The organism is Streptomyces lacrimifluminis (genome assembly GCF_014646095.1).
Classification (GTDB): domain Bacteria; phylum Actinomycetota; class Actinomycetes; order Streptomycetales; family Streptomycetaceae; genus Streptomyces; species Streptomyces lacrimifluminis.
This window is the reverse complement of sequence record NZ_BMMU01000033.1, coordinates 1-56,862: the sequence shown is the minus strand read 5'-3', so window position 1 is coordinate 56,862 and position 56,862 is coordinate 1. Positions and strand designations below refer to the sequence as shown.

50 protein-coding genes and 2 pseudogenes (1 of these 52 only partly in view) are annotated in these 56,862 nt (G+C 70.8%); 28 read left to right on the top strand and 24 right to left on the bottom strand.

What is annotated here, in order from left to right; genetic code table 11:
* The 3 genes from IEY89_RS33790 to IEY89_RS33780 form a co-directional block, all read right to left on the bottom strand.
* Positions 1–745: the 5' portion of a class I SAM-dependent methyltransferase gene (locus IEY89_RS33790; protein WP_189151370.1), read on the bottom strand. Its footprint begins 479 nt before the window's first position; 745 of the gene's 1,224 nt are visible here — the first part of the coding sequence; it begins with the start codon at positions 743–745; its stop codon lies off the left edge, out of view.
* Between the two features lie 476 nt (positions 746–1,221).
* Positions 1,222–1,959 carry a DUF1365 domain-containing protein gene (locus IEY89_RS33785; RefSeq protein WP_229695562.1) on the bottom strand — a complete coding sequence of 246 codons (738 nt, stop codon included), beginning with the start codon at positions 1,957–1,959 and terminating at the stop codon, positions 1,222–1,224.
* Positions 1,956–3,269, bottom strand: a complete 1,314-nt coding sequence (locus IEY89_RS33780) for an NAD(P)/FAD-dependent oxidoreductase (RefSeq protein ID WP_189151345.1) — start codon at positions 3,267–3,269, stop codon at positions 1,956–1,958. The genes IEY89_RS33785 and IEY89_RS33780 overlap by 4 nt, the downstream gene beginning before the upstream one ends.
* Positions 3,270–3,781: 512 nt before the next feature.
* Between IEY89_RS33780 and IEY89_RS33775 the strand changes: the two genes are divergently transcribed.
* From IEY89_RS33775 to IEY89_RS33765, 3 genes are all read left to right on the top strand, one after another.
* Entirely contained in the window at positions 3,782–4,138 is a 357-nt protein-coding gene (locus IEY89_RS33775) for a PRC-barrel domain-containing protein (protein WP_189151344.1), read from the top strand.
* A gap of 75 nt (positions 4,139–4,213) precedes the next feature.
* A complete protein-coding gene (locus tag IEY89_RS33770) occupies positions 4,214–4,387 on the top strand; it encodes a hypothetical protein (protein ID WP_189151380.1) in 174 nt (57 codons plus the stop codon).
* 216 nt (positions 4,388–4,603) lie between these two features.
* Positions 4,604–6,295, top strand: coding sequence for a SpoIIE family protein phosphatase (locus IEY89_RS33765; protein WP_229695561.1), 1,692 nt, complete (start codon positions 4,604–4,606; stop codon positions 6,293–6,295).
* Positions 6,296–6,583: 288 nt separating this feature from the next.
* On the opposite strand, the gene IEY89_RS33760 is transcribed toward IEY89_RS33765, so the two are convergent.
* From IEY89_RS33760 to IEY89_RS33745, 4 genes are all read right to left on the bottom strand, one after another.
* A complete protein-coding gene (locus tag IEY89_RS33760) occupies positions 6,584–6,985 on the bottom strand; it encodes a GNAT family N-acetyltransferase (protein WP_229695560.1) in 402 nt (133 codons plus the stop codon).
* A complete protein-coding gene (locus IEY89_RS33755) occupies positions 6,982–7,443 on the bottom strand; it encodes an NsdA family TPR-like regulatory protein (protein WP_229695559.1) in 462 nt (153 codons plus the stop codon). Before IEY89_RS33755 ends, IEY89_RS33760 begins: the two co-directional genes overlap by 4 nt.
* A 110-nt stretch (positions 7,444–7,553) precedes the next feature.
* Positions 7,554–8,873: a phosphatase PAP2 family protein gene (locus tag IEY89_RS33750; RefSeq protein ID WP_229695558.1), complete on the bottom strand. Its 1,320-nt coding sequence runs from the start codon at positions 8,871–8,873 to the stop codon at positions 7,554–7,556.
* Positions 8,874–9,073: 200 nt separating this feature from the next.
* On the bottom strand, positions 9,074–9,865 hold the full coding sequence (locus IEY89_RS33745; protein WP_189151342.1) for a hypothetical protein: 792 nt from the start codon (positions 9,863–9,865) through the stop codon (positions 9,074–9,076).
* A gap of 391 nt (positions 9,866–10,256) precedes the next feature.
* On the opposite strand from IEY89_RS33745, the gene IEY89_RS33740 reads away from it, so the two are divergent.
* Genes IEY89_RS33740 through IEY89_RS33730 form a run of 3 tightly spaced genes read left to right on the top strand, consistent with a single transcriptional unit; the run spans position 10,257 to position 12,266 of the window.
* Entirely contained in the window at positions 10,257–10,940 is a 684-nt protein-coding gene (locus IEY89_RS33740) for a HemK2/MTQ2 family protein methyltransferase (RefSeq protein WP_189151341.1), read from the top strand.
* Positions 10,924–11,154, top strand: a complete 231-nt coding sequence (locus IEY89_RS33735) for a CDGSH iron-sulfur domain-containing protein (protein ID WP_189151340.1) — start codon at positions 10,924–10,926, stop codon at positions 11,152–11,154. Before IEY89_RS33740 ends, IEY89_RS33735 begins: the two co-directional genes overlap by 17 nt.
* Positions 11,151–12,266 (top strand): iron-containing redox enzyme family protein, encoded by a 1,116-nt coding sequence (locus IEY89_RS33730; RefSeq protein ID WP_189151339.1) that lies wholly within the window; start codon positions 11,151–11,153, stop codon positions 12,264–12,266. The genes IEY89_RS33735 and IEY89_RS33730 overlap by 4 nt, the downstream gene beginning before the upstream one ends.
* Positions 12,267–12,563: 297 nt before the next feature.
* On the opposite strand, the pseudogene IEY89_RS33725 reads toward IEY89_RS33730, so the two are convergent.
* Positions 12,564–13,022: pseudogene (locus tag IEY89_RS33725) on the bottom strand (SRPBCC family protein); the annotation flags it as partial.
* A gap of 127 nt (positions 13,023–13,149) precedes the next feature.
* Here IEY89_RS33725 and IEY89_RS33720 point away from each other — a divergent pair.
* Positions 13,150–14,688, top strand: a complete 1,539-nt coding sequence (locus IEY89_RS33720; RefSeq protein WP_189151367.1) for an FAD-dependent oxidoreductase — start codon at positions 13,150–13,152, stop codon at positions 14,686–14,688.
* 173 nt (positions 14,689–14,861) lie between these two features.
* On the top strand, positions 14,862–16,352 hold the full coding sequence (locus IEY89_RS33715; RefSeq protein WP_189151337.1) for an MFS transporter: 1,491 nt from the start codon (positions 14,862–14,864) through the stop codon (positions 16,350–16,352).
* Positions 16,353–16,451: 99 nt separating this feature from the next.
* Here IEY89_RS33715 and IEY89_RS33710 read toward each other — a convergent pair whose 3' ends face one another.
* Both IEY89_RS33710 and IEY89_RS33705 read right to left on the bottom strand, forming a co-directional pair.
* Positions 16,452–16,718, bottom strand: coding sequence for a hypothetical protein (locus IEY89_RS33710; protein ID WP_189151336.1), 267 nt, complete (start codon positions 16,716–16,718; stop codon positions 16,452–16,454).
* A gap of 36 nt (positions 16,719–16,754) precedes the next feature.
* Entirely contained in the window at positions 16,755–18,032 is a 1,278-nt protein-coding gene (locus IEY89_RS33705; protein WP_229695557.1) for a PucR family transcriptional regulator, read from the bottom strand.
* Positions 18,033–18,320: 288 nt separating this feature from the next.
* On the opposite strand from IEY89_RS33705, the gene IEY89_RS33700 reads away from it, so the two are divergent.
* Positions 18,321–19,211: a DUF4394 domain-containing protein gene (locus tag IEY89_RS33700; protein WP_373287327.1), complete on the top strand. Its 891-nt coding sequence runs from the start codon at positions 18,321–18,323 to the stop codon at positions 19,209–19,211.
* Positions 19,212–19,362: 151 nt separating this feature from the next.
* On the opposite strand, the gene IEY89_RS33695 is transcribed toward IEY89_RS33700, so the two are convergent.
* The 5 genes from IEY89_RS33695 to IEY89_RS41080 form a co-directional block, all read right to left on the bottom strand.
* Positions 19,363–19,770, bottom strand: coding sequence for a DUF5955 family protein (locus tag IEY89_RS33695; protein ID WP_189151335.1), 408 nt, complete (start codon positions 19,768–19,770; stop codon positions 19,363–19,365).
* Positions 19,771–19,793: 23 nt separating this feature from the next.
* A complete protein-coding gene (locus IEY89_RS33690) occupies positions 19,794–22,067 on the bottom strand; it encodes an AbeC-like domain-containing protein (protein ID WP_308437472.1) in 2,274 nt (757 codons plus the stop codon).
* A 212-nt stretch (positions 22,068–22,279) separates the two neighbouring features.
* Entirely contained in the window at positions 22,280–25,717 is a 3,438-nt protein-coding gene (locus tag IEY89_RS33685) for a S8 family peptidase (RefSeq protein ID WP_229695556.1), read from the bottom strand.
* A gap of 376 nt (positions 25,718–26,093) precedes the next feature.
* The gene (locus IEY89_RS33680; protein ID WP_189151364.1) at positions 26,094–26,456 is read right to left on the bottom strand and encodes an LD-carboxypeptidase; all 363 of its coding nucleotides are present in this window, start codon (positions 26,454–26,456) and stop codon (positions 26,094–26,096) included.
* Positions 26,457–26,815: 359 nt separating this feature from the next.
* Positions 26,816–27,064: a hypothetical protein gene (locus IEY89_RS41080; RefSeq protein ID WP_229695554.1), complete on the bottom strand. Its 249-nt coding sequence runs from the start codon at positions 27,062–27,064 to the stop codon at positions 26,816–26,818.
* 552 nt (positions 27,065–27,616) lie between these two features.
* On the opposite strand from IEY89_RS41080, the gene IEY89_RS33670 reads away from it, so the two are divergent.
* The 14 genes from IEY89_RS33670 (at position 27,617) to IEY89_RS33605 (ending at position 42,962) form a co-directional block, all read left to right on the top strand.
* On the top strand, positions 27,617–28,447 hold the full coding sequence (locus IEY89_RS33670; RefSeq protein WP_189151332.1) for a 2-amino-3,7-dideoxy-D-threo-hept-6-ulosonate synthase: 831 nt from the start codon (positions 27,617–27,619) through the stop codon (positions 28,445–28,447).
* On the top strand, positions 28,444–29,661 hold the full coding sequence (locus IEY89_RS33665) for a 3-dehydroquinate synthase II family protein (RefSeq protein WP_189151331.1): 1,218 nt from the start codon (positions 28,444–28,446) through the stop codon (positions 29,659–29,661). Before IEY89_RS33670 ends, IEY89_RS33665 begins: the two co-directional genes overlap by 4 nt.
* A gap of 6 nt (positions 29,662–29,667) precedes the next feature.
* Entirely contained in the window at positions 29,668–31,065 is a 1,398-nt protein-coding gene (locus IEY89_RS33660) for a class I adenylate-forming enzyme family protein (RefSeq protein WP_189151330.1), read from the top strand.
* Between the two features lie 133 nt (positions 31,066–31,198).
* The gene (locus IEY89_RS33655; RefSeq protein WP_189151329.1) at positions 31,199–31,474 is read left to right on the top strand and encodes an acyl carrier protein; all 276 of its coding nucleotides are present in this window, start codon (positions 31,199–31,201) and stop codon (positions 31,472–31,474) included.
* Positions 31,471–31,755 carry an acyl carrier protein gene (locus tag IEY89_RS33650; RefSeq protein WP_189151328.1) on the top strand — a complete coding sequence of 95 codons (285 nt, stop codon included), beginning with the start codon at positions 31,471–31,473 and terminating at the stop codon, positions 31,753–31,755. Before IEY89_RS33655 ends, IEY89_RS33650 begins: the two co-directional genes overlap by 4 nt.
* On the top strand, positions 31,745–33,034 hold the full coding sequence (locus tag IEY89_RS33645) for a beta-ketoacyl-[acyl-carrier-protein] synthase family protein (RefSeq protein ID WP_189151327.1): 1,290 nt from the start codon (positions 31,745–31,747) through the stop codon (positions 33,032–33,034). The genes IEY89_RS33650 and IEY89_RS33645 overlap by 11 nt, the downstream gene beginning before the upstream one ends.
* Positions 33,031–33,795, top strand: a complete 765-nt coding sequence (locus IEY89_RS33640; RefSeq protein ID WP_189151326.1) for a hypothetical protein — start codon at positions 33,031–33,033, stop codon at positions 33,793–33,795. Before IEY89_RS33645 ends, IEY89_RS33640 begins: the two co-directional genes overlap by 4 nt.
* Positions 33,782–35,464 carry a 3-aminoavenalumate diazotase gene (gene avaA6, locus IEY89_RS33635; RefSeq protein ID WP_189151325.1) on the top strand — a complete coding sequence of 561 codons (1,683 nt, stop codon included), beginning with the start codon at positions 33,782–33,784 and terminating at the stop codon, positions 35,462–35,464. The genes IEY89_RS33640 and avaA6 overlap by 14 nt, the downstream gene beginning before the upstream one ends.
* Complete coding sequence (locus IEY89_RS33630; RefSeq protein WP_189151324.1) at positions 35,461–36,039, top strand: hypothetical protein; 579 nt, start codon at positions 35,461–35,463, stop codon at positions 36,037–36,039. The genes avaA6 and IEY89_RS33630 overlap by 4 nt, the downstream gene beginning before the upstream one ends.
* Positions 36,040–36,044: 5 nt before the next feature.
* On the top strand, positions 36,045–36,974 hold the full coding sequence (gene avaA7 / locus IEY89_RS33625; RefSeq protein ID WP_189151323.1) for a 3-diazoavenalumate denitrifying reductase: 930 nt from the start codon (positions 36,045–36,047) through the stop codon (positions 36,972–36,974).
* A complete protein-coding gene (locus IEY89_RS33620; RefSeq protein WP_189151322.1) occupies positions 36,971–39,037 on the top strand; it encodes an FAD/NAD(P)-binding protein in 2,067 nt (688 codons plus the stop codon). Before avaA7 ends, IEY89_RS33620 begins: the two co-directional genes overlap by 4 nt.
* Complete coding sequence (locus tag IEY89_RS33615; protein ID WP_229695553.1) at positions 39,034–40,641, top strand: nitrosuccinate lyase; 1,608 nt, start codon at positions 39,034–39,036, stop codon at positions 40,639–40,641. The genes IEY89_RS33620 and IEY89_RS33615 overlap by 4 nt, the downstream gene beginning before the upstream one ends.
* A complete protein-coding gene (gene fabG, locus IEY89_RS33610) occupies positions 40,523–41,239 on the top strand; it encodes a 3-oxoacyl-ACP reductase FabG (protein WP_189151321.1) in 717 nt (238 codons plus the stop codon). The genes IEY89_RS33615 and fabG overlap by 119 nt, the downstream gene beginning before the upstream one ends.
* Before the next feature lie 70 nt (positions 41,240–41,309).
* Positions 41,310–42,962 (top strand): AMP-binding protein, encoded by a 1,653-nt coding sequence (locus IEY89_RS33605; RefSeq protein WP_189151320.1) that lies wholly within the window; start codon positions 41,310–41,312, stop codon positions 42,960–42,962.
* Between the two features lie 87 nt (positions 42,963–43,049).
* Here the strand turns inward: IEY89_RS33605 and IEY89_RS33600 are convergent, their stop codons facing one another.
* Entirely contained in the window at positions 43,050–43,862 is an 813-nt protein-coding gene (locus tag IEY89_RS33600) for a methyltransferase domain-containing protein (RefSeq protein ID WP_189151319.1), read from the bottom strand.
* Positions 43,863–44,267: 405 nt separating this feature from the next.
* Here IEY89_RS33600 and IEY89_RS33595 point away from each other — a divergent pair, with 405 nt between their 5' ends.
* Both IEY89_RS33595 and IEY89_RS33590 read left to right on the top strand, forming a co-directional pair.
* A complete protein-coding gene (locus IEY89_RS33595; protein WP_229695552.1) occupies positions 44,268–45,323 on the top strand; it encodes a Rieske 2Fe-2S domain-containing protein in 1,056 nt (351 codons plus the stop codon).
* A gap of 32 nt (positions 45,324–45,355) precedes the next feature.
* Positions 45,356–45,817, top strand: coding sequence for a prevent-host-death family protein (locus tag IEY89_RS33590; RefSeq protein ID WP_189151318.1), 462 nt, complete (start codon positions 45,356–45,358; stop codon positions 45,815–45,817).
* Between the two features lie 487 nt (positions 45,818–46,304).
* Here the strand turns inward: IEY89_RS33590 and IEY89_RS33585 are convergent, their stop codons facing one another.
* The 3 genes and pseudogenes from IEY89_RS33585 to IEY89_RS41075 form a co-directional block, all read right to left on the bottom strand.
* Positions 46,305–46,472 carry a DUF397 domain-containing protein gene (locus IEY89_RS33585; protein ID WP_229695551.1) on the bottom strand — a complete coding sequence of 56 codons (168 nt, stop codon included), beginning with the start codon at positions 46,470–46,472 and terminating at the stop codon, positions 46,305–46,307.
* Positions 46,473–46,489: 17 nt separating this feature from the next.
* On the bottom strand, positions 46,490–46,903 hold the full coding sequence (locus IEY89_RS33580) for a DUF6879 family protein (protein WP_189151317.1): 414 nt from the start codon (positions 46,901–46,903) through the stop codon (positions 46,490–46,492).
* Positions 46,887–47,086, bottom strand: a pseudogene (locus IEY89_RS41075) (hypothetical protein). The gene IEY89_RS33580 and the pseudogene IEY89_RS41075 overlap by 17 nt, the downstream one beginning before the upstream one ends.
* A 432-nt stretch (positions 47,087–47,518) precedes the next feature.
* On the opposite strand from IEY89_RS41075, the gene IEY89_RS33575 reads away from it, so the two are divergent.
* Positions 47,519–47,722 (top strand): hypothetical protein, encoded by a 204-nt coding sequence (locus tag IEY89_RS33575; protein WP_189151316.1) that lies wholly within the window; start codon positions 47,519–47,521, stop codon positions 47,720–47,722.
* An 80-nt stretch (positions 47,723–47,802) separates the two neighbouring features.
* On the opposite strand, the gene IEY89_RS33570 is transcribed toward IEY89_RS33575, so the two are convergent.
* From IEY89_RS33570 to IEY89_RS33550, 5 genes are all read right to left on the bottom strand, one after another.
* Positions 47,803–48,186 carry a hypothetical protein gene (locus tag IEY89_RS33570; protein ID WP_189151315.1) on the bottom strand — a complete coding sequence of 128 codons (384 nt, stop codon included), beginning with the start codon at positions 48,184–48,186 and terminating at the stop codon, positions 47,803–47,805.
* Positions 48,187–48,313: 127 nt separating this feature from the next.
* A complete protein-coding gene (locus IEY89_RS33565; RefSeq protein ID WP_189151314.1) occupies positions 48,314–51,676 on the bottom strand; it encodes a S8 family peptidase in 3,363 nt (1,120 codons plus the stop codon).
* A gap of 154 nt (positions 51,677–51,830) precedes the next feature.
* Entirely contained in the window at positions 51,831–52,892 is a 1,062-nt protein-coding gene (locus tag IEY89_RS33560; protein ID WP_189151313.1) for an ABC-2 membrane transporter-related protein, read from the bottom strand.
* Positions 52,889–53,827, bottom strand: a complete 939-nt coding sequence (locus tag IEY89_RS33555; RefSeq protein WP_189151361.1) for an ABC transporter ATP-binding protein — start codon at positions 53,825–53,827, stop codon at positions 52,889–52,891. Before IEY89_RS33555 ends, IEY89_RS33560 begins: the two co-directional genes overlap by 4 nt.
* Positions 53,828–53,831: 4 nt before the next feature.
* Positions 53,832–54,275 carry a GntR family transcriptional regulator gene (locus IEY89_RS33550; protein ID WP_189151312.1) on the bottom strand — a complete coding sequence of 148 codons (444 nt, stop codon included), beginning with the start codon at positions 54,273–54,275 and terminating at the stop codon, positions 53,832–53,834.
* 376 nt (positions 54,276–54,651) lie between these two features.
* On the opposite strand from IEY89_RS33550, the gene IEY89_RS33545 reads away from it, so the two are divergent.
* A complete protein-coding gene (locus IEY89_RS33545; protein WP_229695550.1) occupies positions 54,652–55,170 on the top strand; it encodes a hypothetical protein in 519 nt (172 codons plus the stop codon).
* Between the two features lie 184 nt (positions 55,171–55,354).
* The gene (locus IEY89_RS33540) at positions 55,355–56,695 is read left to right on the top strand and encodes an alpha/beta fold hydrolase (RefSeq protein WP_189151311.1); all 1,341 of its coding nucleotides are present in this window, start codon (positions 55,355–55,357) and stop codon (positions 56,693–56,695) included.
* The last annotated feature ends 167 nt before the right edge of the window (positions 56,696–56,862 follow it).

The following is a 56,862-nucleotide window of genomic DNA, read 5'->3' as shown; positions in this document are numbered from 1 at the left end:
GCGCCTCGCGGTAGTCGCACAGCTCGATGGAGACCCGCTCGTCGAGATCGGCCGCGCTCACCCGCTGCCGGGCCAGGGCGCGCTGTTCCCGGGAGAGGGTGAGCGAGGTGACACGGGCGCCGCGGGCGGCGGCACGCAAGGCCAGTTCGCCCCAGCCGGTGCCGATCTCCAGCAGCCGGGTGCCCTCGCCCACGTCGGCCAGGTCGAGCAGCCGGTCGATCTTGCGGTGCTGGGCCGCGGCGAGCCGGTCCCGGCTCGCGGGGAAGCCCCGGAACACGGCGGAGGAGTAGGTGAGGGTGTCGTCGAGGAAGAGGGCGAACAGGTCGTTGGACAGGTCGTAGTGGCGGCTGATGTTGGCGCGGGAGCCGTCGGGCGTGTTGCGCTCGTCGTGCGGGTGGCGCGGCGCCCACAGGCCGCGCAGCCGTTGCAGCGGGGCCGGAATCAGTTCGGCGGCGTGCCCGGCGAGCACGGTGAGGACGGCCACCGGGTCGGGGGCGTCCCACTCGCCGGCCATGTAGGACTCCCCGAACCCGACCAGTCCGTTGGTCCCGACCCGGGCGTGGAAGGCGGCCGGGTCACGCACCTCGATCAGCGGCCCGCCCAGCCCCACCTCCGCGCTCCCGGCGAACCGCGCCCGCAGGGGCAGCCGGCCGAGGGCCCGCCGGACGAGGCCCGCGGTCACGACCGTACGGGCCCGGGACGCGGCCGGCAGGACGACGATGTCGGGCCAGCGGGCGGGCTCCACGGGGGTGGCGGGGCCGGGGACGGGATCCGCCGGAACGGCACGCCCCTGGGCGGGAGCGACCGGGGCGCCGTACCCCTGGGCGGCAGCCTGTTCGGCGGGGACGGGGTGGCCACACGTGGGATCCGCCGGAACGGCACGCCCCTGGGCGGGAGCGGCGGTGCCGCGCACGCGGGAGGTGGCGGATTCGCCGGGGTCGGTGTGCCCACGGGCGGGAGCGGCCGGGGCACCGTGGCCACGGGAGGGATCGGCCGGAACAGCGCGCCCACGAGCCGGATCCACGACAGCGCCATGCACAGGGGAGGGCTCGGCCGGGGTGGTGTGGCCACGAGCGGGAGCAGTGGCGGAGTCGTGCACGTGAGCGGGATCCGCGGCGGCGCCGTGTACGCGGGTGGGCTCGGCCGGGGTGGTGTGCTCTCGGGGTGGGGTCTGTTCGGCGGGGGCGGTGTGGCCGTCGAGGGGGTTGGGGTCTGCTGTCCTCATGTCGCTTTCTCCGGGGTGCGGTGTCCGGGGCGGGGCTGGACGGGCAGTCCCCGCAGGTAGAGGCGGATGCCGTGGACACGGATGGCGGCCGACACGGCGAGGGTGGACCAGGGGTGCCGCAGCGCCAGCCGCAGCAGGGACGCGGTGCTCAGCGCGCGCCGGGTGCCGCGCACGGTCGCGGTGAAGGCCCGGCCGCTCTCGCGGTCCAGGTGCACGGCGAGGTCGAGGCGCGGTCCGGGCTGCGGCACCCGCATGCGGTATCCGCCGTCGACGGGGAAGAACGGCGAGACGTAGAACTTCTTGTCGGCGCGCGCGGTCCCGGACGCGTCCGGGCGCAGCAGGTAGCAGTGGCGCCCGCCGTAGGTGTTGTGCACCTCCGCGACCACGCAGCGCGGCTCCCCGTCGGGGCCGTGACACCAGTACAGGGTGAGCGGGTTGAACACGTACCCGAGCACCCGCGCGTGGGTGAGCATCACCACCCGGCCGCCGTCGAGGTGCACGCCGTGACCGGCGAGGAAGTCGTCCAGACCGGTTCGGATCGACGGCCGGTCGCCGGTGAAGTGGTCGCGCGGGTCGAACCGGGCCAACAGCCTCAGCGGGAGCGGCAGTCGGGGCGGGTGGTCGGGGTCGACGAGCCACATGTACGTGCGGTGGCGCAGCGCGTAGCGGCGGGGAGCGGTCCGTACGTGGCTGATCGTGCAGGCGTACAGGGCCGGTTCGGTGTTCGCCGTCACCAGCGCACCCCCAGTGCCGCCGCGGCCTCGACGCCGGAGCGGCAGCCGTCCTCGTGGAACCCCCAGCCGTGGTAGGCGCCCGCGAACACGCAGACGTCACTGGCCAGTTCGGGCAGGCGCTGCTGTGCGGCCACCGACTCGGGGGTGTAGACGGGGTGTTCGTAGACCATGCGGGCCAGCACCCGGTCGGGGTCGACGCGGTCCTCGCCGCCGAGGGTGACCACGAACGTCTCGGTGGCGTCGAGGCGTTGGAGCCGGTTCATGTCGTAGCTGACGCGCACCAGGCCTTCGTCGGCCGCGCACGACGGCATCAGGTAGTTCCAGGAGGCGCGGGCGCCGCGAGCGCGCGGCAGCAGCCGGGTGTCGGTGTGCAGGAGGGTGGTGTTGCGGGAGTAGCGGAACGCGCCCAGCACCTCCCGCTCCCGCTCGCTCGCGTCGGCCAGCAGCCGCAGCGCCTGGTCCGGATGGACCGCGATCACGACGGCGTCGTACGACTCGGTGGTGCCGTCCCCGGCCGTCACGTCGACGCCGTCCCCGTGGCGTCGTACGGCCCGTACGGGCGTGCCGGTGCGGACGTCGCCGATCCGCTTGGCGATCAGTTCGACGTACGTGCCCGAGCCGCCGCTGACCGTGCGCCACACCGGTGAGCCGCTCACCGACAGCAGCCCGTGGTGTTCCAGGAAGCGGAACAGGTAGGCGGCCGGGTAGCGCTGGGCGGTGACGGCGTCGCAGGACCACACGGCCGACACCACCGGTGTCATGAAGTGGCTGCGGAAGTAGGAGGAGTAGCCCTCGCGGTCGAGGAACTCCCCCAGCGTCAGCGCCTGTTCACCCCCTCGGGCCAGCAGTCGCCGAGCCGCGCGGTGGAAGGCGGGCACCTCGGCCAGCAGCCGCAGATACGGGCCGCGCAGCAGGTTGCGGGGCTGTGCGAACACTCCGGCCGGGCCGCGGGCACCCGCGTACTCCAGACCGCACCCCTCGCACCGCACCGACATGCTCATCTCCGACTCCTGCGTGGGCACGCCGAGTTCGTCGAACAGCCGGAGGAGATGCGGGTAGGTGCGCCTGTTGTGCACGATGAACCCGGAGTCGACGCGGTGCACCCGCCCGTCGTACGGCGACGTCAGCTCGTGGGTGTGCGCGTGTCCACCGAGCCGGTCGTCCGCCTCGTACAGGGTGACGTGACCGGCCCCGCCCAGGACGTACGCGGCGGTCAGTCCCGTCACCCCGGCACCCACCACGGCCGCGCGGCGCCCCTGCCGTACCGTCCGCTCCGGGCCGTACGGCCCGTCCGTCAGCGTCCGTTCCATCGTGTCTCCTCCCGCCCTGCCATCAGGGATCTCCGCGTAATCCGGATCAGGTCGGGCGGCGGATTGGCCGAGCGGCGAATCAGTCGGTGGAGTCGTCCGCGGGGCGTGCCCAGCGGGCCGGCCCGTGGTGCCGTGCGGGCGAACTGCTGCTGCCCGGCCCGGCCGTCCCCGCCGCGGACCCGGTTCGGGGACCTGGAGGCAATCGCACGGTGGCACAGGGCGCGGGTGCTCCACGCGCTCAACGGCCCGCACGGCAGGCGCCGACATCGACAGGGCCACCGGAGCCACGTACACCAGCGACGGCTGCCGCCGGTCGTCTCCGGTCGGCACTGGACTCCGGCCCGGTGAGTTCCGTCCCGGGCCATATTCGCCCGCCGAAAGCTGCATGAAGTACTCGATGCCGGGGACTTGTTTCGGTCATACGATGACAAGTGGATCGGCGAGGTCATGTGCTCAGGCCCAGGCCAGGGCCGTCGCACCAGACGCCGGAGCGCGCAGACAGGGAGCAGGGCATGATCCGTTCAGCCGACATCCGCGAATGGCGCAATCACGAGGTGATCGACGAGAAACAGCGCAGGATCGGCATGCTCGAAGCGGTCTACGTGGACACGACCACCGACGAACCGGCCATGGCCACCGTCCGGACCGGGCTGCCCACCCGCCACCGGCTGGTCTTCGTCCCCCTCGACGACGCGGTCCTCGGGCCTGGCTACGTCAAGGTCGCCTACGCCAAGACGGTGGTGCGCAATGCCCCGTCGATCGGGACCGACGACGTGCTCCCCGCCGAGCAGGAGGCGGAGATCTTCAAGCACTACGGCCTGGCGTACCAGCCGGGAGCCGGGGGCGAACGTCAGCTCGCACGCCGCTGAACACACGTCCGCTTCACCGGCTTCGCAAGAAACTTCGCAACAGACTTCACACTCGGCACAGAGGAGATGGTCCGGATGATGGCGCTCTTCCTTCTGCTGGTTCTGGTGGCCGTCATCCTGGGAATCATCGGTGTGGCAGTGCATGGCCTGGGATATCTGCTGGCCATCGGCATCGTGATCTTCGTCGCCGACCTGATCTTCTTCGGGGCGCGGCTGTCCCGGCGTGCCAGGCGGCGGCCCGTGCGCTGACCGCGAACCCGTACGGTGGGGGCGAACCCGGAACGTGGCCGGACGGATCGTCGTGCCGACCACGCGGCCGGGTTCCTGTCGGGGGGACCAGCGGTGACTGGTCGGGCGGTTGCCCCTGACGCGCCCGCGGGCTTCGGTGCGAGGCCGCCCTGATGCGAGGGCGGCGTGGTGGAGGGTGCGGTGCCCGGTGCGGGTGACGAGTCGGGGTCACGGCCCGTGGCAGGGCCGAAGTTCTGGAGACAGGTCGTCGAGCGGCTGAGCACTGCCCTGATGGTGGTCGGTCCGACCGGCCGGATCGACGCCGTCAATCCGGCCGCCGAGCGGCTGCTGGGCCGTACCGCCGCCTCGGTACGCGGGAAGGACGCGCACGACCTGCTGCACCGGGACGCGGCCGGCGGCACCCTCCCGCGGGAGCGGTGTCCGCTGCTCCGGGCGCTGGCCGAGGAGGGTCCCGCACGCGGTGACGGCGACAGCTGTCTGCGCGGGGACGGCCACCTGGTCACGGTCTCCTGGTCCGCCTCTCCCCTGGTGGACGACGGCTCCTTCAAGGGCATGGCCGTGCTGCTCAACGACGACACCGACGGCAGCGGCGACCCGGGCACGCGTCGGGAGGGCGCGGCCTACACGAGTGCCCTGGAGGATCTCAACGAGCGGCTGACCCTGGTCGCGGAGATCACCGACGTACTGGGCCAGACCCTGGAGACCGACGAGGCCCTCGCCCGGCTGGGGCAGCTGCTGGTCCCCCGCCTCGCCGACTGGGCGGCGGTGGACCTCCGGACCGGTTCCGGGCGGATCCAGCGGGTGGCGGTGACCGGTCCCGCGGGCCGGGACGCCGCGCTGGAGGGCGGGCGCGAGCGCCTTCCCGGGGCCGGGGAGGGGGACCCGTCGCCCCTCGTCCAGGTGCTGAACGGCGGTGATCCCGTACGGCAGGGCGCCGCGGAGACGGCCGCCGCCCCGCCCGGCTCCGGCCTGGCGGCCGTCCACGGCGACTTCCTTCGGACGGTGCGCGCGACGTCCTCCATCACGGTGCCGCTGGGCTCCCGGCAGCAGGTCACCGGCGCCCTGACAGTGGTGCGCACCGATCCGGCACACCCCTTCGACGCCGCCGACCTCGGAGTGGTGAGCGACATCGGCCGGCGGGTCGGCCTGGTCATCGACAACGCGCGCCGGTTCGGCCGCCAGCGCGCCGTCGCCGAGGCCATGCAGCGCAACCTGCTCGCCCCGCTGCCCCAGCCCGGCCGGCTGCGGCTGGCCGCCCGCTACCAGCCGGCCCCGGTCGGCTCCCAGGTCGGCGGCGACTGGTACGACGCGTTCGAGCTGAAGGACGGCACGCTCGCGCTGGTCATCGGCGACGTCGTGGGCCACGACCTGACGGCGGCGGCCGGAATGGCCCAACTGCACGGCATCCTGCGCTCGTTGACCTGGGACCGCTCCGGACCGCCGGGCACCGTCGTCGACCGCCTCGACGACGCCATGCCCGCCATCACCACCGTCCCCATGGCCACCCTCGTCCTCGCCCGGGTGGAGGGCCACCCGGACACGGGCCCCTGGACCCTGCGCTGGACCAGCGCCGGTCACCCGCCGCCGCTCCTGCTGACCCCCGGCGGGCACGCGCGGTACCTCGAAGCCGGCCAGGGCCTCCTCCTGGGCGCCCACCAGAGCGACGGCGAGAGCCGGCCCACCGCCACCCAGTCCCTGCCGCCGGGCTCCACCCTGCTGCTCTACACCGACGGCCTGATCGAGATCCCCGGCAGCGACCTCGACACCGGCCTGCGCCGTCTGCGCCGCCACGCCCTGGCACTCGCCCACGCACCGCTGGACACCCTGTGCGACCAGCTCCTCGCCCGGATGCCACCCGGCAGCACCGACGACGTGGCCCTCCTCGCGCTGCGCCTGCCGGAACTGTGAGAGGGGGCGGGCGAGGCCTGCGGGTCAGCGCTCGGGGAGTCCGAGCGCATTGCGTGCATGAGCGGCGCGTGCTCGATCCGGGAGTGCAGGTCGCCGATCGTCCGCCACTCCCGGTCCCCGTCAGACGGTGGGTCGGACCTGGAGGAGGAGCAGGTCATACTCCGGGCCTTCGGCGCTGTTGCGGTACGGGCCGGCGTACTCGTATCCGAGCCGGTCGTACAGACCTCGACCGCCGGTGTTGTCCGGACGGACCAGCGGGGAGGACCACTCGGGGTTGATGGCCTTGAGCTACTCGGCGTGCCGCCGTGAGCCGATGCCCTGGGACTGCCACGAGGGACTGACGGCAAGTTCACACAGCCCCATGAGGCGGCCTGCGCGGACGTGCTCGGGGATGTCCGCCAGCAGGTCGCGGCCGTACCAGTATTCGGGCGTGCACGGGAACGCGTATCCGAAGCCCACCATGGTGCCGTGCGTATACGCGGCAACCAGGGTGAAGCCCTCGTGACGGAGGTGGCCGACGACCTGGCGGCGCAGCGCGGCGACGGACAGGCCGTCGGTGGATGCGCCCGGGTTGTTGACGAGTTCGGGGTGAGCATCAGCCCAGATGTCGGCGATGGTGTCGAGCAGGGGCGGGACCTGGCCGGTCCCGTAGGTACGGATCACGACATCTGTGCGGGTACGGGGGGTCACGGCCGTCCTCCTCCGGTGGCGGTGGTGGTGCGGTACTCCTCGATCCAGCTCGCGACCGCGGGGACGCGGTTGTGCCGCTGGAGCGCGCCCGCGACGCTGTGGAGCGATCGCAGCAGTCGGTCGGAGCGAACCTCGGGGAGGAACTGCAGGAGGCGGCCCGCAGCCTCGGCGGCTGCCTCCGGCTCGGGACGCTCCCGCGCCGAATGCTGGATGGCGATGTCGGCGGTGTACAGAGCGCGGTTTCGGGCGAACGCCTTGCCGTGCAGCAGCACGGCCTGCTCGGCCCCGGAGGCGGCCCGTTCGTGTTGTCCGAGGTCTGCTCGGGCGAGGGACTCCAGGCCGACCAGCTCGCCGGGCGCGAAGAACTCCAACCATCCCGGGTCGTTGTCGGACGGGCCCTTGGCGTAGAGGTCGTGGGCGCGGACGATCGCCTGGTCGGTTGCTGAGGGGTCGCCCAAATGCCGGAGCCCCGGCGGCTGCATCGACCCGCAGCCGCCGGGCTCCTGGGCGGGTGAGCGCGCGTGCGCGTGATCCTGCCCAGCAACTCGTCGACGTGGGCCGACCTGATTCAGACCAGTTCCAGTCGCCGTTCCGGTTGCCGTGCCGGGGCGGGCTTCGGATCCCACCTTCTGGTGGTCCGTATGTAGCCGTCGATCACCGAGAGCATCGCCAGAATGATCAGTGGTCCGAACACCCACGGGTGTTCGGCCATCTCCATCGACAGGTAGCGGTACGACACGAGGAGCGCGGCGAAGACCGTCGTGCCGTGAGCGACCAGCCTGGTGGCCGATCGGTCCCAGCCGCGTGCGAGGGAGCGCATCGTCGCCTCGACCGTCAGCGCGAACACCACACCGGCCACGAGGTCCGCGCCGTAGTGGTAGCCGAAGCCCAGCGTCGCGGTGAGCGTGGCGACCAGCCAGAACGTGCCCGCGAAGCGCAGGAACCGCGGGCCCTTGCGGGAGTGGATGAAGATCGCGGTGGCCCACGCCGTGTGCAGGCTGGGCATGCAGTTGCGGGGGGTGATCCCGTCGTACGGCATCGGGTGCGGGGTGGTGATCGGCAGGGGCGTGTTCGGCCACAGGTCGGCCACCGCCCAGTGCCCGCCGCCGGTGCCGAAGGCACCGGAGCCGTAGGCGAAGACCGGTCCGACCACCGGGAAGATCATGTAGATGCCCGGTCCGAGGAGGCCGATCGCCAGAAAGGTGCGCACCACGTGATGGCGCGGGAAACGGCCCTCGGCCGCCACGTTGCGCAGCTGGTACAGCGCGACGCAGACCGCGGCCACCGCCAGCTGGATGTAGACCCAGTCGAGAAGATGGGTGCCGATCGGGCCCGTGGCCCTGACCATCCGGCCCACCAGCCACGACGGATCGCCCAGCGCGTGATCGGCGATCGCCACGTACTGGTCGAGCACCGTCGGGCGGGTCTTCGACGTGATCAGCAGCCAGGTGTCGCCCGCCTTGCGGCCCGCCACCAGCAGCAGGCCAAGACCGACGCCCTTCAGCAGCAGGATCCGTTCCCCGCCGGTGCGGCGCGTGACGGCGATGACCGCGCAGCCCAGCATCACCCACAGAGCGCCGTTGCCGAAGAAGTGGCCGCCGGCCACTCTGGCGCCCGGCGCCTCCCGCACCAGCAGGAGGACGACGTCGACACCGATCGCGACACCGGCCGCGATGAACCGTTCCCGCCAGGTCAGCACCACCATCGTCAACGCCATGCTCGCGTACAGCAGAGGCCCCGACTTGGGGGTGTACAGCACCTCTCGCGCCTGGTTGGTGATCGGCCCCGGCAGGCCGTAGTGACGCGCGGCGATCTCCAGCACGACGAGGAATCCGAGGCCCGCCACACCCGCCGCGGCCCAGAGCCTCGCTGAGGGCTGCCGCCACATCGAGAACTCGGTTCTGCGATGTATTCGCTCAAACACTCGTGGCGGCATGTGTGGGTTTCCATTCGATTTGCCGGACTTCTGTCAATCAGTTACTGATCACGCTTCAGGGCAGCTTTCTCCTCCATGAAGAAAACCTGTGCGAGACCTGTCAGGGGCTCCCGACAGATGAAGATGGCCGGATCACGGTCCGGGTTCCGGAGTCAGAGAGCTCCCCCGCTGTCCACCCATGTCTTTCTGGCCTCCCGCTCCCACCCCGGGTCCCGGGTGCTCCGCTTCAGCCGTTCGGCGCGCACCGGGTCGAGGGCGGGTTCGGCCGGGTGCGGCGGCAGATCGCGGCAGTGCTCCCGGAAGCGGTCGTGCCTGCCGGGCCACCACCGCAGTGCCACTCGTCCCAGCGGCACAGCGAGCATCAGCCACAGCAGAAAGCAGAAGAGGACCGCGAGGACGATACTCCAGGCGCCGGACGAGGAGAAGTCCCGGAGGAGCACCAGCTGGACGGCGAACCAGAGCGAGAGCAGTACGACGGTCAGCGTGGCCGGGGTGTGCAGCGCGTCCTCGGTGCGGGCGGACCAGCGCGGCACCTTCGCGTCCTCGGCGCGCAGGAAGGCGTCACGCAGTCCGCCGTGCTCGCCGTCCCGGTGGAGGCGGTACAGCGCGACAGGCTCCGCGTGGCGCCGGAGAGCGGTCAGCAGGGCGGCCGGGACGGGGTGCGGCGGTGACCCGCCGGCCGGGCCGTGGCCCTTGCCGGTGAGCGACAGACCCGCTTCCTCGTCCACCCGCACCAGACCGGCCAGCAGCTCGGCCGCCGCGGCCCGGTCGGCGTCATCGGGCCGGCCGGCCGTGGCGAGCGCGTGGTACGGGTCGATCGCCACCGCGTCCAGGTGGGCCGCGGCAGCCGGGTCGGCACGGTCCCACCGCCACAGCACGGCCGGCACGGCGTACACCCCTGCGGCGACGGCCACCGCCACGCCTGACAGCTGCGCTTGACTCATGAGCAGGGTCCCCCCGGACGGCCACCACCAGGACGGCGGATCAGATCAGCGTACTTGTCGGAGTTTCCCGCCATGCGGCAGATCCATGTCCGAGCCATCTACTTCGGCATGCCCACCCGCGCGCCCTCCCGAAGCGATGAAGTGACGGCCGCACGACATACGTGACGGACCGGGCACGCCCGTGGCCCGTTACGTCTGCTGCCAGGGGGTACTCGTGGTGCGCTGCCGGCTCGTGTCCGCGCAGCGGACCGTCTGTCCCCCTACGCGTCGGAGCGATCGTGCGAGCACCTGTCGTCAACCGCACTCCCAGGCAATCCCCTGCACCCTTCCCCACCGGGGCGCTGACCCGGCGCCCCGTGTCCACGCCGGGCTCGGACTGAAGGGGCCTCCCATGACAGTCGAAGCCGAACCCCTCGCCGCCCCCCGGCTCCGCTGCTGGGTGCCCCGGGGCGTGTACGCACCCCAGGCCGACACCAGGCTCCTGAGGCGGGCGATACGCCGTGAGGGCATCACGGAGCGGACGGACGTACTGGACCTGGGCACCGGCAGCGGCATGCTCGCGGTCGAGGCGGCCCGGCTCGGCGGCCGGGTCACCGCCGTCGACATCTCCTGGCGGGCACTCGCCACCGCCCGGCTGAACGCCCTGCTGAACGGGCAGTCCCTGCGCGTACGCCACGGCGACCTGGCGTCGGCGGTGCCCGGCCGCCGCTTCGACCTGGTGATCAGCAACCCGCCCTACGTACCCGCCCCGGACACCGCGCCGCCCCGGGGCCCGGCCAGGGCCTGGGACGCCGGCCAGGACGGCCGTCAGCTGATCGACCGCATCTGCGACACCGCGCCGACGGTCCTCCGCCCTACGGGGACCCTGCTGATCGTGCACTCCCACCTGTCCGGCATCGACCCGACGCTGGCCCGCCTGGAGAAGGCGGGACTGCGGGCGGAGGTCGTCGACCGGGCTCTGCTGCCCTACGGCCCGGTGCTGCGTTCCCGGCTCACCTGGCTGCGCGAGCAGGGGCTGACGGCCGACAGGGAAACGACGGAGGAGCTGGTGGTGATCCGTGCCGAACACGCCTGAACGTCCCCGCCGTGTCCGCGTCCAGCGCGACGGCCCCCTCCTTGTCGAGGGCCCGGTCGAGGTGGTGGGCGAGGACGGCGAGGTGTCGGTCTCGCACCGCTTCACCGTGGCGCTGTGCACCTGCCGCCGCAGCCGCGACTTTCCCTGGTGCGACACCAGCCACCGCCGCCGCTGCCGCAATCCGTCCGAAAAACAGGAAGACAAGACGTCATGACCGGCGCCCCCGCCCCCGCCCTCTCCTCTTCCCCCGCCCTCTCCCGGCAGCAGTTCCGGCTCCGGCCCCCGCCGCTGCCCGAGCCGCGCGGCCCGCTCTCCGCCGCGCTGACGGCCCGGCTGTCGCGGGGCACGGACCCGGACCCCGACCCCGGGAGCACGCCGCTTCCCGTCCCGTCCCCCGACAACTGCTCCCCGTACGGCGACGACCTGCAACTCGCCCTCTACGTCCTCTACGAGCTGCACTACCAGGGCTTCCAGGACGTCCCCGACAGCCTGGAGTGGGACAGCGGTCTGCTGGCCTTCCGCGGTGCGATCGAGAAGGTCTTCCTGGGCGCACTGCGCGCGGACGTGCCGATCGACAGCGCGGAGACGGCCGCGCGGGCACTGGACGAACTCCAGCTGGAGCCGGTCGGCGACGACGGCAGCGGTGTCTCGTACTTCCTCCGGGACGAGGGCACTCTCGACCAGGTGCGCGCGTACGCGGCGGTGCGCTCCCTCTACCACCTCAAGGAAGCCGACCCGCACGCGTGGGTCCTCCCCCGGCTCCACGGCCGGGCGAAGGCGGCCATGGTCGCCGTGGAGTTCGACGAGTTCGGCGGTGGCCGCGCCGAGGAGATGCACGCGCAGCTGTTCGCCGACCTCATGGAGGACCTGGGGCTGGAGACCACCTACGGCCGTTACGTCGACGCGGCACCGGCCGAGGTGCTCGCCACCGTCAACCTGATGTCCCTGTTCGGTCTGCACCGAGCGCTGCGCGCCGCGCTCGTCGGGCACTTCGCCGCCGTCGAGGTGACGTCGTCCCCGGGCTCACGCCGCCTCGCCGAGGCGATGCGCCGCGTGGGCGCCGGCCCGGCGGCCGTACGGTTCTACACCGAGCACGTGACGGCGGACGCGGTGCACGAACAGGTCGTACGGCACGACGTCGTCGGCGGACTCCTGGAGGGCGAACCCCACCTGGACGCCGACGTGGTGTTCGGCATCCACGCGACCACGTTCCTGGAGAACCGCCTCGCGGACAGACTGCTCGCCGCCTGGCACGAGGGCGCCACCGGACTCCGCGGGGCCTGGCCGGACGGGCCGGCACCAGGCGCGGGCCGATCCTCGGGCTAGCCGTCTGTCCTCCCGCAGCGAGCTGGCCCGCTGCGGGAGGACAGACCGATGGGCGCCGCGTACGGCGCCCATCGGTGTGGTGCGGTCAGGCCTCAGCGGTCAGACGAGCGGACCGGGGGTGCCGGGCGTACCCGGCGTGCCACGGGTACCGGGAGCACCCGGGGTACCGGGCATCCCAGGGGCTGCGGCGGGACCGGGGGTCCCGGGAGTGTGGGACGTGCCGGGCACACCGGTCGTCCCAGCGGTTCCCGGTGTCCCAGTGGTCCCCGGGGTTTCGAGCGCCTCACTGGCGCCCGGGTCTCCGGGGCGGATGCGTCCGCGCCAGGCGCCCGTCTCTCCGCCGCGCTCCTCGATGTAGTCCTTGAAGCGGTGCAGGTCGCCCTTGACCCGGCGGTCGATGATGCCGAGCGCGTCCGCGCCCTTCTCGACCATGCCGGTGGGCTCGACCTCCATCGTGAGCTCCACGCGGGTGTGCGTTTCGTCGATGCGCTCGAACCGGACCGAGCCGCGCTGGTGGGTGTCGCCGCCGACGGAACGCCAGGTGATCCGGTCGTCCTGGAGCTGGTCGACGATCTCGGTGTCGAACTCGCGCTTCACCCCACCGATCTTGGTGGTCCAGTGGTTGTGGCGCTCGTCCAGCTGCCGGACCTCCTCGACGCCTTCCATGAACTGCGGGAACTCTTCGAACTGAGTCCACTGGTTGTAGGCGGTGTGGACGGGAACTTCCACGTCCACGACTTCCTTAACCGTGCTCATGCTTTCCTCCTTATATGAGGTGTTGGCGGCATTGGCGGTCTTCCGCACGACCTCGGGTACCCAGGCTCACGGATTGAAGACCTCCGAGTTCCGGCGTATCCCGCACGGCAATGGGCACTCGGCCGCCATGAACCCCGAAACCGGAATCCAGAGCTCCTACTGGCTGGAGTCCGCGCCGCCGGCCGCCCCCGCTCCCCCGCCGTCCGGTGACCTCACCGTGGACGTCGCCGTGATCGGCGGCGGCATCGCCGGACTCAGCACCGCGTACGAGCTGGTCCGGCAGGGACGGGAGGTGGCGGTGCTGGAGGCCGACCGCATCGCCGCCGGGGTGACCGGCCGTACGACGGCCAAGCTCACCGCCCTGCACACCCTGGTCTACGACCACCTGCGCCGCACCCGCGGCCCCGAGGGCGCCCGCCTGTACGCCCGCTCGCAGACCGAGGCGATCCGGTACGCCGCCGGGATCGTCGACGAACTCGGCATCGACTGCGAGTGGGAGGAGGCGGCGGCCCACACCTACGCCGAGGACCCGCGGCACGTCGGGGAGTTGCGCGCGGAAGCGGAAGCGGCACGGGAGGCGGGTCTGGCGGCCGAGTTCGTCACCGAAACCGATCTGCCCTTCCCGGTCGCCGGGGCGGTCCGGGTGAGCGGACAGGCCCAGTTCCACCCCCGCAAGTACCTGCTGGCGCTCACCGAGGACCTCCGCAGGCGCGGCGGCACGGTGTACGAGGGCACACGCGTCGTCGGTCTCACCGAGGGCGAGCCCTGCGTCCTGCGCACCGACGCCGGGGTCTCGGTCCGCGCGAACGAGGTCGTGATCGCCACGCACTACCCCGTCTTCGACCGCGCCCTCCTCTTCACCCGGCTCAGTCCGCGCCGGGAACTCGTCGTCGCCGCGACCATCGACGAGGACCGCGCCCCGCGCGACATGTACATCACCCAGGAACAGAACACGCGCTCCGTGCGCAGTGCCCCGTACGGCGACGGCAAGCGGCTCCTCATCGTCACCGGTGAGCACTTCACCCCCGGCGCCGCCGGCACCGAGGAGAGGTTCGACCGACTGTCCGCCTGGGCCGACGACCGCTTCACCGGCCTCGCGTTCACCCACCGCTGGGCCACCCAGGACAACGACTCCACCGACTCCGTACCGCTGGTCGGACCGCTCCACCGCGGCAGCCGGCACACGTACGTGGCCACCGGCTTCGGCGGCTGGGGCCTGAGCGGCGGCATCATGGCGGGCCGCCTGCTGAGCGATCGGATCAACGGCCGTACGGTGGCGTGGAGCGACCTCTACGACCCACGCCGGCTGACGCCCGTGGTCCGCGAGGGAGTGTCGTTCCTGAAGCACCAGGCCCAGGTGGCCCGGCACTTCGTCGGCGACCGGCTGCCGACCATGACGGCACCCGAGCCGGGCGACATCCCGCCGGGCCACGGCGCCGTGCTGCGCCTGGGCGGCAGGCAGTGCGCCGTCCACCGGGACGAGAGCGGCTCCCTCCAGGCCGTCTCGGCCCGCTGCACCCACCTCGGCTGCATCGTCGCCTTCAACGACGCCGAACAGTCATGGGACTGCCCGTGCCACGGCTCCCGCTTCGCCCCGGACGGACGAATCCTCCAGGGGCCCGCGGTCCACCCGCTGGAGAAGCGCGACATCCCTCAGTCGGACTAGGAGCGGCGGCGACCGGGCCGGCGGGAGCCCGGAGCGCCCTCAAGAAGGTTGCTTGACTTAAGTAACTCCATTATGTTTGCCTAAGTCAAGCAATGTGACGCCCTCGACCTGTCTCGATCGGGCGCTCGATGCGACACCCGATTCCGCGACTCGCTCCACGGAGGCCCGACGCCATGCCCAACGCCCTTTCCCGACCCGCCGGAGCGGGAACATCTCCTCCGCCGAGGCCGAACGCCGTGGTGGCGGTACTGGCCCTGGCCGGCATCGTCGTCTCGCTGATGCAGACCCTGGTCATCCCGATCGTCCCCGAGCTGCCGAAGCTCCTGAACGCCCCGGCGTCCGACACCGCCTGGGCGGTCACCGCCACCCTGCTCGCGGCCTCCGTCGCCACACCGGTGGTGGGCAGGCTCGGCGACATGTTCGGCAAGCGCAGGATGCTGCTGGTCAGCATCGTGCTGCTGGTGTCCGGCTCGGTGGTCTGCGCGCTGGCCGACTCCCTCGTCCCGATGATCGTCGGGCGCGCCCTGCAGGGCCTCTCGGCAGCGGTCGTACCGCTCGGCATCAGCATCATGCGTGACGCACTGCCCGCCGACCGGCTGGCCGGGTCCACCGCGCTGATGAGCGCCTCGCTCGGTGTCGGCGGCGCGCTGGGGCTGCCCAGCGCCGCGTTCATCGCCGACAACTGGGACTGGCACATCCTCTTCTGGGTCTCCGCGGCCCTGGGCGTCGTCGCCCTCGTCCTGGTCGTCCTGATCGTGCCGGAGTCGAAGGTGCGCGCCGGCGGCCGGTTCGACCTGGTCGGTTCGCTCGGCCTCTCGGCCGGCCTCATGTCCCTGCTGCTGGCCGTATCGAAGGGCGGCGACTGGGGCTGGACCAGCGGCACCACCCTCGGCCTGGGCGCCGCCGCCGTACTGATCCTGCTGACCTGGGGCTGGTGGGAGCTGCGCAGCCCGCAGCCGCTGGTCGACCTGCGCACCACCGTCCGCCCGCAGGTGCTGTTCACCAACCTCGCGTCGATCGCGCTCGGCTTCTCGATGTTCGCGATGTCCCTGGTCCTGCCGCAGCTGCTCCAGCTGCCCGAGCAGACCGGCTACGGCCTGGGCAGGTCCATGCTGACCGTCGGTCTGGTGCTGGCCCCGCAGGGTCTGGTGATGATGGCCATGTCGGCCGTGTCCGCCCAGGTCACCAAGGCCAAGGGCCCGAAGGTCACCCTGATGATCGGTGCGCTGATCGTGGCCGGCGGCTACGGCCTGAACCTCCTCCTGATGTCCGAGGTCTGGCACCTGATCCTGGTGTCCTGCGTCATCGGCGCCGGTATCGGCTTCACCTACGGCGCCCTGCCCGCCCTGATCATGGGCGCTGTCGACCCCACCCAGACGGGTGCCGCCAACAGCCTCAACACCCTGATGCGGTCCCTCGGCACCTCCTTCGCCAGCGCCCTCGCCGGGGTGATCCTGGCCCAGATGACCACCGACTTCGGCGGCATGGCACTGCCTTCGGAGAACGCCTTCAAGGTCGTCATGGCCATCGGCGCCGGAGCCGCCCTGCTGGCCTTCCTCCTCGCCTCCTTCATCCCCCGCCGGCGGGAGACCGCGCAGGGGGCCGCGTCCGACAGCCCCGCCGAGGCGCCGCAGGGCACGGAGGGCGCCGCGATCAAGGCGTAGGCCGGCCTTACGTTCCCTCGTCCGCCGACCACGCGCGGAAGCCGCCGCCCGCACCCATGGGCGGCGGCTTCCGCGCATCCGTGTCGGCGACGACGATGATCACGCTACGGATCCGGGCTCGCAGCCGGCCTCACGGCGGACCGCGTCGGCGACCGTGTCACGGACCTCGGCCTCGGACGGCGTACTGCCCGTTCCCGCGAAGGCGCGGGAGAACAGCGGCTCGCCCCGGACTCGGTCGGCCATGGCCGCGAGGTGGATCCCCTGGCTGATGATCTCGGCCTCGCTCGTCACGTGGCGCCGGGCCGCCTCCTTGACGAGCGCCAGGTCCTCGGGGTCGGCGTGGACGTGGGTGCGCTTCGTGGACATGTACCAACGTCAGCCATGTACCAGGATGCCCCTGCTTCAACGCCACGCCCCCGACAGGCTCCTGGTGACGACGGCGCTGAAGACGCGTACGCCCTGTGCCGAGCCCGGGTCGATGTCGGTGAGTTCGCGTACCCGGCGGAGCCGGTAGTCGAGGGTGCGCGGGTGGATGGTGAGGGCCGCCGCGGCTGGACCGCGGTTCATGTCGTGGCGGTAGTACGCGTCCAGGGTGACGATGAGGTCCGGGCCGGGTTCGAGGCGGCGGGCCGTTGCCCGGAGCCATGCGTCGACGAACGGCACGTCCGCGACCGCCAGTTCGACGAAGACGTCCGCCAGGGTGTGCGGGCGCAGCCGCGCCGACGCGCGCCGCACCGGGGCCGCCCTGCTGATCCGGCGGGCCCGGTCGAACGCGCCGGCGAGGCCGGTCACCGGTGCGGTGGCGGTGCCGGCCGCGCAGGGGCGGCCGAGGGCTTCGGCGAAGTCCCGTAGGAGATCGGGGACGAGGTTCGGCGCAGGGGCAGGGGTGAGCTCGGGTTCGAGGGGAGGGACGAGGTCCGGTACGGCCTCGGGGGTGGGATCCGGGACCAGGGCGATCAGTTCACCACCGCCGCCTCGGCCCCCGTCCCTCCCCCTGGCGTCGCGCTCCGGGTACCACGTCACGGGTACCTGGTGTGTCTTCACCAGCGCCTCGATCTCGCTCTCCAGCTCGCGGCCACCTGCCGGGCGGTCCGGTACCCGGATCACCAACACCGTGTAGGAAGCGGCCAGTTCCATGTCGGTGACCTGCGCAAGCTCGGCCGCCGCCGCGTTCTCGGACAGCAACGCCCTTGCCAGCAGGGCGACTTGTTCGACGTACGGCATACGGCGTCGCAGTACCTTCACGAAGCCCTGGCGGTAGGCGCCGATGCCGCGCTCGCCCTGGGGGGCGAACCAGCCCATGATGCGCATGAGTTCGTCGAGGTCACCGCCGCGCCGGGCCTCCGTGGCCTCGTTGATCTCGCGCAGCATGAGCTCGGTGTGGACGCGCAGGACCTGCTGTCGCGCGTCCAGCGACATTCCCGCGCCGGCCCGCGCCTCACCCATCGACGCGATGTAGCCAAGGTCGTCGTCGGTCAGCATGCCGTTGTCCGGGGCCAGTTCGACCGTACGGCGGCGCAACCAGAGCGAGTACTCCATGGTCTCGTCCCTGATCCGGGGGCTCGTGTCCAGGGACCCGAGTTCCGGTATCTCGCGTGCGTACGTCTCGACCTCCCGGCGTGCGTTGGCCGACGCCCGCCGGGACAGTTCGGCGAAGAGGCTCCCCATGGGAGTGAGCATGTCACTCAGGGTGAGGGCGCCGACAGGCGAAAACCGGACGGCTGTTTATCACTCCGGGTGAATCGGTGAAGGGTGTGAGGGCGGCGCGTTTGTCACAGTGCGCAAAGTTCCCTTATCGGGGCGTTCTTGTGGCTCGATTCGCTTGTGAGGGTGCTGTGGCCTGGGCTTAATGAGAACCGTGCCCGGCGCCCAGGGGGACCGGTTCGGCTAAGGGACCACTTCGCATTCACGGGGCGTGACAGGCAACGGCTTCGCAGGGCACCTTCAGTCAAACGGGAGGGAACAACGATGAACGCCATGAAATCCGGGACCAGAAAGAGAATCGCGACCGCGCTCGCCATCGTGTCCGCGGCCACCGCGCTCATGGTGACCTCGCCCGGCTCCAGCTCCGCCGCCGCCACCGCCACGCCCAAGCTGCTGGCGTTCGGGATCACCGGTGACGGCCTGACCATGGCCAGCTTCAGCACCGACACCCCGGGGGTCGCCAACTGGGTCCGGGATGTCGTCGGACTCAGCGGCGACACCAAGCTGGTCGGGATCGACCACCGGGTGCAGAACGGCCTCATGTACGGGCTGGGTGAGAAGGGCGGCATCTACACGATCACCACCCCGCCGACCACCGTCGACGTGGTCGTCACCAAGGTCTCCCAGCTCAAGGTCGCGCTCTACGGCACGGCCTTCGACATCGACTTCAACCCGGCGGCCGACCGGCTGCGGGTGATCAGCAACAACGGCCAGAACCTGCGGCACAACCTGAACGACGGCACGACGGCCACCGACAGCGTCCTGAACTTCCCTCCGACGACCACGGCCGCCATCGGCGTGACCGGCGCCGCGTACACGAACAACGACCTGGTCGGCTCCACCGGCACGACACTCACCAACGTGGACACCTACAACGACCAGATCACCATCCAGTCGCCCCCGAACGCCGGCAGCCTCGTCGCGACCGGCCTGCTCGGCTTCGACGCGAACCTCGACGCCGGCTACGACATCTTCAGCTACACCACCAACGGCAGGACGACCTCCAACATCGCCTTCGCCTCCCTCACGCCGTACGGTGCCACCAGGCCGTCCTTCTACAGCGTCGACGTCCTCAGCGGCACACCGACGCTCATCGGTCAGTTCCCGTCCGTGCTCAACATCACGGACTTCACGGTGACCATCAGCGGTACCTGACTCTCCGAGTCGGTCCTCGCGCTCACGTGCTCGCCGCGGCCCGGCTGTTGCCGGGCCGCGGCGAGCACGTCTTCCACCACGCCCGGGTCCGCGCCTTTCGCCTTCGGCGTCCCGCGCCGACTGTCCGTGAGATCGAGACACCGACGAACCGTCAGGCGCCCAGGACCCCCCGTACCGTCTGCGCGAGTTCGCCGACCGCGACCGCGAGCGGGGTCACCGGCTGGACGAACGCGGTCAGGCGGTCCAGGGCGCGTCGCAGGACCGTCGGCTCCGGCTCCTCCTCGTCCAGTTCCTCGCGCAGGCGCCGCAGTTCCCGGGTGGTGCCCTCGGGGTCGGCCAGCGCCTCGCGGTGCTCGGCGAGCAACTGCTCGATGTGGACGAGGAGTTCGGACATCCGGGCGGCGGCCCGCTCCGCGTCCTGCGGCTGGAAGGCGACCGAGCCGGAGAACGCCTGGGCGCGGTGACCGATCGCCTGGTTGCCCACGTAGTGCGTACCGCCGTTGATCACCAGGCCGTTGTTGACGGGCGGCTCCGGACGGCCGACCTCACTGCTGCTCATCGCCAGGTCCCTTCCTTCCAAGGCTACTTCTCGGCGCCGGCGGTGGCGGCCGGGCCGGCCTTCCGCGTGACGTTCTGGGTGGCGCTGGACCCCGGGCCGATCGCCTGGTTGCCGATGATGCTCGTCCCGCCCTGCTGGATGAGGCCCTGGTTGAGGATGGTCTGCTGCTGGCTGCGGAAGTCGGTGATGTCGTAACCGCGCGCGTCGAGGAACTCCCGGATCGCGGCGAGGGTATGGCGTTCCACCGCCGCCGTGATCCGTCCGGCGTCCACCACCTGGAAGTAGTTGTGGTAGCTGGGGCTCAGCGCCATCTCCCGAACGCTCAGCCGGGCGCCGTAGTCGAAGACCGGGTCGTGCTCCATGGCGGTCAGTTCGTCCACCATCCGCCGGGTGCGCCTGGCCTCGAAACGGGCCTGCCGCAGCGCGCGGGAGGGCGCGCCGAGGAACGCCGGGCCGGTACGGGGCAGCGCCTCCGTCAGCAGCCCGCGCCGCCGCTCGGGGGTGAGCGGGTCACGCAGGCGGTCCACCACGTGGTAGGCGGCGTCCACCGGACCCAGTACATGGTTGCCGCAGTGCAGGTGCAGGGTCCTGCCCTCGGTCGAGAAGTGCAGGAACACGCTCGGCACCACATCGCCGCCCCACAACGGCACATGGACCGCCAGATGGTGACGGACCGTGCCGGTCGGATGCAGCATGATCTCCTGGACGGCCCCGGCCGACAGCCGCGCGGCCGGTGTCAGACCGTTGGTCGACATGAACCGGGGGTCGTCCCCGATGGTCCTGCCGTCCACGAAGACCCGGTCCTCGACGGTGAGGGAGCGGAGCTCCTTCGCGGCGGCGTCCGCCGTCCCGCCGACACCGCCGCGCGCGGCCACCGAGCGGAGCTGTTCCCGTACGTGGTCGACGAGTTCGACGACGGTGAACGCCTCCGGCTCGGCGGGGCGCGATCTCTTGCCGGGGGTCTCGTCCGCGGGCAGGAGCGGCACGGCGAGCGACCAGTTGGAGGCGGCCTGGGCATAGCCGACGAACGGTGAGAACCCGCTGTACACGGTGACGTTGCCGTCGCGCGCCTCCTTGACCACCGCCAGCCGTCTGGCGATCCACACCCGCCGGGGTACGGACGGCGGGGGCTGCCGGGTGAACGTCTCGCGGGTCATGGTGGTGCGCAGCAGCCGGTCGACGGCGAGGGCGTGGCGCACGACCGTCGCGTACGCGAAGACCGTCGCGCCGACGGACGCGAGGACGGCCGGGACTCCGGCCAGGTAGGCGCCGAACAGCCAGCTCGCGAAGCCGGAGACAGGCAGTGACGCGAGGGCGACGGCGAAGGGGAGGACGCAGAGCACCACCACCACGGCGGTGATCCCCGCACCCAGCACGACCCTGCTGCCGGGCTGGCGTCGGCCACGGGTGGCGAGGCTGGGCCTCGGACGGCTCGCCGCGGTGACGGCGGACAGGAGCACCGCGGGGAACAGCAGCCACAGTGGCGCGAACAGTGCCACCACCGCGAACGCCCCGGTCAGCCGCAGGTCGCGGTCGCGGCGGAGGTCCTGTGCCGCCAGGCAGTGACGGGACACCGCCACCAGGTCGACGTCGGGCGAGGGGGCCACGGCGCCGGCCTCGTCGGCGAGCACGCCGTCCACCACCCGGTCGGCGAACCCCTCGTCGACGTAGGCCGCGGCGCACAGGTATCGGGTGACATCACCCGGCATGCTCCCGACCGGCATGTGCGCCTGCGGGGTCGTCATGGCAGCAACTCCCTTTCTCGGGCGGAACAGCGCCTTGGTGGCGCCGGCTGCCCCGTTGACGTGCACGCGTGGCAGTCCGACGGTCAGAAGGGCGAGCAGGACACCGGCCATCAGGCCGAAGGAGAGGGCGGCGTGCAGGAGTTCCTGGCGCAGTCCGGCGGTCGACAGGCCCAGTCCTTCGACGAAGGTGTCGAGCATCCACCACCGCAGCAGGGCCACGATCTCCGACACCAGCACACCCGCGACGAGGAGGCGGCCCCAGCCGGACGCCCCCCGGGTCCGCGACCACGACATCACCCGGGCGAGCGCCACCAGGAGCAGTACGACGCTGATGTTCTGCACGACCAGCATGTTCGAGCCGGCGTAGTCGAGGTACGCGTCGGAGGAGAAGTCCCACCTGGGGACGAAGGCCCCCTCGACCAGCCAGCGCGTCATCTCGCTGTCCAGGTGGTCCACGTAGAACTCCTCCACGCGGTCCTGCCCCCAGGGGCTGCCCACGAGGAGAAGGATCAGGCACAGCAGGGTGATCCGGCCGCGTGCGGGTGATCTCACCCCGGACACACTCCGTCGAGACATCAACACGTGGCGTTCCCCCCGTCGCCGGTCCCCGCGACCCGTGGCCGCACCCTATGGCTATCCCCGTTCGCGGTGAATGGGAACCCGTGAACTCGTGTTGCTCGCGCGGCAGTTGTGCAACGCGCAAAAGTCCCGTCCGGGACGGTGGTGACACCGCCCCGAACGGGACTTCCGCAGGGTCCGACGCTCTACTTGGTGGTGAGGTAGGCGCGTTCGATCGTCTGGGCCAGCGTGTTGCCGGCCCGGTCGGTCAGCTTCGCCCGCAGCGAGACGGAGCCCGCGGCGGCCGGGTGGGTCAGCTCCAGGTGCGTACCGCCGACGGCCTTGGCGTGCTGCCAGGTGGCGCCGTCGTCGTAGGAGACCTCGAAGGCGAGCTTCGCGGGCCGCTGTCCGGCAGCCGCGCCCTCGACGGTGAAGGGCACCGCGAACCGCTTGCCCGCCTTCGCCGTGCTGGACAGGCTCAGGTCGGGCGAGAAGCGGATCACCGAGAGCGGAAGGGTGGTGTTCGCGTCCTCGGGGGTGGTGGCGGAGCGGAAGGTCCACTCCGTCCGGACCCGGGTGCTGACCGGGTACACCGCGGGATCACGCCTGGCGTCCACCGTCAGCCGGTACGCGCTGTCCTGGGCGGGAACGGTGTACTCGGTGAGGTCGATCGGCGAGATGCCGTGGTCGTCGGGGATCTCCTTGCCGTCCGCCTGGAGCGAGCTCGTCACCGAGGTGTAGTCGCTGAGGCCCCAGTGGCCGGAGCCGTCGCCGAACTGCGGCAGAAAGGCCCTGATGACGTTCCCGTACCGCACGATTCCCGGGAGACCCTGATCCGGTCCGAGGTCACCCGCGGCGGGCAGGGCCGGGCCGAACACGCCGACGTTGAACCGCTCGGTGTAGCTGTGACCGGCCTGCCAGGTCCTCGGCATCCGCATCAGGAAGGTCTCGGAGCGCTTGTCGTCGCCCTCGCCGACCGTCTGCCAGATACGGAAGGACCACTTGACGTCGTTGTCGAGAACGTAGTCAATGGTGCGCAGCGGCAGTCCGCCGCGCAGGTCGTTCGCGCTGAAGATCAGGCTCCCGTCGGCTGTGTGCGGAGACACCTCGACCTGGACGCGCCTGCCCGCAACGGGCACGCCCACCTGGAGGTCGACCTTGGCGAGCTGCTTGCGCCGGACGTCGACGGCGAAGCCGTCCAGGCGGCCGGCCCGGTTCCAGGCCAGGTGGTAGGCGACCGGCCGGCCCTCGGCGTCCTCACGGGTCCAGTCGCCGGCGAACACGGCGGACACGGTGGACGCCTGATCGCCGGACGGCTCGGGTCCGAGCCGTCCGAAGCCCGTGCCCTCGAAGGTCGGCAGGAGGAACTCCATCCTGTCCTCGCGCGCGCCCTCGCCCCGGTCGAAGGTGAAGGAGGCCGTGGCCTCGGTGTTCTTCGCCGCCGCGTCGGGGACGGTGACCTCGACCGGCCGCGTCCGGCGGGCGTCGACGGTGACGGTGGTGTCCCGGTCCAGGGTCAGCTTCGGCTGCACCAGGATGGCGTGGGTGGCGGAGTCGTAGGACGGGTGGATCACCCCGCTGAGGGAGTAGTCGCCCTTCGGCAGCCGCACCGTGAGCTCGCCGTCCTGCTCGTCGGCGTAGTCGGCGTAGAAGTCGCTGCCGAGGCCGGAGAGGGAGGTGACGGCGTCGCCGGTCGGCGCGCCGTTCTCGTCGAGGTGCTTGAGCGTCAGGCTGTACGACTCCACCTCGCGCTCCACGCCGACGGCGGACCGCACCCGCACCTTGCCGTCGGCGGAAGTGGCCTGCACCGAGCCGCCGAAGCTGCCGTCGGCACTGCCCACGCGGGTGTCCGCGGTGACGGAGGCGCTCGCCTCGCCGCCCGCAGGGACGGTGATCCGCTGCGGGGACACGGCGAACATGCCCTCGGCGGCCGGCCTGCCGTCCACCGCGACCGCGTCGACGGACAGATCGAGGGTGACCGGCTCCGTACCGAGATTGCGGTACGTCACCTGCTTGGTCACCGGGGCGTCGTCGCCGTGCGGCCACTGCTGGAGACCGAAGTCGAGCGGCTGCCGCTCGGTGACGACGCGCTGCTCCAGCGCCCTGACCAGGTCCGTACGCCCGGTGCCCTGCTGGAAGGAGCTGTACGAGCCCGGCTCGGCCGAGCCCGTGAGGAGCGCCTTGATGCGCTCACCGGTCCAGTCGGGATGCTGCTGGGCGAGGATCGCGGCGGCGCCCGCGACATGCGGGGACGCCATGGAGGTGCCGCTGATGGTGAGGTAGCCGGGTATGTCGGAGGGGTACACCTCCGACAGGTTGCTGCCGGCGGCCGACGCGGCCGTGATGTCGACGCCGGGCGCGGTCAGGTCGGGCTTGACCCCGCTGTCCCCGACACGCGGGCCCCGGCTGGAGAAGTCCGCGAGCTGGTCGGACTTGTCGACCGCGCCGACGGTGAGCGCGGCGTCCGCGCTGCCCGGTGAGCCGACCGTGCTCTCACCGGCCTCGCCAGAGTTGCCGGCCGAAATGACGAAGAGGGCGTCGGACTCGGCGGAGAGCCGGTTGACCGTCTCCTCCAGCGGGTCGATGCCGGGCATGTCCTCGCCGCCGAGGCTGAGGTTGACGACGTCGGCACCCTGCGCCACCGCCCACTCCATGCCTGCGATGATCCCGGAATCACTGCCGAATCCGCCGTCGTCGAGAACCTTGCCGTTCAGGATCTTCGCGCCCGGGGCGACACCCTTGTACGTGCCGCCCGCCCTGGCTCCCGTACCGGCCACGGTGGACGCCACGTGCGTGCCGTGGCCGGACTTGTCCCCGGTACCGGAGGCGGAACCGCTGAAGTCCTGCTCCGCGACCACCTGACCGGTGAGGTCGGGGTGGGCGGTGTCGATGCCGGTGTCGAGGACGGCGACCTTGACGCCGGTGCCGTCGTACCCGGCGGCCCAGGCCGTGGGCGCGCCGATCTGCGGCACGCTCTTGTCGAGGCTCGCCTTGCGCCTGCCGTCGAGCCACAGCTTCTCGACGGCGGTGGAAGCGGTGAACCCCGTTGCGCTGTCCGTCTTCTGGCCGGCGCCGGTCACGGCGTTCCAGAACTCGGCGCCGCGCTTCTTCACGGGCCGCATCGCCTTGCCGTTGACGACCGGCAGGGCCCGGCCGACCTTCGCCCCGGCCCCGGTGAACGGGGCCATCGAGGGCGCCTTCTTCCCCCGGAAGGTGACGATCAGCGGTACGTCGCCACGGCGGGCGTCGTCATAGCCGTCGGCGACCAACTGGGTCACGTCGAACAGCCGCGCGTCCACCTTGCCCTGCGCCAGCAGCAGTTCGGCGTCTCCGGGCACGACCTGGGTGTGACCGGCGACCACCCGGACGGAGAACGGCACCTTCTCCCGGCCCTCGGCCCGGACCACGCCGGTGACCTTTCCGGCGCCGTCCAGCATGACCTGGTCACCGGTGACCAGGGTGACTGTCTTCGCTACCTCGGCCGTACCGGACGCCTGGGCCGACTTGGACGTCTCGGCCGTCCTGACCGTACCGGCGCCGCTCGCGTCCTGGGCTTCCGCGCCCGGGACACCGGCCAGCAGAAGGGCCGTGGAGGCCACCCCCGCCGCCACGACCGCACGTGTTGGTCTCGCGCGCAACTCCACCTGAACTCCTGACACTTCGACATCGGACGACATCGGACAGGAGCCGTCACCCGTACTCCCGACGGCTCGCGTCTAGAGACGGACGGGGGTGGCGTCGGGTTGGAAAAACGTCTGACTTGTTTCTGACGAGAGACCGGTGTGCGCCCTCCCTCCGACCCCCTTCCTCCACCGTTCGCCCTGTACAGAGGCGGTCCCGGTCCGTGGGTTTGGGCCGTTCGGCCGAGGCGGTGCTGCCCTCCGGGGCAGGAGATCGGACTGCGGGACCCAGTGAGGATGCACGGGGTGACACGAACAGCGAGGGAGTCGGGGACATGGCGAGGCTCCGCCACGCGGCTGTGACCGCGACCCACGGGTGAACGGGCGAACGGACAGTCCGTCAGCGCATGGGCCGGGCGGGCTCCGCAGCCATCTCGGCCAGTACCTCGCCGAGCGAGGTGGGCGTGAGGTGCAGGGTCTTCGTGGCCGACGACGCGTCGAGGACGTCGGGATGGTCGGGCGCCGGCTGATGCGGGCCCGCACCATTCGTCGCTCCAGGTGGCGAAGGGGCCGTGCAGGCCGGCCAGGCGGCATCGGGCCCCAGGGCGAGGTGGAGGTGGGTGATGTCGCTGAAGCCGACCAGGGGTTCAGGGTCGCGGCGCAGTGTGTCGGTATCGAGGTCGTCGACGATGCGGTAGGCGCCTTTGCCGCCCCGGGCGGCGATCACGGCGCGGACTCCCGGATCGCCGAACGCCGAGTTCAGGTCGAGACTCGGCCCGGAGCCCCCATGACGTCAGCGACTCGACGCCGCGGGCGACTGTCTCACGGCTGGGGGACTGGCCGGAGAGACGATCCGCACCCGGTCCCCGGGCAGCAACCGCGGCGACCGCACGGCCCGGAGACTGTTGAAGATGTCCATGCCGCAGTCTTCCTCCACAGGTTGAGCGCGATACACGACACCTCGACATACGAGCCCTCACCCTCGTAGCCCGCCGGCCACCGCCCCTCGGACGTCGAACTCGTGATCCCGCGTCTCCGGCAGCGCCAGCAGGCACAGGAGGCTGAGCAGGCAGAGGCCGCCAGTGGAGAAGCCGAGGACCAGCGGGGATTCCCACTGGCTGTTCAGCCTGGTGACGGCCGAGGGAAGCCGCCGCCGAAGGTGTCGGAGAGGATGAAGGCGGCGGAGACGCCGGTGTAGCGCGGCCGGGCCGGGAACAGTTCCGGGAGGCAGGCCACCACCGGGGAGAACATCAGCGCGAGGAACATCAGGCCGACCATGTGGGCGCCGGTGATCACCAACCCGTTGCGTGAACTCAGCGAGGCGTACACGAGGACCGCCCGCACCACGCTCCCGACGGCTCCGGCCGGCATCAGCGGGCGGCGGCCGATCCCTCGCCACAGCGACCCGCGGGGCCGCTGCCTTCGCTGCCTTCAGGGCTGACGCGGCCTGCAGGTTCGGGTCGACGATCTTGAGCGGTAATTCAGGCATGGGGGCGCTTCCGGGTCCTGAGTGGGGGGAGGACGTCGCATGAAACATGACCCGAGCTCGGACGTCACCTTAATCGCCGAAATTCAATTTCAACAAGTTCTCACCCTAATTGGCAGGCAATAAAGCATCCGATGCGCTCAGGGGAGGGACAGAACGCCCCAACGCGTATAGACCGCATAGACCGCACGAACAGTGCGCCCAGGCCCTGTCAACCCCACGCCACCTGTCAGACTCGTGTCAATTATTCATGCAAGGGGCCGTATAAATATTTCTCTCTGATGACATCTTGCCACCGGACGGTCACAGGTGAATGCTCATGATCGCTGAACTTGAATTTTCTACAAACATCGACTTTCGGACACGGAGAATCGCAACGGAATGTCGCGATTCGGCTTTCTGAAATACGGCCTCCGGGCCGGGAAGGCTCATTACCCATGCTCAGAAACGGCAAGCAATTACGCTTGCGGAGACTTTCGCTCGCGGGTGACGACCGGTATCTGCTCATCCCGCTCGACCACAGCGTCTCGGACGGTCCGATCGTCCCCGCCGACAAGTGGGACGACCTGCTGCGGGCACTCGTGGCCGGCGGGGCCGACGGCATCATCGTCCACAAGGGACGCGCCCGCTCCTTCGCGCCGGACATCCTGAAGAGCTGCGCGCTGGTGGTGCATCTGAGCGCCAGTACCGCCTGCTCCGCCGACGTCCACGCCAAGGTGCTGGTCGCCGACGTCGAGGAGGCGCTGACGCTCGGCGCGGACGCGGTCAGCGTTCATGTGAACATCGGCTCGGACACCGAGGCACAGCAACTGGCCGACCTGGGGGCGGTGGCCCGCTCCTGCGACGCGTGGGGCATGCCCCTGATCGCGATGGTGTACCCGCGCGGCCCCCGGATCGAGGACCCGCGCGATCCCGCCCTCCTCGCCCACCTGGCCAACGTCGCCGCGGACCTGGGCGCCGACATGGTGAAGACCTCCGTCGCCCTGCCGATCGAGCGCATGGCCGAGGTGGTGGCGAACAGTCCCATCCCCGTCCTCGCGGCCGGCGGCCCACCCGACGGCTCCGACCTCGTCGAATACGGCACCGCCGTGATGGCCGCCGGCTGCCGGGGCCTGGCCATCGGGCGCCGGATCTTCTCCTCCCCCACCCCCGCCGCACTGGTGTCCCGCCTCTCGGCGGTCGTGCACGGCAGCGGCAGCGGCAGCAACGGCATCACCGATGGCATGCATATGGCTGATTACTCGACGATCGTGGCAGGAGTGGCATGAGGTTCGCATGGATCGACCTGCGTGAGGTCCCCCGTCCCCAGCTCCAGGCGGTGGTGGACGCGGCGATCCACGCCCGGATGGCGGGTGTGGTGGCGGCCGACGCCGAGTTGCTCGGGACCCTGCCCCCGACCGTCACCCGGGTACTGGTCTCCGAGGGCGGCGCCCCGGTCACGACCGCTGCGAAGAAGCCCGGCGACAAGGAGGGGAAGGAGACGAAGGCCCCCGACAGGGAAGCCAAGTCCCAGTCCGGCAGCAGCAGTTCACCGTCCGGCACCGTATTCGACGTACTCCTGCGGAAGTTCGGCACCCAGGACGAGCTGGACGCCCTCGCCGCCGACCACCGCGCCGGCACTCGCACCGGTGGCACGCCGGTCTCCGGCTTCATCGACGTGCGGGACGACCGCACCCTCCAACTGTCGTGCGCGGGCGCCATGGTGCTGCCGTACACGGTGATCCACTTCGCCGACCCGACGAAGATCCCGCTGGAGATCGTGCTCGCCGCGGCCGAGTCCGCCGAGGGCAAGCTCGTGACGGTCGTCGACGGCCTGGAGGAGGCGGCCATCGTCTTCGACGTGCTGGAGCGCGGCTCGGACGGCATCCTCTTCACGCCCCGCAGCGCCGACGAGGTGTTCGCCCTGGCCCGGCTGTTGGAGGCGACGACGCCCCAACTGGAGCTGTCCACACTCACCGTGGAGAGCATCCGGCACGTCGGACTCGGCGACCGGGTCTGCGTGGACACCTGCTCGCACTTCGAGGAGGACGAGGGCATCCTCGTCGGCTCCTACTCCTCCGGGTTCGTGCTGTGCTGCAGCGAGACCCACCCCCTGCCCTACATGCCGACCCGGCCGTTCCGGGTCAACGCGGGCGCCCTGCACTCGTACACGCTCGGCCCCGACAACCGCACCAATTACCTCAGCGAGGTCGGCTCGGGCAGCGCGCTGCTCGCGGTCGGCGCCGACGGGCGCACCCGGCGGGTCGTCGTCGGGCGGGCCAAGCTCGAATCCCGGCCGCTGCTGGAGATCCGCACCCACGCCGAGGACGGCCGGCTGGTCAGCCTGACCGTGCAGGACGACTGGCACGTACGGGTGCTCGGCCCGGGCGGGAAGGTCCTCAACGTCACCGAGTTGCGGACCGGCGACGAGTTGCTCGGCTATCTGGCTGCCGACAAGCGCCATGTGGGCCTGCCCATCGGCGAGTTCTGCAAGGAGGTCTGAGGTTCGATGGGCGAACTCGAAGACCTGGGGTCGGATCTCGCTGCCCTGGTCCAGGGGCTGTTCGACGCGCGCGACGACCGGCTGCCGTATCTGACGTACCAACAGGAAACACTCACCCGCAGTGAGTTACGGGAGCGGGTGGGCAAGCAGGCCGCAGTCTTCGCCGGGTACGGCATCGGGCCGGGCTCCACCGTGGGCCTGCGGACTCCGCCCAGTTTCACGCAGATCGAGGTGCTGCTCGCCCTGTGGCGGCTCGGCGCGCAGGTGATGCTCTTCGACTTCCGGCTCAAACCGCCCGAGGTGGCGGCGCTCTGTGCGTCCTGCCGGCCGCAGTTCATGGTCAGCGCCGGTTCCAACGTCCGGGCCACGTTCGGTTTCCGGTCCGAGTACGAGGTCGTCACCGAGCGGCACAGAACCGGCCTCCCCGCCACCACCGGGCACCGCCTCGTCCAGTTCAGCTCGGGCTCGACCGGAAGGCCGAAAGTCATCGGCAGGACAGCCCAATCGCTCGCCACGGAGGTCGACCGGTTCGCCGGGGTGCCCGGCATGCCGGTCGAGGGCGACCGGCTGCTGCTGCTCAGTTCGACGGCCCACAGCTTCGGTCTGATCGGCGGCCTGCTGTACTCCCTCGCCGCCGGTGTCTCCGTCGTCTTCGCACCCCGCGTCTCCGCCCGCGACATCCTGCGGACCGCGCTGGAGCACCGGATCACCGCCCTGTTCGGGGTGCCGACGCACTTCGAACTGCTCACCGCCGCCGTCGATCCCCCGGTGCTCCCCGACCTGCGCATCGCGGTGTCGGGCGGCGAGATCATGCCCCCGCAGGTCGCGGCGCAGTTCGCGCGGCGGTACGGCGTCGGGGTCGGGGAGGCGTACGGGACCACGGAGACCGGCATCGTCGCCATCGACGTCGGCGGCACGCTGCGCCCCTCGGTCGGCCGGGCGGCGCCTGGTGTGGCGCTGCGCGTGCGGCGGGACGAACTGGACGTCGCCCTCGACGAGTCGCCGTACCTCTTCGACTCGGGCGGCACCCAGTACGCCGACGGCTGGCTCCACACCCGGGACCGGGCCGCGCTGGACACCACCGGCGCGGTACTGGTGCGGGGGCGCGCCGACTCCCTCGTCGTCATCGGCGGCCTCAAGGTGGACCTCACCGAGGTGGAGAACGTACTCCGCGACCACCCGGCCGTCGAACAGGCGGTCCTGGTCCACGAGGACGTGACCGAGGCGTACGTCACGGTCACGGCCGGCGTTGAACGCCCGTCCGCCGAGGAGCTGTTGCGGTGGTGCAGGGAGCGGCTGACCGACTACAAGGTGCCCCGGGTCATACGGCTGCTGGATGCGCTGCCGCGCACGTCCAACGGGAAGTTGGTTCGGCAGGCCGAGACCTTGCGTTCCGCCGGGTAGGGCGGGTGCTCTCGGTTGTTGGTTGCCCGCAGGCCGGTTGTGGCTTGTCGCGCCCGCGCGGCGGAGCCACAAATGTCACAGCCCCGCGCCCTGGAAGGGCGCTTGACTCCCCCTCTTTCTGGAGATACCGATCATGACTACGTCGACCCTGGAAGACGAGATCCGCGAGTTCGTCCTGACCGCGGTCATCGACGAGATGAACATCCTGCTGAGCCGCGACGGCATCACGGACGACAGCCCGGTGACCGTCGGCGGCCTGGATGTCGACTCCCTGAGCCTGATCGAACTCACGCTTCGGCTGGAGTCGCGGTTCGGCGTCGAGATCCCCGACACCGACATCGAACCCCTGGCCACCCTGACCCTCGGCGGGCTCGTCGCCGAGGTCGTCCGCCGCGGTGCGAAGGCATGAGTACGAGCACGGGGGCCACCGGCACCGACATCACCACCGACTCCGTACGAGAGCTTCTGTCCGATCGCAAGGTTTTCCCGGGACTGCCCGAGGACCTCGACGAGGACGCCGAACTCGTCCTGGATTCCCTGGGGTTGGTGTGGCTGCTTCATGTGGTGGAGGAGCGGTACGGCCTGATCGTCGAACCCACCGACGAGGACATCGCCGGGCTGACATCGCTCCGGCGGCTCACCGGATACCTGCGTACCGCCCAGAAGGGGGACGCCCGGGATGACGCGTGAAGTGACGGTGACCGGATACGGCGTACGGACCGCCTTCGGCGAGGGTGCGGAAGCCCTGCGGCGCGGGGTGTTCGCGGGGGTGCCCGCGTTTCGGCCCACGACGCGGTTCGATACGGAGCCGTATCGGACGGCGGTGGCGGCGGTCGCGCCCGACGGTGCGGACGGTGCCGACGCGGTCGAGGGGTGGGCGTTGCGGGATGCGCTCCGGCGGTGTGGTGACGAGGCGCTGGGTATGGCTGGGCTCGGGGCGGGTGCGGAGGCGGCTGTGCTTTTGGGGGTCGCCGGGGATAACCGGAGTGTTACCCGGTATTGGCGGAGGGCCGGAGATTCCGTATCGAGCGAGTTGTCGGATGTCGGCCGCGGGTCCGTTGTGGCTGGTCGCGCCCACGCGGTGGCGCCGCAGATGTCACAGCCCCGCGCCCCCGTCGGGGCGCTGCCGGCACCGGAGTCGAACAGTCTCGCCGACGCCGTGCCCGCTCAGCTTGCCGAGTTGCTTGCCGACGGCCTCGGGCTGATCGGGACCCGGCTTGCCTTCACCAATGCCTGTGTGGCGTCCGCTGCCGCGATCATTCATGCCTGTCGGCTGATCTCCTCCGGGCGGATCGACGTCGCCGTCTGTGCGGGCGGGTATCTGGTCGAGGAGGAGACGTTCGGCAAGTTCGACTCCGGGCGGGCGTTGTCGCGGGACGGCATGGTGCGGCCGTTCAGTGCCGATCGCAGCGGGCTGCTGCTGGGCGACGGGGTCGCCTCCGTCGTACTGGAGTCCGCCGAGCACGCCCGCTGGCGCGGGGCCCGGCCGCTCGCCTCCGTTGTCGGATGGGGCGCCGCGACCGACGCCCACCACATCGCCCAGCCGCACCCGGAAGGCATCGGCCTCGCCCTCGCCGCACGGCAGGCGTTGCGGCAGGCCGGGGACCCGGACGGGGCGTCCCTCGACTACGTCAACGCCCATGGCACCGGTACCAAGTACAACGACGGCGCCGAGACCCGGGGCCTGCGCGCCGCCTTCGGGAAGCGGGCCGAGTCGATACCGGTCAGCTCGACCAAGAGCACCACCGGCCACCTCCTGGAAGCCGCTGGCGTCGTGGAGTTCGTGATCACGATGCTGGCCCTGCTGGACGGTGTACTCCCGCCGACCGCCGGATACGGCAGCCCCGACCCGGAGTGCGACCTCGACTACGTACCGAACGCGCCGCGCCCCGCCGACCCCCGCCGGGCCCTCACCATCAACGCCGCCTTCGGGGGCGCCAACACCGCACTCGTCCTGGAGCGGCCGTGACCACGACCCACGAGACCGCGCTCCGTTTCTCCCTCGGCATCCTCGCCACCGCCACGGCGGCCCACGACACCGGCCGGGACGACGACATCGCGCTGCCGAAGCTGCCCGGCTTCGTGGAGTCGGCGTTCAGTCCGCTGGCGTACGAGGTGAGCAGCAGGTGTCTGACCGCGCACCCCGGAGACGGCGCCCGTACCGCCGTGGCGCTGGCCAGTCTGGCGGGTGACACCACCACCGCGGATCTGGCGAGTCGGCGCATGGTGTCCGGGCGGGTCCACAACCCGCTGCTGTTCATGCAGGCCACCGCCAACTCCGTACTGGGGCACATGAGCCGCGAGTTCGGCATCACCGGCCAGATGTTCAGCCTCTCCACCCTCGTCGACCCGCTGAGCGAGCTCCTGTCCATGGCCGACGTGTTGCTGGACGACCCGGAGCTCGACCGTGTCCTGGTGCTGGGAGTGGAACTGGGCGGTGGCGAACGCGTGACCGCAGTACACCGCGAACTGGCGGCAACCAGCGGGCGTTCGGGCCCCGCCGCCGCTCTGCCCGCGTCCGCGGGCCTGGCAGCGGCGGTACTGCTCGGCCGTCCCGGCGACGCGGCCGGGCCACAGGTGTCGATCAGGTCCACAGGGTCAACCAGGGCGTCCGCCGGACGACTCGGCAGCATCCAGAGCCTGTTCGAGCTGGCCGCAGCCCACGCCGAACCACGTACCGAGGCCGAACCACGTACCGAGACGGAGACCCATCCCCATGCTCATCAGTAGGCAGGAGCGGGCGCGGATCTGCTCCGACACCGAACTGGGCGCCGGTAACATCCTCGCCCGCCTGACGTCGTACGACCGTCCACGCGACGAGGTCGTACTGCGCATGGACGGCAACTGGTCCGCCCCCGACGGTAGTTGCCCCACCCAACTCACCTTCGGGGAGTTGCAGGAGGTCGTCGAGACCTACGCGGGCTGGTACACCGCCCAGGGTGTGCGCCCTCGTGACCCGGTCGCCCTCCACTCCTACTCCAGCGCCGAGTTCGCGGTGAACTTCCTGGCGCTGACGTCCCTCGGTGCGATCCCCTCGTTCGTCAACGGCAACCTGCCGCCGGACATCGCGCGGGAGTACGTACGACGGCAGGGCGCCGTGGGTGCCTTCACGGACCGCCAACACCACGACGTCCTGGCGGCGAAGGCTTCGGACGCGACCTCTGACCTCGGCTTCTGCGCGACCGCCGCCGACATCCGCCCCGAACACCGCGCCGCGCTCCCGCCCTCCTACCCGTACCGTCACGACCCCACCGACCCGGTGCTCATCTCGCACTCGTCCGGAACCACCGGTATGCCCAAGGGAGTTCCGCACACCCACCAGACCCTGATGTACGCGCAACTGCACCGCCTGCGCTACTCCACCGGCACCGACATGGAACGCACCCTGGTCGGACTGCCGGGCGCGCACAACGCGATGGTGGCGACGCTGCTGTACTGCCTCCTCCTGCGCACCGACATAAAACTCCTCTCCAGTCAGCGCGGCACCGAAGTACTGGACGCCATCGAGGAGTTCAGGCCCACCACCGTGCTGGCCTTCGCCGGGACCTTCGGCGAGATGGCCGCCGAGGACCTGACGGCCCGCGACCTGTCCAGCGTGCAGGTGTGGTTCAACACCGGGGACGCGGCCCACGAGGCGCACATCCGGGCCCTCGTGCGGCATGGCAGCCACCAGACCATCGGCAAGGACCTGCGGCGCACCCGCGTCGACGGGTCCGTCTTCGTCGACGGTCTCGGCTCGTCCGAAGCCGGCTACTCCGTCTTCCACAACCGGCACACCAAGGACACCTCGGCCTACTCGCGTTGCGTCGGCAGGCCGATCAGCTTCGCCGAGGCCGCCGTACTCGCCGAGGACGGCACTCCGCTGCCGCCCGGAGAGATCGGCCGCCTGGGCCTCAAGTCCCCCACACTCACACCTGGTTACTGGAACGACTCGCTGACCTGGAACCGGATGCGCCTCGGCGGTTACTGGCTCACCGGCGACCTCGCCCACCAGGACGAGGACGGCAGTTTCTACCACCTCGACCGCGCCCCGGACGCCATCCGCACCAGCGCCGGCGTCGTCTTCAGCACCCGCACCGAGGAACTTCTGCTCCGCGAACTGCCCGAACTGACCGACTGCACGGTCGTCGGAGTCGCCGACGACGGTGTACGGGCCGACTGGGACGGCGACGGAGTGGCGGAGGCCTACGCGCTGCTCCAGCTCGCGGACGAAGTAGGCGGCAGCGACGAGGAGTTGACCGGACTGGTCAACACGGCCCTCAAGGCATCCGCGTTCCCGCCGGTCACCCGTGCCCTGCGCATGAAGCCCGACGACGTCGCCAAGGGCGCCACCGGCAAGGTCCTCAAACGAGTGATGCGCGACCGCTTCACCGCTTCCTCGGCAAAGGAACAGGCATGAGCACGGGTACGGATGCCGGGGACGTCAACCACCGCGCCCGGGCGAGCGAGGCGTACCGCTTGTGGTGGCAGCACGACGCGAACTGGTACCAGGGGGTGGCGAGCCGGTTCGGGCAGGAGGCCGCCAACGAACTCAACGCCGAGGCGCTGCGCAAGGTCGCGACGCACGTCGGACAGCGCGTCGGCCGCCTCTCCGGCCCGCTCCCCGCCACCGGCGACACCCACAAGGACCTGGAGGAACTGCGCCGCCGGTACGACGACTGCGGCGACCGGATGTTCCCGGCGGAACTGCGCAACGCCTCCACCGAGGTCGAGGACGCGACCGACGACGAGGGTCTGATCGTCCTCACACTCCGCCGGAGCTTCGCCGTCACCATGGTGCGGATGGCAGGCTCACTGGACGGCTACCGGTGCCCGTGCACCGACATCCACGCGGGCTGGTCCGAAGGACTCGGGGTCACCCTCACGGAGAACCGCGCCGAGGCATGCCTGCGCGACGGCGACAAGGCGTGCCGCCTGCTGATGCGCGTACGTACGCCCCTTGTTCACAACGATACGAACGATACGAAGGACTGAACGCCATGCGGATACTCGTCGCAGGAGCCACCGGAGTGGTCGGCCATCCCCTGGTGGGCGCGCTGCGGGCGCGGGGGCACCAAGTGAGCGCGCTGGTACGGGAGGAGTCCCGGGCCCGCGCTCCGGAAGCGGACGCGATCGTGGTCGCCGACGCCCTCGACCGGGAAGCGCTGCTGGCCGCCGTGTCGGACGCACGCCCTGAGGTGGTCGTCCATCAGTTGACGGCGCTGCGGCTGATGGGCGACGACCCCGCGGGGGCCTTCGCCCGGACCGCGCGACTGCGCACCGAGGGCACCGCCAACCTGGTCGCGGCGGCCCGCGCGGCCGGTGCCCGGCGGCTGGTCGCGCAGTCCATCGCCTTCGCGTCCGCGCCGACCGGAGACCCGCTCGTCGACGAGGACGTACCGCTGTACGTGGACGCCCCGGACCCCGGCTGGGCGGCCACCGTACAGGCGGTCGCCGAGCTGGAGGCACAAGTACTGGGCGCCGCACCCGAGTTGAGTGGCGCGGTGCTGCGGTACGGGTCGCTGTACGGCCCCGGCACCGCGTACGCCCGTACCGGCGGCGGGACCGCGCAATTCGTACTGGCGGGGAAGTTCCCGCTGCCCGAGGGCGGGGCCGGGGTCACCTCGTTCCTGCATGTGGAGGACGCCGTGGGGGCGGCGGTGACGGCCGTGGAGTCGGAGGCCACCGGCGCCTTCCACATCACGGACGACGAACCGGCCCCGGCCGCCCAGTGGTTGCCCCACTACGCCCGGGCGCTGGACGCTCCGGCGCCGCCCGCGATCCCTGCGGAGATGGCACCCCGGCTGCTCGGCTGGTTCATGGCCCACCAGCTCACCGTGGCGGCCGGCGCGTCGAACGCCCGGGCGCGTAAGGAACTTGGCTGGAAGCCGCTGCGGCCGAGCTGGCGCGAGGGGCTGGGCCACGAATGAGCGGACCCGAACCAGGCTCTTCGGGTGACACCCGCGATGCCGTCGTCGTGTGCGTGATCGGCGCCGGTCCGCGCGGGCTCTCGGTCCTGGAGCGGCTCTGCGCCAACGCGGGCGAGGCGGGCCGCCCGGTCGTGGTCCATCTCGTCGACCCGTATCCGCCGGGCCCGGGTGCGGTGTGGCGCACCGACCAGCCGCCCGAGCTGCTGATGAACACGGTTGCCTCCCAGGTGACCCTGTTCACCGACGACAGCGTGCCGTGCGCGGGCCCGTCGGTGCCGGGCCCGAGCCTGTACGAGTGGGCGTGCACCCTGGATGCCGAGGCGTACCCGCCCTCGATCCTGGCGGAGGCCCGCCGCCTCGGCCCGGACACCTACCCGACCCGCGCCTTCCACGGCCACTACCTGAAGTGGGTCTTCGGGCACCTGTTACGCACCGCCCCGCCCGAGTTCACGGTCCACACGCACCGGACGACGGCGCTCGCACTGACGGATGACGACCGGTCCCCGGGCGGCCACCAGTGCGTGACCCTGGCGGACGGCGACCTGCTCACCGGCCTGGACGCGGTCGTACTGGCCCTGGGACACGGACAGCTGACACCGAGCCCGGAGGAACAAGACCTGCGCGCCTTCGCCGCCCGCCACACAAGTGCCGGAGCCGGTAACCGTGTTGGTGCCGATGCCGGTTCCCGTGCCGCCGCCGGCGTGTCCTACGTGGGCCCCGCCAACCCGGCCGACGCCGACCTGAGTGGAATCCGCCCCGGCACCCCGGTCGCCCTGCGCGGACTCGGGCTGAACTTCTTCGACCAGCTGGCGCTGCTCACCGAGGGCCGCGGCGGCACGTTCAAGCAGGGCGACCAGGACGGCCGGGCCGCCGGGCTCGTGTACATCCCAAGCGGCAACGAGCCGGTGCTGTACGCCGGTTCGCGGCGCGGAGTGCCGTACCACGCGCGCGGCGAGAACGAGAAGGGCGCGCTGGGCCGCCACCACCCCCGCTTCCTGACCCCGGAGGTCATCGCGGGCCTGCGGCGGCGGCCGGTCGGCTTCCGCAGCGACGTCTGGCCGCTGGTCGACCGCGAGGTCCGGACCGTCTACTACGAAGCGTGGCTCCGGGCCGCCCAAGGCCCTTCGGCGGCAACGGAGTTCGTTCGTTCCTGCCTCGCGGACCGCGACGACGAGTCGGTGCTCCTCGACCGGTACGACATACCGCCGGACGAGCGATGGGACTGGCGGCGCGTTGAACGCCCGTACGGAGACCGGCACTTCGCTGATCGCGCCGACTTCCGGCACTGGCTGCTCGCGTATCTGCGCCAGGACGTCACCGCCGCCCGCCTCGGCAATGTGAACGGGCCGCTGAAGGCAGCGCTGGACGCGTTGCGGGACCTGCGCAACGAGGTCCGGCTGGTGGTCGATCACGGAGGGGTGTCGGGTGAGTCGTACCGGGCCGAACTGGACGGCTGGTACACGCCGTTGAACGCGTTCACGTCGATAGGCCCGCCCGCGTTCCGGATCGAGCAGCTGATCGCGCTGATCGAGGCGGAGATACTGCAGGTGGTCGGTCCGGGGATGCGGGTGTGTCCGACGGACGGTGAGAGCGGTCTCGACGGGCCCGGTTTCCTCGTGGACGCGGAAGGGGTGTCGGAGCCGCCGGTGCTGGTGAGGGCGCTCGTCGAGGCTCGGCTGCCCGACATCGACCTGCGGCGCAGCGCGGATCCGCTGCTGCGGGGGCTGCTGGCGGAGGGCGGGTGCGTCCCGTACCGGCCGGGCGGCCACGAGGCGCACGAGTCGGGCGGGATGGCGGTGAGCGACGGCGCGCCCCGGCTGCTGGACGCGTCGGGGCGAGCGCATCCTCGCCGGTTCGCGTACGGGGTGCCGACGGAGGGGGTTCGCTGGGTGACGGCGGTAGGCATCAGACCGGGCGTGGGCTCGGTGACGCTGGAGGACTCGGACGCGATAGCCCGGGCGGTACTGGGACTGGAGCTGGGACCGGAGGTGCGTGAACTGCCGCCACAGACAGCTCAGTCGACTGCACGTCAGATATCTGGCGCAGGGAGTCGACGAGCATGAACGGGAGAACGGCCCCCGTGTCCGTCGGCACCGACGCGGGGCTGCTCGCACCCACATGGGCGGGCACGCAGGCGGCGGCCGAGGTGACCGACGAGGCATGGCTCCAGGCGATGCTTGACGTGGAAGTAGCCCTGGTCCAGGCCCAGTTCGAGGTCGGCCTGACACCCGCCGCAGCGCTCATGTCTATCGCCTCCCAGGCCCACGCGGACCGCCTGGACCTGGTCGCACTGGCGCACGCGGCGCGAGGCGCCGCCAACCCGGTGGTCGCCCTCGTCACCGCCCTCACCGAGGTGGTCGCCGCGAAGGACCCGGCCGCCGCCGAGTACGTACACCGGGGTTCGACCAGCCAGGACATCCTGGACTCGGCGGCCATGCTGATCGCCCGCCGCGTACTCACCCTGATCGCCACCGACCTCGAACGCACCGCCGCCGCCCTGGCCGCACTCGCGGACACCCACCGCCACACCGTCCTGGCGGCCCGCACCCTGGCCCAGCACGCGGTACCCACCACCCTCGGCCTGAAGGCGGCGGCCTGGCTCCAGCTCGTCGTGGACGCCCTGACCCGAGTACGGGCGGTAGCCGGTGCGCTACCCGCCCAACTGGGCGGCGCGGCAGGCACGTTGGCCGCGTACCGCGAGTACGCGAACGTGGACGGCGGGGCGAGAAGGGCATTCGATGGAAGTGAGGGCGGAATCGAGTTGCTGGCCCCCTTCGCGAAGGCCCTCGGGCTGGCGGAGCCGACGCTGCCGTGGCACACCGTGCGCACGCCGATCGCCGAACTGGGCGCGGTCCTTCAGCTGGTCACCGGGGCGCTCGGCAAGTTCGCACTGGACGTGCAGACGCTGTCCCGTACGGAGATCGGCGAGCTGTCCGAGCCGGCGGCGGCGGGACGCGGCGCCTCGTCGGCGATGCCACAGAAACGCAACCCGGCCCTCGCCACCCTGATCGTGTCGGCTGCCCGCCAAGTCCCCGCGTACGCACTGGTGTTGGCGCAGAGCCTGCTGGCCGAGGACGAACGCCCCGCCGGGGCCTGGCACGCCGAGTGGCAGCCGTTGCGGGAGGCACTGCGGCTGACTGGCGGCGCGGCGCACACGGCGGTGGAGCTGGCGGAGGGCCTGATCGTCCACCCGCAACGCATGCTGGCCAACCTCGACCTGACCGGCGGAGCGATCGTCACCGAACGACTGGCGGTCGTACTCGCCCCGGTGCTCGGCAAGGCGCACGCGAAGAAGCTGCTGTCGACGGCCTCGGCCGAGGCGGCCGACACGGGGCGGACCATCCGCGAGGTGCTGTCCGGCCACCCCGAACTGTCGGCCCGTTTCACCCCCGCCGAGCTGTCGGAACTCCTCGACCCGGCCCGCTACACGGGCGCGGCCGACGCACTGGTCGACCGGGCGCTGGGCAGATACGCAGGACAGTGGGCAAATCCGCCCCGTCCCGGCCCTGGGCCGTCCTCGGCACGACAGGAAAGGAAGGTAAGGCACGATGGCTCAGACAACACCCCGCTCGGTCCTGGTGACCGGGGGAAACAGGGGGATCGGGCTGGCCATAGCCCGCCGCTTCGTGGCGGCCGGGGACCTGGTCACGGTGACCTACCGCAGTGAGGCACCACCCGGCGACGAGGGCTTTCTTTCCGTGCGGTGCGATGTGACGGACGGTCAGCAGGTGGACCAGGCCTTCAAGGAGGCCGAGTCGGCCCACGGTCCGGTCACCGCCCTGGTCGCCAACGCGGGCATCACCCAGGACCGGCTGCTGGTCCGGATGAGCGAGGCGGACTTCACCTCCGTCATCGACACCAACCTCACCGGGGCCTTCCGCGTCGCCCAGCGCGCGGTGCGCGGAATGCTCCGGGAACGCCATGGCCGCATCGTGCTGATCTCCTCCACGGCGGCCCTCCACGGCGCCGCCGGGCAGACCAACTACGCGGCGGCGAAGGCGGGGCTGGTCGGCTTCGCACGGTCACTGACCCACGAACTCGGCCCCCGGGACATCACCTGCAACGTGGTGGCTCCCGGTCTGACCGAGACGGACATGACCCGTGCGCTCACCGAGGAGCAGCGCCAAGAGCTGCTGCGGCAGACCCCCGCCGGACGGCCGGCCCACCCCGACGAGGTCGCCGACGCGGTGGCGTTCCTGGCCGGTGCCGGTTATGTACGCGGCGCCGTGATCCCGGTCGACGGAGGCGCCGGACTGGGGCACTGAGGGCCACCTCGACGGAAGAGAACAGAATAAATAAAACAGAACAAACGTGCGCAATTTTATCCTATGGAAAGTGAAAATTGTGAACCCGATCACCACGTTGCGCCCATCCGCCACCACCGTGGAGCAGTACCGCAAGGAGGATGCCTGGCGCGCCGACAGCATCCTGGACGACCTGGCGCGGTGGCGTGCCGAGACTCCCGACGCCCCCGCCCTTCTCGTGTCGGAGGCCGGCCAGGGCGTCCTACAGTTGAGCTACGCGCAGTACGCGGAGTATGTGGACCTCTTCGCCGGCGCGTTGCACGCGCTGGGGGTACGCAGCGGTCAGGTCGTCGCGATGCAGTTGCCGAACCGCTGGCAGGTCGGACCGCTGCTACTGGCCTGCGCCCGGCTCGGGGCCGTCGCCGCGCCGATCATGTGCGCGTTCCGCCCCCGTGAGCTGGAGCGGATGCTCCGCCGACTGGATGCCGTCGTCTGCGTGACCATCGATCGGTGGGACAACTTCGAGCACGCCGCGGCGCTGGCCGAGATGGCACCGCGGCTGCCCGCCCTGCGCCACCGTGTGGTGCTCGGCGAGCGAACCGCCGACGGGGACGACGGGGAACTCGACTTCCGCGAGTACTTCGAGCACACCGAGCACACCACCCTGCCGGATCCGTCCGTCGTGGACCCGGACCGGGTCTCCTTGGTGCTGTTCACCTCCGGCACCTCCGGCGAGCCGAAGGCTGTGCTGCACACCCTCAACACCTCGTACGCCTGGTACGCCCCCCTCGCGGCCGCCGACGGCATCGGCCCCGACAGCCGCGTCTACTCACCGAACGCGGCGACGCACATCGTCGGCCTCACCATGGGGCTCCTGATGCCGCTGCACCGCGGGGCCTGCGCGGTCATGACGGACCTCTGGGAGCCGGAGGCCGTCATCCCCTTCCTGGCCCAGGCCGACGTCAGCTGGATGGTCATCGTCCCAGTCACCCTCTCCGCCCTGATCGACGCGATGGAACGCACGTCGCTGCGACTGCCCACCGTGCGGATCATCCGCGCAGGAGGCACCACGGTCCCGCAGCCGCTGTTCAAGCGGGTGACCGAGACCTTCGGAATCCCGCTGGATGTGGGCTGGGGCATGACTGAGGGCGCCAACATCTTCACCCGCACCGGAGAACACCCGGACCTGGCCGGACGCACCGTCGGACGTTGCGCCCCGGGCCAGGAGATCGACCTGCGGGCCGACCACCCGATCAGCGACGACCGACCCGGGCGTCTCTTCGCCCGCGGCCCTTCGCTGTGCCTGGCCACCTGGGGCCGGGACAACGGTCGGCTGACCGTGCTCGCCGAACACAACGACGGCTGGTACGACACCGGTGACCTCGTAGCACCGGACGGCCACGGCGGCATCCGGCTGCACGGCCGTGCCGAAGACCGGATCGGCGACATCATGATCCCGGTCAGTGACGTCGAGTCGGCACTGCTGGACCACCCCGACGTACGGGATGTCGCCCTGGTCGGCTACCCCGGCGGCCACGGCAGCGAGCTTGCCTGCGCGGTCGTCGTCCCGGGGGAGCGGACGCCCACCCTCGACGGCCTGCGCGACTGGCTCGGCGGGCTCGGCATGAGCGAATGGTGCCTGCCGTCCCGCCTGGAACTCCTGCCCGAACTGCCGCGCAACCAGACCGGCAAGGTGCAGAAGAACCTGCTCCGGGAACGGCTTCAGCTCCGCTCAGCCGACTGAGCCGACCAAGAGGTTCGGGTCGCCCGGGGAGCATTCTCCCCGGGCGACCCGAACCGACTACCGGAATCCCTCGGCGGGCATCGGCGGCTACGACGCCAGGCGGGCCGTGGTGATGAAGAAGGTCGCCGTCGCGGTGAAGGCGTTCCGGCGAGAGAGATCGCCCAGGTCGTCCTTCCACCGTGCCGCCGCCTCCTCGCTGACGGCGCCCTGGGCGAGAGCCGCCGTCAGGGCCGGCTCCAGTACCACGCCGAACGCGGACGCGTGGTCGTTCAGGGCCGCCATGACGGGAACGACCTCGATGCCGGTGAATCCCGCGTCGGCGAGATGGTAGGCGCTGTGGGTGCCGGCGTGGGGATTCGGGACGGCCGCGCAGAACGCGCCCTTGACCGCGTCGGTCGTCTCCGGGAACCGCGAACTCACCGCCATCGACCCGAGATCGGGGTCCGCGAGAACGATCGTCCCGCCCGGCCTCAGCACCCTGCGGGCCTCGGACAGTGCCTCGGCGGGAGCGCCGAAGTGGAGGAAGGTCCGCTCCGACCGGTACCACGACAGTTCACCGTCCTCGAACGGCAGCTCGAAGGCGCTGCCGCTGACGACGCGACAGTGCGGGAACCTGGCCAGGGCCGCGTCGACCATGGCCTGGCTGCTGTCGACCCCCACAGCGTCCTTTCCGAGCCGTACGAGATCCGCGACGGCGCGGCCGGCGCCGCACCCGACGTCCGCTCCCTTGCCCTCGGCGGCCTCCAGGGCGCGGTAGGTGACCTCCCGCACGGCGCGGCCGCTCTCGCTCTCCTCCATCTTCCGCAGATAGGCGATGAAGTCCTCGGGGACGCCGGCCGAGTCGACGTCGTGGAAGCGTGCGGCAAGGCTTTCGGCGGTGCGTGGTCCGGTGGTGTCCACGTGCAGCTGTCTCCCGTCAGGGGGTGCCTGATGCTTCAGTGCGGGTGGCGCTTATAGATGGGTCAACTCAGCCTATCAGTACGGGAGTTGACGGAGCGTTCAGACCGGCCGGCCCCATTTCACCGTCAGCGGATGGATCAATCCCGCCTCAACGTGTTCGGCGAACTTCGGACGGATCCCGTCGAACCGGGCGGCGATGGCCCTGCCCGCCGTGTCCCCGTCCTCCGGGTCGCCCGCGAGCCGGAGGACGAGTTCGTCCCTGGCGTCCCTGCGGCGCCGCCGGCGATATGGACCACACCCTGTGGTGAACGGTGTGCTGTGGCGGTCACGGACCGGGGCGCCCTCGCGTGACCTGGGCGAAGCTGCGCCCTGGTCGAGCGTTGTTCAACGACCTAGCATCGGCGCATGCGCTTATGGCGGAGTCACGACACGTTCGCGTCCCTCCCGCGCGACCCGCGAGCCGACGACTATCCGATGCCATTCGTCCCGTACGGCTGGTACGCCGTACTCCGCAGCACCGACCTACGGCCAGGCAAGGTCGTCAGCCTCCACTACTTCGGACGCGCGCTCATCGCCTTCCGGGGAGCCGACGGACGGGCCACCGTCCGGGACGCGCACTGCCCCCACTACGGCGCACACCTGGGCGCCGGGGGCAAGGTCGTGGACGGCACGGTGGTGTGCCCGTTCCACGGCTGGCGGTTCGGCACGGACGGCAAGTGCGTTGAGGCACCGTTCGCCGCCCACACCCCGAAGGTGTCCCTCGGCGGATTCCCGGTCCGCGAACACAGCGGACTGGTCCTCGTCTACGCCGGGCCGGGCGAGCCGTCGTGGGAGGTACCGGAAATCCCCGAGACGGAGTCCAAGGCCTACGCCTCCCCCATCGACGACACCTGCCGGGCGCGTATCCACGTCCAGGAGATGCGCGAGAACATCGTCGACGAGTCCCACTTCCACTTCATCCACGGCCAGAGCGAACCCCCGGTCCAGGAGTGGCGCCAGGACGGCCCGTACGCCGAGGCCCGCGGCCGGATCGCCCGACGCGTTCTCCGCTGGGACATCAACAACACCTTCGACGCATTCATGTACGGCCCGGGCGTCATGGTGGTCCGCGTGAACGGCCCGGTCCTGTCGGTGACCGCCGTCGCCCTCACCACCCCGGTCGACGACCGCACGAGCGAACTCCGGATGCTGTACTACCTGCGCAAACCGGCCCGGTTCCCGTTCCGGTTCCTGACACCCGCTCTCAAGCTCGTGTTCCGCGCGGAAGCCCTGGGGGAGGTGCGGGAGGAGGTCGCGATCTGGGACCACAAGATCCACCAGGCCCGCCCGGTCCTGCTCCCCCACGAGAAGGGGATCAGGGCGCTGCGGCGGTGGTACGCGCAGTTCTACCCGTCGTCGGACGTGCCGATTCCGGGGGCGCGTCGGGCGGGCCTGCCGCCCTCTCCGGCCACCCTGCCTTGACTTCGGAACATATTCCGAATTACGCTTCCCCTATGTCCACTCTGACCGTTTCGTTCTCTGATCTGTCGAAGAACTCCAAGCGGGTCGCCGAAACCGTCGAACGTGCCCAGCGTGTCCATGTAACGCGCCGTGACGGCGAGGACCTGTACCTCACCACCGAGCGACATGACCGTCAGCGCGAGGAGACCGCCGACGTCACCGCCCGGCTGTTCGCAGCCCTGATCAGCAGCGACGAGGGCGCCCGCGCGATTCTGCTTGCCCTGCCCGAGGTTTTTCCGTGGACTCGGCACCTGTCGACAGAAGAAGTTCGCGAGTTCGTCGTCGACCTCGTCAACGCGACCCACGACGCCGCAGAACTGGACGTACACACCAACCTGCACCGGGTCATAGCCGAATGGCGCGCCACCGCCAGAATCCTCGCGGACCCCGACCTGACGGCGCAGCTGACCACCCCCCTCCCGGACGAGGACCACGGCGAGGTACCCGCTCCGTAAGCCCCAAACGCGGCGACGACGTCCCACCACCGCCGATCGGTAACGAATGGCGCCTCCGATTCACCACGAACGACGCGGCCAAAGGCTGGGGCGACCTGTGCGCCGAAGCCCTGGGCAACACCCGGCGTTGCTACGAGGCCCTGCGTACCGACCCACTCTCCACAAACGACCCCAACCGCCAGCACAGGCTCCGCGGGCGCCTTACCACGGCCACTCTTGGCGGCACGGAGTACCCGCAGTGGGAGTACGAGGTCACCGCCGACGGCCGTGACCGCTATCTCGTCGACCAACCCCGCCGGACCGTGCACCTCGTCTACGCCTCCACCCGGCACCCCAAGGACACCGACAGCTGAATCACCTCACACCGCGCACGCGCAGCCCGCGTTCACCGGTGCCCAGGCCCTTCGGGAGACAGTTCGCCCGAGTTCCAGTCGCAGGAGAGCACCCTCGACCGTGTGGTTGGGGGTCCTCTGCTTCCGCTCTGCGCTCAGTGCTTGATGTGCTCCACGAAGACACCCCAGGCTACTTCGGAAGCAACCAGGATCGGCCCGTTGAGGCTCTTGCTGTCGCGGACGGGGACAACGCCGGGGAGGTCGTTGGAGACCTCGACGCAGACACCGCCGCCGTTACTGTAGGAGGACTTGAACCAGTCCACGCCTTCCAGGTCGGAGGCTAGATCTGGGTTCCGTCCGACTCATAGTGCATGAGAACGATCCGAGACCGGTCGAACATCCAGAAGTCCTGTATCCCGTCAAGGGAGTTCGGGCGATGGGTCACATCGAGGATGCGAATGGCTTCCCCGGCTTCGACGTTGTGCCGGTAGTACTCGAACTCGAAGCGGAGGTAGTCCGAGAGGGGTTGGGTGACGATGTGAACTCGTCCCACCCTGCGCCCGTCGGCCACGTACCCCTGGACGCGGTCGAACCAGGGCTGTGTCGCTTCGCGCGTGACCGGCTCCCCGTCCAGGAACCGGCGAACGAGCTCTTCCTCCTGGGGCACGCGGTAGACGGGCAAGGTTTCCAGCCGCCATGCCTCCTGTTGCATGGCATCGAACGTCCTCCGCCAGTCTTCACCAGCCAAGAGCACGGACAGCCTCCCTCAGCACCGCTTCCGGAATCTCTACGAGCGCTTCCCCCGCAGGCGGGACGAAGGCATTGGATGTATCACCTTGGAACACGAACGACCCCGAGGCCGTTCGGTACACGTTGGGCAGTCGTCGCCACCGCATTCCCCGTTGCCGGTGAGTCGGGTCAGTTCCTCACGCGTCATCGTGCCCCCTCTGTGTCGGGCAGGTCGGTTGCCCGCCTTGGCGAAAACGCTAGAGCGAGCGACCACGGCCCGTCCATGACACCTCAAGAATATTCCAGTAGTGGGGTACTTGATCTTGCGGATCCGCCTGTCTCTGCGCCGTTGCCGCAGGTCAGTCTGCGGAATCACGACTGCCGACTCGACCGCCAGAGGCGCCACTACACCTTCGCTTGACTTCGGACACCTTCCGAAGCACGCTCCCCCCATGTCCATTCCGACCGTGCTGGCTTCCTGCTTGCCGCACAGAGTGTTGATCGTCGGCGCCTCAGCGCGCCCCGACTTGCTCCCGCGAGTGAACCACCGGCGGCTCAACTCGCTCTCCACCGCTGGGATCAGTCCCGCCCCGGTCCACGCAGGCTGCGAGGATGCGCGTACCGGAACGGAAAGAGGGAGATGAGCGTGCTGCTGTTTCTACTGATCGGCGTCCTTGTGCTCACCGTCGGCGGATGCGTCTGTGTCGTGTGGGCCGCGCGGGGCGGGCCGCCCTGGGTGCGCGCGGTGGCCACCGCGACCCTGGTGGCGGGCCGGGTGGTGAGCAAGAGGGGGACCAAGAGCAACAACGGCAGCAGCAACCAGGGTTCCGACGGGAACGACTAGGACAGGCCCCTCCGGGTCGGCTTCTCGGTGGGCACAGTCGTGTGCACCGAGGTGAAGTGACGGTGCGCCAGCTCCGCCGGTCAGGGATATACGGCGCCGGTTTCCGCCCTGCGTGCCATCTGGGCCAGCAGCAGAGCGCCTCCGGCCGCCACCCCTACCCCCAGCGCTCCCGCGGCCAGGAAACCGCCGGAGGAGCGCCAGGACAGCACCGACCACCGCGACTGCGCGGAGAACAGCGACCCTGTGCTCAGCCACGAACCGGTCGAGATCAGCGACAGGGCGGACCCGATCGAGCCGACCGACAGGGCGCTTCCGATGGAGCCGATCGACAAGGCCGAACCGACGGACCCCACGGACAGTACCGATCCCACCGAGCCGATCGACAGCACGGAGTCCTGCGACCACAACGACAGCACCGAGCCAGAGGAGGCACAACCGGTCGGCTGTTCGGACAGATTTTTCATGAGGCCATCCTGCCCGCAGCGCCCCCCTCGGGCCACTCTCCGTTCCCGGCGGCCGTCGACGGCCCATCACAAGGGCGCCCGGGCCGACCGAAGCCGACCCGGGCGCTCAACTCTCTTGTAATGGCGCCTACTTGACGGTCCGATAGGCCCGGTGGATCGTCTGCTTCAGGGTGTTGCCGTCCGTGTCCGTGAGGGCCACGCGCAGGGAGACCGTGCCCGCCTTCGCCGGGTGGCGCAGGTCGAGGCGCTTGCCGCCGACCGCCTTCGCCGGGTGCCAGGTCCGGCCGTCGTCGTACGAGACCGAGAAAGCGAGCTTGCGGGCGGTGCGTGCGGTGGCCGCGCCCTCGACCGTGAACGGCACCGAGAATCGCGTACCCGCCTTGGCCGTGCTCGCCGTGGACAGCCGGGGCGTGAAGCGGACCACCGACAGCGGCAGCCGCTGGCCGACTCCGGTGACGTGCGCGGAGGTGAAGGTCCACTCGGCGGTGATCCGGGTGCTGACCGGGGACAGCGTGGTGGGGCGGGAGACGTCCGTGGTGAGGCGGAACGTGCGCTTGGCGGCGGGGAGTTCGTACGAGCCGCCGTTCAAGGGCGCGTCCACGGAGACGAGTTGCGTGCCGTCCGCGTACAGAGTGCTCCTGGCCTTGCTGTAGCGGGAGTCGCCCACATGGCCGGCGCCGTCGGAGAACAGGGGGAGGTAGACCAGGAAGGTGTCGCCGATACGGACCGCGCCGGGACGGTCGTCGCCGTCCGTCAGCGGGCCGGTGAGGTGCGGGCCGAAGACGCCGGTGTTGAAGCGCTCGGTGTACTGCTTGCCCGCGCTGTAGGAGCGGGGCTGCGCCGTCCACTGGCCGGCGTCCCACACCGGTTCGCCCTCCGCGTCCTTGCCGCCCTCCTGCGAGACGGCGTACCGCCACTTCACGCCCGGCAGGACGTAGTCGGTGAAGCTGCCCGGCAGGGAGCGCGTCTCCTGGTAGAAGTCGATCCACGAGCCGCCCGGCAGCAACGGCGCGGCGACGAGCGACGCCGACTTGCCCTTGGCGGGCGTACCGACAGGGATCGTGACCTTGGCGAACTGCGCGCGCTTCAGGTTCGCGGTGAAGCCCGACAGATCGCCGGTACGGTTCCAGACCGGCCGGTAGCTCGTACTGCCGTGCCTCCAGGTGCCGTTGTACTGCGCGACCGCCTCGCCCGCCGGCAGCCGGGCGCCGAACTGCCCGACGCGCAGGTTGCCGAAGCTGCCCATGTACGTCGAGTGGCTCTGGTTCCCGTCGATGTCGAACCCGTAGGTGAAGGTGCCGTCGGTGTGCTTCGCCCTGCTGTCCGGCACGGTGATCCGGATCGGCTTGGCCTTGCGGGCGTCCATGACGAGGGTGGTGTCACGGGTGAGCGAGAACTTCGGGTTGAGGAGAAGGGCCAGCTCCCCGGAGTCGGCGTCCGGGGTCGGGCCCGTGTCGACACGGCCTTCGAGGCTGTAACGGCCCCTGGGCAGCCGTACGGTGAACTCGCCGTCCGTGTCGTCGGAGTGGTCCTGCCAGATCTCGTTGTCCAGGCCCTGCACCCCGGTCTGGGAACGGATGGCGGGCTTGCCCTTCAGGTCGAGGTGTTTGACCGTCAGGTCGTACGACTCGACCTCGCGGTGTACGCCGATGCCGGTCCGTACGGTCGTACCCGCGCCGTCCGTCGCGGTGAGCGCGCCGCCGAAGGAACCGTCGGCCGTGCCCGCGCCGCTGTCGGCGGTGACCTGGACGGTCGCGGTGGCACCCGCCGGGACGGTGAGCTGCTTCGGAGAGACCTCGAACATGCCCTCGGCGGCGGGCTTTCCGTCCTCGCCATACGCCTCGGTGGTCAGGTCGAGGGTGAGCGGGCGGTCGCCGTCGTTGCGGTAGGTGACCGTCTTCGTGGACGGCTGGTCGTCGGTGTGCGGCCACTGCTGGGCGGGGAAGCCGAGGGTGGCGGGGCTGGTGGTGAGCTGCTGGTCGAGGGCTCGGGGGAGGTCGGTACGGCCCGTGCCCTGCGCGAACGCCGACACACCGGCGGTGGGTTTCGCCGAGGCGGTGAGCGCGGCCTTGATGCGCTCGCCGGTCCAGTCGGGGTGGCGCTGGGCGAGGATCGCGGCGGCGCCCGCGACATGCGGGGTCGCCATCGACGTACCGCTCATCGACACGTAGCCGTCGGCTGCCGGGTCGCCCTCCGTGCCCTCGGCGGCCTTCGCGGCGACGATGTCGACACCGGGGGCGGTGAGATCGGGCTTGAGGGAACCGTCCGCGGTCGGGCCGCGGCTGGAGAACTCGGCCATGGCGTCGGTGCGGTCCACCGCGCCCACCGTGAGCGCGGCGGCGGCGCTGCCCGGCGATCCGACGGTGCCGGCGTCGGGGCCCTCGTTGCCGGCGGCGATCACGAAGAGGGCGCCGGAGGACGCGGACAGCTCGTCCACCGCCTGTTCGAGGGGGTCGTCACCGGGACTGTCGGGGCCGCCCAGGCTGAGGTTGATCACCTTGGCGCCCTGCGCGACGGCCCACTGCGCGCCGGCGATGAGGCCGGACTCCTGGCCGGAGCCTTCGTCGTCGAGCACCTTGCCGCTGATCAGCCGGGCGCCCGGCGCGACCCCCTTGTACTTCCCCCCGGAGTGCGCGCCCGACCCCGCGACCGTCGAGGCCACATGGGTGCCGTGGCCCACCCGGTCGACGGTGTCCGCCGACTCGGAGAAGTTCTTGGCCGCGTCGATACGGCCCTTCAGATCCGGGTGCGTGCCGTCGACCCCGGTGTCCAGCACGGCGACCTTGACGCCCTTGCCGTCATACCCGGCCGCCCATGCCTCGGGGGCGCCGATCTGGGCGGTGCTCTTGTCGAGGGCTGCCTCGACCTTCCCGTCCAGCCAGATCTTCTCGACCCGGTCGGCGGCAGCCGATCTCTCCCGCGCCGTCCCCCCGCTGCCGGTGAGCGTCTCCCACAGTTCGGCGCCCTCGGACTTACGGGCCTTCAGCGCGTCCCCGTTGACGCTGGGCAGGTCCCGGCTCACCCGGGCGCCGGCGGCGGACAGCGCGCTCGGCGCGAGGGTGCGGCCCTTGGCGTACGTCACGATCAGCGGGAGGTCGGGGCGGGCCGCGTCGTCGTAGCCCCACTTCACGAGCTGGGTCACGTCGAACAGCCGCCGGTCGGCGGTGCCGTTCGCGAGGAGCCGCTCGGCGTCACGCGGGACGACGTAGGTGCGGCCGGCGTTCCGCGCTATTCGGAAGGCGGTGCCTTCCCGTCCCTTGCCGGGCCGCACACCGGTGACCTGTCCGGTGGCGTCCAGGGTGACCCGGTCACCGGTGACGAGGGTGACGGTCCTGGCCTTGCCGAGGGCGCCGGCCGTACCCGCCGTACCGCCGTCGGACTGTGCGGCCCCGGATTCCGGGGCGGCGACGAGCAGAGCCGCGGTAAGGGCGGCGGCGACGAGCGCGGCGAGAGCGGAAGCCTCACTCGCTCGCCTCTTACGGTGATTCAAGGCATGCCTTTCTCTCCGGACTTCCGGGCATGGCGAAACAGCCCGGCGGACGGGACAAAGAAACAGAGGGGGAAGAGGCGCCCCTTCGAGAAGGGGCGCGGGGCGTACGGAGTCGGACTGGCCGACCCAGACGAGCCGACTCAGACGAGGCGACTCAGACGAGGCGCTTACGGCCCCAGAAGAAGAGGAACGCCACGACACCGGCCGTCACGGCGAACAGAATCGACGCCCCGAACCACTGCATACCGTGCATCTGCGACATCGGGAGGTACTCCACCGCATAGCCCACGACATCGGCCTTGTCCAGGCACACCTGCCGTGCCGCGTCGGTCTGCGATCCCGAACAGGTGCCGAATCCCACCAGATCCCCGCTGCCGGTGACAAACGAGTAGTCGATCTCGTAGGCGCCGCGGGGGAGCGACGGGGACCCGTTCTCGCCCATGACACCCTTGTTCGTCGTGACCGTGACAGCGTTGCCGAGCGACTCGATGGAGTAGGACCAGACGACCTGGAGGGCCACGGTGAACCCGAAGGTGACGACCATGGCCATCAGCGTGCGGCGCAGCACCACACCGATCGCGACTCCGCCGAACACGGAGAGGAGGGTGAGAGCGACGGGCACCGGGCCCGTGTTGTTGAAGGCCTGGCTGGACATCCAGTCCATGACCGTGACCTCGGACTTGACGGGGTTCCACCACCAGCCGAACACCGCCGACAGCACGCCCGTACTCACCACGACCACCAGCCCGGCCAGCGCCAGCTTCGTGGCGAGCCAGCGGGTCCGGCTCATGGACTGGGCGGCGACCAGCTTGGCCGTGCCGTTCTCCAGGTCGCCCGCGAGCAGCGGGGCGCCGAGGAAGACACCGAGCAGGATGGGTATCACCCCGAGACCGAGGGCGACGAAGGAGAACGCGTCGACGTACTGCTGGAACGCGCTGCCCACCTCGTCGAGGTTCTTGGCGGGATAGCCGTGGCCGGTGAGGAAGTCCGTCAACTGGCCGCGCTGGTAGACCATCCAGGCCACGGAAAGCGCGGCGGCGGCGAGGATCGACCAGAACCCGGCCCGGTGCTGACGCCAGACCAGCCAGGTCATACCGCTGAGGTGGGGACGCCGGGTGGCCTCCGTGGTGGTCGCGTTCATGGTCCCGTTCTTGCCGTCGGTCGGGGTGCCGGTCGTGGTGCCGGCCGGGTTCGAGGCGCTGGTGAAGGTGCTCATGCCGCCACCGTCCCGATGCCGAACGCCTGGCCCTGACCATGGACCTGGGCGGTGGGGGTGACCAGCGGTGGTGCGTCGGGTGAGCGGAGATAGGCGAGCAGGAGTTCCTCCATGTTCGGGGTGTCCGTCTCCCAGGGGCCGGTGACCGGGCCCTCGGGGCGGATGAGCGCGGTGAACTGCCGTCCGCTGATCCGGGACTCGACGAGGGTGTGGTGCCCGAGGGCGACGGGCAGACCGTCGCCCTCCCGGACCCCGGTGACCATGGTGTGCACGGACATCAGCTCGTCCACGTCACCGGCGAGGCGCACGCCGCCGCCGGAGACGACGACGAGGTAGTCGCACACGTTCTCCAGTTCGGCGAGGACGTGGGTGGACATCAGCACGGTGGTGCCGTGCTCGGCGGCCTCGGCGAGCAGAATGCCCATGATCTCGTGGCGCACGACCGGGTCGAGGTCCGACATCGGCTCGTCGAGCAGCAGCAGTTCGGGGCGCTTGCCGAAGGCGAGGGCGATGGCGACGCGGGTGCGCTGACCGCCGGAGAGGGTGCTGATCTTCGCCTCGAAGGGCACGTTGCCCGCGCGGATGATGTCCTCGGCGGCGCGCTGGTCCCAGCCGGGGTTCAGCTCCCGGCCCAGTCGCAGGGTCTCCGCCACGGTGAAGCGGCGGAACAGGGGCTTCTCCTGGGCGAGGAACGCGGTGCGCCGGCCGGACTCCGCCGAGCCCGGTGCCTCGCCGAACAGGCTGATCGAGCCGTTCGTCGGCTCCAGGACATGGGCCGCGATGTTCAGCAGCGTGGTCTTGCCCGCCCCGTTGGGCCCGACCAGCCCGCAGATCCGTCCGGCCGGAAGCCGGAAGGAACAGTCCCGCAGTGCCCAGCCCCGCCGGTAGCGCATCCCCAGCCCGTACGCCTCAAGCGCCGGCTTCCCCGCGTACATACCGTCACTCACCTGTGCTCCTAGTTGTCGTGGACCCCGTTGCCGCCGTGGTCCCGGCGGCGTACTGCTTCTCCATCGCCGACGCGACCAGTGCGGCCACGTCCTCCTGCTCCAGACCGGCCCCGGCCGCCTTCGACATCCACGCCGCCAGCTCCGCGTACAGCGGCGAGTCGGTGCCCGTCTCGGGGCGGCCCAGCGTGCGGCGTACGAAGGTGCCCTGGCCCGGTCGCGGTTCGACCAGGCCCTCGCGCTCCAGCTCGCGGTACGCCTTGAGGGTGGTGTTCGGGTTGACCGCAGTGGTCTCGGCGACCTCCTTGGCGGTGGGCAGCCGGTCACCCGGCACCAGGACGCCCAGCCGCAGGGCCTGCTTGGTCTGCTGCACGATCTGCTGGAAGGCGGGGACCCCGCTCCGCCTGTCGATGCGGTACTCCACGATCACCACCACCATTCCACTACTTGATTAGTGGAATGATGATGGAGGGGTCCGAGGCCGATTGTCAACGCCGGCCGGGAAGCGAGGAGGACGGGAACCGGGCTGCCCGAAGTGACGGGAGGGGCTCCTGGGACACCTCTTCGGTGGCCAGCCTGGGTCCAGGCCTTCACCCGAGGGCCGGAAACGGATCACCGAGAACGAACCGGTTACCGCCACGCAGCCCTCGCACAGCCCCTGTTGACACTCGCGCCGACCGGCCCGGCGGTCCACGACCCCGGACCGCCGGGCCGGGGCCGGCCGTTCCGCATCGCTCGTCGCGATCACGGTGACCGCGACGTCAGGGAGGTAATCTGACCGTCTTTTCGAGACAGTGACGGACGGGGAACACGACATGCCCAGCAAGAAACGCCTGATGGTGGCCGGTCTGACGATGGCCCTCATGGCCGCGCTCGGCGCATGCGGAGGCGGAAACGGGAGCGGGAACGGGAGCGGCCCGGACGACGACCCGCGGGGGGACCACACCGTCAGCGAGGACAGCGGCAACGGCCAGTACGACGAGGGCGGCGACGACCTGGCGACCGCGCCCGAGACGGCCACCGTCACCGGACTCCGCGACGCCGTCCGTCACGTCCCCAGGAAGACCACCAAGGCCACGCGCCCGCACATGGTCAGGAAGTGCACGTCCACCAAGGGCTCCAGGAAGTGCAAGAGCGTCCGCAGCGGCACCGAGACGTACACCCGGGTGGTCCGCCAGGAACGCTGGTGCGTGAGCCTGGACGACGTGGACGGCGACACCTCCAGGGACGCCGTCTGGTACCAGGTCACCCGCACGACCTACACCGAGGCCGCCGCCGCGGACCGGCTCGGCCCCATGAAGTTCACGCCGGAGGCCACCGGCTGCGATCGGTGACGTCCCGTCTCCCCAATTAGACAGTGAGTCAAGTTACTCAACCGTAATCTCCCGACTGCTACCCGAGGTAACCGACCAGTAGGTACGGTCCTGGCGAACGACTCGGCAGGGAGAGGTCACCCCTCGGCCTCTCCCCGAGTTCTCAGCGCTTCCTTCCTGCCCCACGCATCACAGGAGGTTCGCCATGCCCGCACGCAGACGGCTCCTGGCCGCAGCGGTCACCGCTGCGACCTGCCTCGGCGCCCAGGCACTCTCGTACACAACAGCCGCGGCAGCGGACGTCTCCCCGACGGAGACGGTCGTGTCCCGAGGCGTGCAGATCCCCACGTTCTACACGCCACCCACCACCCTCCCCGCCTCCAACGGCGCGGTGATCCGCACCGAACCCCTCCCCCTCGCCATCTCCCTCCCCACCCTCGACGGCCCCCTCCCGGGCCGGGCGACCCGCCTGATGTACAAGTCGACGGACTCGAACGGGGCCCCGGTCGCGGTCACCGGCGCGTACATCGAACCGACGGCGGCCTGGAAGGGAGGCGGCCCGCGCCCCCTGGTCGCGGTGGCCCCGGGCACCATGGGCCAGGGGGACCAGTGCGCCGCGTCCCTGGGTCTGGAGCACCCTCTGTCGTTCAACGGCCGTACGGTGTCGGTCGGTTACGAGGACGTGGCGATCTACCGCCTCCTGGCGACGGGCGCCGCGGTGGTCGTCACGGACTACGCCGGCCTGGGAGCGACGGACCGCCTCCACACCTACGTCAACCGTCTCGACGAGGCCCACGCGGTCCTGGACGCGGTACGCGCCGCCCGCTCCCTCCCCCACACGTCGGTCACCTCCGAGTCCCGGGTGGGCCTGTTCGGCTACAGCCAGGGCGGCGGAGCCACGGCGGCGGCAGCGGAACTCCAGCCTTCCTACGCCCCCGACATCACCCTCGCGGGCACCTACTCGGGCGCCCCGCCGGCCGACCTGACCGCGGTCACGAAGGCGATCGACGGCAGCGAACTGGCGGGCGCGCTGGCCTGGTCGCTCAACGGCTTCCTCCAGTCCGACCCGACGCTGAAGCCGCTGGCGGAGGCCCACCTGAACGCGTCGGGCAAGGCGGCGATGACCGACCTGTCGACGATGTGCGTGGGGGACGCCCTGTTCGGCTACGGCTACGCGAAGAGCACCAAGTGGACGACGGACGGCAAGTCCATCGCCGACATCATCGCGTCCACCCCGGCCTTCCAGACCTTCCTGAACAGCCAGCGCATAGGCACCCTCGAACCATCGAGCCCGATCCGCATAGCGACAGGCATCAGCGACAACCTGGTTCCCCATGCCCAGGCCCGCCGCCTGGCCGCGGACTGGTGCGCGAAGGGCGCCAACGTCACGTACAGACCGGTGATCCTGCCGAACGTGATCAGCCCGCTGCTGAACCACTTCGCCCCGCTCCTCACCGACCAGGGCAGCGCGGTGAGTTGGCTGACGGACCGCCTGTCGGGGAAGCCGGCGGCATCGAACTGCGGGGCGTTGCCGATCCTGCCCTGAGGGGGGAACACATGCAGGAGGCGGCGGCAGCGAGGCCGACCAGGGGCCACGGCCCCACCGGTCGGACTCGCTGCCGCCGCCACGGCGGAGACAGGCCGCGCTCCTCCGCCTACTTGAGCGCTGTACCACCCGAGTTGTGGTGGGTGATCGTCTTGTTGATCAGGTTT

Bases quoted from the DNA above. Each gene is read 5' to 3' on its own strand.
- IEY89_RS33780 (WP_189151345.1), bottom strand. From the start codon at position 3,269: ATGGAACGGACGCTGACGGACGGGCCGTACGGCCCGGAGCGGACGGTA.
- IEY89_RS33775 (WP_189151344.1), top strand. From the start codon at position 3,782: ATGATCCGTTCAGCCGACATCCGCGAATGGCGCAATCACGAGGTGATC.
- IEY89_RS33770 (WP_189151380.1), top strand. From the start codon at position 4,214: ATGATGGCGCTCTTCCTTCTGCTGGTTCTGGTGGCCGTCATCCTGGGA.
- IEY89_RS33750 (WP_229695558.1), bottom strand. From the start codon at position 8,873: ATGTGGCGGCAGCCCTCAGCGAGGCTCTGGGCCGCGGCGGGTGTGGCG.
- IEY89_RS33745 (WP_189151342.1), bottom strand. From the start codon at position 9,865: ATGAGTCAAGCGCAGCTGTCAGGCGTGGCGGTGGCCGTCGCCGCAGGG.
- IEY89_RS33740 (WP_189151341.1), top strand. From the start codon at position 10,257: ATGACAGTCGAAGCCGAACCCCTCGCCGCCCCCCGGCTCCGCTGCTGG.
- IEY89_RS33730 (WP_189151339.1), top strand. From the start codon at position 11,151: ATGACCGGCGCCCCCGCCCCCGCCCTCTCCTCTTCCCCCGCCCTCTCC.
- IEY89_RS33720 (WP_189151367.1), top strand. From the start codon at position 13,150: ATGAACCCCGAAACCGGAATCCAGAGCTCCTACTGGCTGGAGTCCGCG.
- IEY89_RS33715 (WP_189151337.1), top strand. From the start codon at position 14,862: ATGCCCAACGCCCTTTCCCGACCCGCCGGAGCGGGAACATCTCCTCCG.
- IEY89_RS33710 (WP_189151336.1), bottom strand. From the start codon at position 16,718: ATGTCCACGAAGCGCACCCACGTCCACGCCGACCCCGAGGACCTGGCG.
- IEY89_RS33705 (WP_229695557.1), bottom strand. From the start codon at position 18,032: ATGCTCACTCCCATGGGGAGCCTCTTCGCCGAACTGTCCCGGCGGGCG.
- IEY89_RS33700 (WP_373287327.1), top strand. From the start codon at position 18,321: ATGAACGCCATGAAATCCGGGACCAGAAAGAGAATCGCGACCGCGCTC.
- IEY89_RS33695 (WP_189151335.1), bottom strand. From the start codon at position 19,770: ATGAGCAGCAGTGAGGTCGGCCGTCCGGAGCCGCCCGTCAACAACGGC.
- IEY89_RS41080 (WP_229695554.1), bottom strand. From the start codon at position 27,064: ATGCCGGCCGGAGCCGTCGGGAGCGTGGTGCGGGCGGTCCTCGTGTAC.
- IEY89_RS33670 (WP_189151332.1), top strand. From the start codon at position 27,617: ATGCTCAGAAACGGCAAGCAATTACGCTTGCGGAGACTTTCGCTCGCG.
- IEY89_RS33665 (WP_189151331.1), top strand. From the start codon at position 28,444: ATGAGGTTCGCATGGATCGACCTGCGTGAGGTCCCCCGTCCCCAGCTC.
- IEY89_RS33660 (WP_189151330.1), top strand. From the start codon at position 29,668: ATGGGCGAACTCGAAGACCTGGGGTCGGATCTCGCTGCCCTGGTCCAG.
- IEY89_RS33655 (WP_189151329.1), top strand. From the start codon at position 31,199: ATGACTACGTCGACCCTGGAAGACGAGATCCGCGAGTTCGTCCTGACC.
- IEY89_RS33650 (WP_189151328.1), top strand. From the start codon at position 31,471: ATGAGTACGAGCACGGGGGCCACCGGCACCGACATCACCACCGACTCC.
- IEY89_RS33645 (WP_189151327.1), top strand. From the start codon at position 31,745: ATGACGCGTGAAGTGACGGTGACCGGATACGGCGTACGGACCGCCTTC.
- avaA6 (WP_189151325.1), top strand. From the start codon at position 33,782: ATGCTCATCAGTAGGCAGGAGCGGGCGCGGATCTGCTCCGACACCGAA.
- IEY89_RS33630 (WP_189151324.1), top strand. From the start codon at position 35,461: ATGAGCACGGGTACGGATGCCGGGGACGTCAACCACCGCGCCCGGGCG.
- avaA7 (WP_189151323.1), top strand. From the start codon at position 36,045: ATGCGGATACTCGTCGCAGGAGCCACCGGAGTGGTCGGCCATCCCCTG.
- IEY89_RS33620 (WP_189151322.1), top strand. From the start codon at position 36,971: ATGAGCGGACCCGAACCAGGCTCTTCGGGTGACACCCGCGATGCCGTC.
- IEY89_RS33615 (WP_229695553.1), top strand. From the start codon at position 39,034: ATGAACGGGAGAACGGCCCCCGTGTCCGTCGGCACCGACGCGGGGCTG.
- fabG (WP_189151321.1), top strand. From the start codon at position 40,523: ATGGCTCAGACAACACCCCGCTCGGTCCTGGTGACCGGGGGAAACAGG.
- IEY89_RS33595 (WP_229695552.1), top strand. From the start codon at position 44,268: ATGCGCTTATGGCGGAGTCACGACACGTTCGCGTCCCTCCCGCGCGAC.
- IEY89_RS33590 (WP_189151318.1), top strand. From the start codon at position 45,356: ATGTCCACTCTGACCGTTTCGTTCTCTGATCTGTCGAAGAACTCCAAG.
- IEY89_RS33575 (WP_189151316.1), top strand. From the start codon at position 47,519: ATGAGCGTGCTGCTGTTTCTACTGATCGGCGTCCTTGTGCTCACCGTC.
- IEY89_RS33570 (WP_189151315.1), bottom strand. From the start codon at position 48,186: ATGAAAAATCTGTCCGAACAGCCGACCGGTTGTGCCTCCTCTGGCTCG.
- IEY89_RS33560 (WP_189151313.1), bottom strand. From the start codon at position 52,892: ATGAGCACCTTCACCAGCGCCTCGAACCCGGCCGGCACCACGACCGGC.
- IEY89_RS33555 (WP_189151361.1), bottom strand. From the start codon at position 53,827: ATGTACGCGGGGAAGCCGGCGCTTGAGGCGTACGGGCTGGGGATGCGC.
- IEY89_RS33550 (WP_189151312.1), bottom strand. From the start codon at position 54,275: ATGGTGGTGGTGATCGTGGAGTACCGCATCGACAGGCGGAGCGGGGTC.
- IEY89_RS33545 (WP_229695550.1), top strand. From the start codon at position 54,652: ATGCCCAGCAAGAAACGCCTGATGGTGGCCGGTCTGACGATGGCCCTC.
- IEY89_RS33540 (WP_189151311.1), top strand. From the start codon at position 55,355: ATGCCCGCACGCAGACGGCTCCTGGCCGCAGCGGTCACCGCTGCGACC.